This is a genomic window from Marinobacter salicampi, from assembly GCF_011074795.1.
Lineage (GTDB): Bacteria > Pseudomonadota > Gammaproteobacteria > Pseudomonadales > Oleiphilaceae > Marinobacter > Marinobacter salicampi.
The window spans coordinates 686,983-744,094 of the sequence record NZ_JAAMPF010000018.1 but is presented as its reverse complement, the minus strand read 5'-3'; the positions used below and the strand labels follow the sequence as shown (position 1 = coordinate 744,094).

Sequence of the window (57,112 nt, the reverse complement as noted above, 5' to 3'; positions counted from 1 at the left end):
ACCGCCGGCATACCCGTGAACATCCGCCCTGCCGATGACGAGGGCACAGGCACCGCCATCAGTTTCATGATCGCCACCCTGGCCACCAACGAAGCCAACCCGAGAGCCCGGCTGGAAGCCATCCGGGAATCGACCCGCAGGGCCAAGCAGCACCTTCAGACCTTGCCCCGGGCGGCTCTTAACCAGTACACCATGCTGCTGATGTCGCCCTACATTCTGCAGCTGATGTCCGGTCTGGGCGGCCGCATGCGGCCGGTATTCAACGTCACCATATCCAATGTGCCGGGTCCCGAGCAGGCACTATATTACGAAGGCGCCAAGCTGGAAGCCATGTATCCGGTATCGCTTATCGCCCACGGCGGCGCGCTCAACATCACCTGCCTGAGCTATGACGGTTCCCTGAATTTCGGCTTCACTGGTTGCCGTGACACTCTGCCGAGCATGCAGCGGCTGGCGGTCTATACAGGTGAGGCGCTGGATGAACTGGACCTCCTGCTCAAACCCGGGCGCTCCAGGACCCGAGCCGGTGCTACCGGGCAACAGGCCACAAGAAGCGCGGCTGCCCGGAAGACAAGACCCGGGTCCGGCCAGGCCAAGTCCGCCAGGAAAGCGCCTGAGGGCTCAGAATAGCGTAAGGCAAGGGCCCGGGTTCAGGCCCGGTCCTGGCTTTTCCAGTGGGCAGCGCCCACGAAGATAAGCTGCAGGAAACGGGTTGTCCGGATCCGCACCTGTTCGATCTGGAATTCGTCGTCGGGGGCGATGCCTAGCAGATCCGTAAGGCTGAAAGCGACACTGCGGACCGCCAGGTCACAGGTCAGGTCAAGGTCACCGTCGCTCAGGTGACCGGCCAGCTGCATGCGGCGCAGGTCATTGGCCAGTTCGCTGGCAAAAAAACGCATCTCACTTCGAATACCTTCCTGTACGGCCCGGCTCTCGCCTGCCAGGCCCTGGGCCATGAAGAAGAAAAAGCTTCGGTTAGCCTGAACATGATTGACGAAAATGGCGACTGACTCCTCCATCAGCTTGTCTGCCTGAAGGGCATTACCCCGGGCTTCACGCATCATTTTCCTTAGAACCAACCCCAGCTCATCCACCAGCTGCAGGCCCAGATCGTCCATGTTCCGGAAGTGGCGATAGAAGGAGGTGGGCACCACCCCGGCCTCGCGGGTTACTTCCCGAATGCCCAGGCTGGCAAAGTGCCGGCCACGACCTACCAGGGCCAGAGCTGCCTCCATAAGTTTGCCCCTCGTTTCGCCGGGCTTGCGTCGTCTCTTCTCAGCCATAACCGTCACTGTCGCAGGTTGTACCGGGAGCCGGGCAGCATAAACGCACCCGCGTCACAGAAATTTGTGAAACAAGTGTACACATATTTTCCGTAGAACGGAGCGAAAAGCAGTCATTTCAGGCCAGTAAATTGGCCGCACGGCTGGACAAGATAGCTCTGAAAGAACGTTTGTTGACCAATATCATGACATTCAATCGGTTAATCTCAGCAATCACGCAGGATACTCCTTATTGACAGCCCCACATCGTCTTGTGTACATTCGTTCACATCTAGTGAACACTTGTACACATGGGGAGAGAAACCATGCTGTCATTACTCGAACAGAATCCTTCACTGCGGTGGCTGGGCAAGCAGCTTTTTAATCGGGAAGATCCGGCTGCCTTTTTTGACCCGCTGCTGGAGAAGCTCAACCCGATGTGGGTGCGCCAGTACGTACCGGCCCGGGTCAGGTCCGTGACCGACGAAACCGTAGATACCAAGACTTTTCTGCTGGAGCCCGCCTCCCGCTGGGCTGGCTTCGAGGCAGGCCAGCACGTCAATATTGGCGTGGACATCGATGGTATCAGACGCAACCGCACCTTCAGTCTTTCCAGTTCACCGCGGCAGTGGCATAGCGACGGCACCGTTACGCTCACCATCAAGCGACTGCCTGGTGGCCTGGTGACAAACTGGATACACGACAACCTTCAGGTCGGCGACGTTGTTGGCGTGGGCGATGCCTTCGGCGATTTCCGAGTGCCCGAGGATCAGGAGCCGGCGCTTTACATAGCCGGTGGCAGTGGCATCACACCGGTGCTGAGCCAGCTTGAAACCCTGGCAGCCTCCGAATACAGCGCTCCGGTGACCCTGCTCTACTTTGTCCGGACCCAGGCCGACATCATCGGGGCCCGGAAGCTTTATGACCTGCGCCAGAGCTGGCTCGCCCTGACCCTGGAAATAGTGGCAACCAATGAAAGCGCAACGCCGCAATTTCTAAGTAGCACCCATCTTGATGGCGTGGCCGGCATTGACGAACGCCGCTGTTACCTGTGCGGTCCTCAGGGGCTGATGGACCTGGCCCAGGAGCTGCTGGGCCAGCGCAATATCAGAAAGGACCGCATCCACAGTACGTTCTTCTCGGTGCCCAAGGCCGCGCTGGCCTCCGACGACCTGGGCGGCGAAGTCACCTTCAGCCGCAGCAATACCGGGGTCACCTCCGAGGGTGATGCGCCACTGCTGGAAATTGCCGAGGCGGCCAATCTGTCTCCCCGCTATGGCTGTCGCATGGGCATCTGCCACCAGTGCAGCTGTAAGAAAGCCAGTGGCACGGTGGTAAACCGTCTGACCGGACAGGCATCCGGCCCGGGCGAAGAGACCATTCAGCTGTGTATTTCCGTACCCCAGGGGCCGGTCACCATTGAGCTGTGAGGCTCGTCCGGCGACTGTAAAGTCGCCTCCGGCAGCCCTCAGCACCATATTCTCTATCTGACTTCCCGGCTACTAATCATCGAACAGTCCGGGACAGGGAGTTGAACCATGAAAAAACTGAACGAAGCACAACTGAACGAACTCGAACAGGATCTCAATGCCATTCGCCAGGACGTTCTTGCGGACCTGGGCGAACGGGACGCCAACTACATCCGAAAGATCGTCCGTCTCCACCGTTCCCTTGAGGTGGGCGGCCGCGTGATGATGCCTTTTGGTTTCATACCGCCGGTATTCGTGGCGGCTGTGGCCAGCCTGGGGCTGTCCAAGATTCTGGAAAACATGGAAATTGGCCATAATGTCATGCACGGCCAGTACGACTGGATGAACGACCCGTCGCTGCATTCCCAGACCTATGAGTGGGACACTGCCTGCACCGGGGACTCCTGGCGCCGTACCCACAACTACGAGCACCACACTTACACCAACATCATTGGCAAGGACCGGGACTACGGTTATGCCCTGCTTCGGCTGAGTGATGACCGCCGCTGGAAACCTGCCCATACCCTCCAGTTCGCGAACTATGTTCTGCTGAGCAGCTTTTTCCAATGGGGTGTTGGCCTGCATGAACTGGAGTTCGAGCGGGTGCGTCGCGGTGAGATCAGTCTGGCAGAGAAGAAAGGCTTCCTGAAGGAATTCTTCCGCAAGGGCGGCCGCCAGGCCTTCAAGGACTATGTGTTCTTTCCGGTGGTAACTTTGCCCGTGGCCCCCATTGTGCTGGTCGGTAATATCGGCGCCAATCTGATCCGCAACCTCTGGTCATCCACCGTCATTTTCTGCGGCCACTTTACCCAGGACGCGGAAACCTTCAGCGAGGCCGAGTGTGAAAACGAAAGCAAGGGCCACTGGTATCTGCGCCAGTTGACCGGTTCAAGCAACTTTACCGGACCCAACTGGATGCACGTGCTCAGCGGGCACCTGAGCTATCAGATAGAGCACCACGTATTCCCGGACCTGCCGGCCCACCGTTATCGCGAGATTTCACCCCGGGTGCAGGCAGTCTGTGAAAAGCATGGCATTCATTACAACTCCGGTACTTTCCGGAAGCAGTACAGCACTGTACTCCAGCGTATCCTCAAGTTCTCGCTGCCTGACAAGGTGCGCATGCGACTCGAGGCAGCCTGAGGAAGAGTCAGACGATCTGGAGAATCCGCATCAACTGGGGCCGGTTCTTTTCCGGCAGCAGGTCCTCCAGGGTGTACTGATCCAGGGTGTTTAGAAAGGACTGCAGCGCCTCGGCAATGACGTGTTTGAGATTGCATACCGGAGTGATGTTGCACTTGTTCTTCGAAGAGAAGCACTCCACCAGCTCAAAATCGGGCTCGGTTTCCCGCATGACCACCCCCAGGTTTATGTCCGCGGGTTTCAGGTGAAGCCGGAGCCCGCCATTCTTGCCACGTACCGTCTCGATGTAGCCCTTGCGGTTGAGCTGGTGCACCACCTTCATCAGATGGTTGCGGGAAATGTCATAGCTTTCCGCAATCTCACGGATGGTGGCCAAACGGTCTCCCTGTACCGCGAGGTACATCAGTACCCGCAGGGAGTAATCCGTATAGCGCGTTATCTGCATTTACATTCTCCGTTACAGCAAACCAGCAAAGCCCCGGGCTTACCGGGACGGCCGTGTCAACAAAAAGCCGGCCACCAGGCAGAACAGCACACCGAGTCCGCTCACCAGCCAGACCGAACCCGAGGTAAGCCACACGACGGCGAGGCTTGTTGCCATCAGGATACAGGCCAGCCCTTTCGCAGTGACCGACACAGCACCCCGCTCACGCCAATCCTCAAGCATGGGTCCGAACAATCCATGGCGCGCCAGCCAGGCTGCAACCCTTGGCGAACCCCGTTGAGCCGCCCAGGCCGCTACTAACAGGAAGGGTGTGGTCGGCAACAGCGGCAACGCTGCCCCGAGCATGGCAAGGGCAACGCTGATGTACGCCAGACACTGGTAGCCCGGTCTGACCTGCCCATACTCACCAGATGTATCGCTCATAGCTGGCCTTCCTCAAACCCGACCTGGCGGGCAGAACCCTCACTCATCCGTTACGCCTGCTGTCCTGACCCTATTCTACATTAATGTACCGGCAGCCCGAGAGACTTTAGCGAGACCAGCCGGGCAACATAGGAAATCTTGATACCGGTGGCAAAAACCAGGGTGGCAATGTGCGATGCGATCTGGGCCGGCATGGAGAGAAGGTCAGCGTATGGATAAGCCAGCAGAATAGACACCACCAAGGCAACCACGCAGACCAGTAGGGACCTGTTCGACATTCTGAGAAGCAGACTCATATCTCACCTCATAAATATTTTAAATACATCTTTAAGATAGAGTCATTAATTGCAGATCGCAAGTTATAAAACTAAAAAAACTAGTCTGTACAAAAGATAGCAAGACCTCTTACCCCTTTTGGGGTACATATTCTCTACCCATTATTTTATTGATTCATTTTCTATACATCTTCTTTCTTTGGTCGTAACATTACCGTGAGTTTAAGAGAGCATCGGCCTGTGGAATCAAGCACACGGGCGCGCCGAGAGAGGAAAACCCATGAAAGCAGTAAACCGACCTCCCGGGCATCCTGCCCGGACCCTGCCAGGCACCGCGGGGGTGCCTCACCACCTGATGGACCAGATTCACAACGAAAATGCCGTCTACGGCCGCACCGACAGCCGCATGGGGAGAAACAACCATGGGTGAATACAAGAAGCTATGGTTCATACTGATCGCCATCGTAGGGATCACCTTTACCCTGCTCGGGTACTTCGGCGCCGAAGTATACCGGTCAGCGCCGCCTATTCCGGACCATGTGGTCAGCACGAATGGCGAAGAACTGATGACCGAGGAAACCATTTTGGACGGTCAGACCGCCTGGCAATCCGTTGGCGGCATGCAACTGGGTTCAATCTGGGGTCACGGTGCCTACCAGGCTCCCGACTGGACTGCGGACTGGCTGCACCGGGAGCTGATGGCCTGGCTGGAAATTGCAGCCCAGGAAACCTACGGTAAGACCTACCACGAGCTCGATGGTGAGCGTCAGAACGCCCTGCAATACCAGTTAAAGACCGAATACCGTACCAACAGCTATGACGAGGCCACGTCCACCGTGGTGCTGTCAGAGCGTCGTACCCAGGCCATCGCCGAAACCGCTGACTACTATGACCGGCTTTTTGGCGATGACCTGACACTGCAGAACACTCGCGAGAACTACGCCATGAAGGAAGGCACCCTGCCCAATGCAGAGCGCCGTGAAAAGATGACGCAGTTCTTCTTCTGGACCGCCTGGGCGGCGGCCACTGAGCGCACCGAAGGTGGCGCAACCTACACCAACAACTGGCCACACGAGCCGCTGATCGACAATGTGCCCACCGCCGAGAACATTATGTGGTCACTGATCAGTATCATCTTGCTGATTGCCGGCGTTGGTGGCCTGATCTGGGCCTGGGCCTTTCTCCGTCGTGAGCACGAAGAAGAAGTGGCTACACCGCTGCGAGATCCCCTGACTACCTTCGACATTACCCCTTCCCAGCGTGCCCTGGGTAAATACCTGCTGCTGGTGATCGGCCTGTTCATTCTCCAGGTTTTTCTAGGTGGTTTTACTGCGCACTACACTGTCGAAGGCCAGGGTTTCTATGGTATCGAGACTTCCAAGTGGCTGCCCTACTCCCTGGTCCGTACCTGGCACATTCAGGCGGCCATGTTCTGGATTGCGACCGGTTTTCTCGCCGCCGGCCTGTTCCTGGCTCCGATCATCAATGGCGGCAAGGATCCCAAGTTCCAGAAAATCGGCGTGGATATCCTGTTCTGGGCATTGGTAGCCGTAGTTGGCGGCTCATTCATCGGTAACTTCTTTGCCATCAACCAGATCATGCCTGCGAACCTCAGCTTCTGGTTCGGCCATCAGGGCTACGAGTACGTTGACCTGGGGCGCTTCTGGCAGATCGGCAAGTTCCTCGGCATCGTCTTCTGGCTGGTGTTGATGATGCGCGGTATCGGCCCTGCCCTGAAACAGCCTGGTGATAAAAACCTGCTGGCGCTTCTGACCGCCTCGGTGGTCGCCATCGGTCTGTTCTACGGCGCCGGCTTCTTCTACGGCGAGCGCACCCACCTCTCAGTCATGGAGTACTGGCGCTGGTGGATCGTGCATCTGTGGGTTGAAGGCTTCTTTGAAGTGTTCGCGACCGCTGCCCTGGCTCTGATCTTCTGCTCCATGGGCCTGGTCTCCCGGACCACTGCCACCGCAGCCAGCCTGGCTTCCGCCTCCCTGTTCATGCTCGGCGGTATCCCCGGAACCTTCCACCACCTGTACTTCTCAGGTACCACCACACCGATCATGGCCGTGGGCGCTACCTTCAGCGCCCTGGAAGTGGTGCCCCTGGTGGTACTGGGCTATGAAGCCTGGGAAAACTGGCGCCTGAAGTCCCGCGCGCCCTGGATGGAAAATGTGCGCTGGCCGCTGATGTTCTTCGTCGCTGTTGCCTTCTGGAACATGCTTGGCGCCGGTGTACTCGGCTTCATGATCAACCCGCCGATCGCGCTCTACTACATCCAGGGTCTGAACACGACGCCGACCCACGCCCACGCGGCCCTGTTCGGTGTCTACGGCTTCCTCGCCCTGGGCTTCGTTTTGCTGATCCTGCGCTATATCCAGCCACGGATCCGGTTCGATGAGCGTGTGATGAAAGTTGGATTCTGGTGGCTTAATGCCGGCCTGGTGCTGATGCTGTTCACCAGCTTGCTGCCGATCGGCCTGATCCAGTTCGCCGCCAGCGCCAGCGAAGGCCTGTGGTACGCCCGTAGTGAAGGCTTCATGCAGTCCGAACTGCTCCAGACCCTGCGCTGGGTCCGGACTTTCGGCGACGTGGTCTTCATCATCGGCGCCCTGGCCGTGGCCTGGCAGGTGGTCAAGGGAGTCTTCTTCCCTGAACTGGGCCCCGAGACTGACGCCTCTGAGGAGGTAATCACGCAGATTGTCTGAACCTGAACCTAACCAACGAGAAGGGGCGCCAAACATGGCGCCCCTTTTTTGTGTTCGATTGACGCCAGCTGGAGGCGTCACCCCATGCGGCATGGCAAGGTTGAAACTGGGTCTACTCCCCCAGAGGTATCGACTCCGCGTCAGCCTTCTGAGATAGTGAAGTAACTCCACCTGAAAAGGGAAAAGCCCCGGCATGGCGAAAGCTCCGCTGACCGACCGCTTTGGACGCACCATCAACTACGTCCGCCTATCGGTCACCGACCGTTGTGACTTCCGTTGCGTCTATTGCATGGCAGAAGACATGACCTTCCTGCCCCGCCAGCAGGTGCTGACCCTGGAAGAAATAGCCCGGCTGGCCCGGACCTTTGCCGATCTGGGTACGGAAAAGATCCGTCTTACCGGTGGCGAGCCTCTGGTACGTAGGGACATCCTGCAACTGGTCAAGGAAGTCGGCAGTTTTGGTCTGAAAGATTTCGCCATGACCACCAATGGCAGTCAGCTTCCCCACATGGCCGAAGCCCTGAAAAAAGCAGGCTTACACCGGGTCAACATCAGTCTGGATTCCCTGGACCCCGACAAATTTCAACGCATCACCCGCACCGGCCGTCTGTCGCAGGTACTTGACGGCATTGACGCCGCCCGGGAAGCCGGATTCCGTGGCATCAAGCTCAACACCGTCGTGATGAAAGGACGCAATGATCAGGAAGTTCCAGAGCTGATCGAATTCGCGCGTCGGAAAAAAGTGGATATCAGCTTTATTGAAGAGATGCCCCTGGGTGTGGTGACAGAGCATGATCGTGAAGAAGCCTTCTGCAGCAGTGATGAGGTTCGCGAGATCATCCAGAGACACCATACGCTGGTTCCGGCAACGACCGATTCCGGCGGCCCCGCCCGTTATTACCGCATGCAGGACAGCCCGGTCCAGGTGGGCTTCATCTCGCCCCATTCCCACAACTTCTGCGGCACATGTAACCGCGTGCGCGTCACCGCAGAGGGCCGGTTGCTACTTTGCCTGGGCAACGAGCATTCCGCAGACCTGCGCCGGGTGCTCCGGGCTCATCCGGTGGATGACATTAAACTCAAGCAGGCCATTGTTGACGCCATGGACCTCAAACCCGAACGCCACCACTTCAATACCAATGGTGATGTTCAGATTCTGCGTTTCATGAATATGACCGGCGGTTGATACCGATTACGGCTCCATCCTCAGATGCTCGAGGGTGATCTCTTCAAAAGCCACAACCTGACCACCATGCTCATCGGCAAACGCCCGGGCGTCAGCCTGGTCGGCAAACGCGCCCAGAGTTGGCCCCATTGCTCCCGACAGCCCGGACCCCACCACGAAAAACGCCTCCCGGGCATCTACCAGCGCAGTATCGTCGGGGGCTTCCCAGTGAGTCTGCGCCATATCGTGTACATAGAGGACATGATTACGCTTCACATTCTCAGGCTGGAGCAGCCACGAGAACATATCCCGGGTTGAACAGAATTTGCGCACGACTTTGTCATCCGGCTGGATGGCTTGTCCTTTGGGTCCGGGGAAACGCTCGATGACCATGCCGCAGACATGGCACTCGTCTCCCGATTCAAAGTAAACAGGCTCCGGTTTGACAACCACTTGCTCCTCGTCGCCCGAGCATCCGATGAGAGCGAGCAGGGTGACAAGTGCGACAACACAAAACTTGACGGAACAAAGCCTGAGCATTGAGTGACTCCCTATAGCGCACGTTTGCGAAAAAGACCCCAGGCGGCAGCCAGAGGCGCGACAAACCAAAGTACGAGCGCCAGCCACAAGCCGGCCTGTCCGACCGGCAGGTCTGACCCCAGGCTGAGTACACCGGTAAGCTGAGCCTCACCACTGAACGCCACTATGTTGAGCAGACGGTAAATATCCGTCGGATTGAACAGCAACAGCCAGGGCAGCAGTTCCGGGTTCATGGCGCCCTCGCTGGCGACAAGCACACCGAGCAGCACAAGATCGAAAATCAGCACAAAGAAAAACCAGATCGCCAGGGCGAGGCCAGCGGCCACAGGTTTCTCGCTGACCCGCACACTGACCATATAGGCCAGGGCGATGAAGCCCCAGCCCAGCAGAATGGACGACACAATGAACCGCAACAAGGCTGCCGCCAGGCTTGCCACTGCAACATCATCCACCAGCACCGAGATGGCCACCCCCGCCACCCCGAAGCCCAGCAGTGTTGCCAGTGCCAGGGTCAGGCCATGGCCCAGGAACTTGCCCAGCAGGAGCTGGCCCCGACTCAGGGGGTAGGTCATGAGCAGTAGCAGGGTACCGCCTTCCTCTTCGCCCACAATGGCATCGTATGCCAGTAACAGGGCAATGAGCGGAATAAGAAAAATGCCAAGACTTGCAAGACTTGCGATGGTAGCCGGGGTGGACGCGTAGCCGACACTGCCTGAAGCCGCGGCCCCGAACCAGGCAATGCCCAGAGCCAGGGTGGCGAATACCAGGGCGATAGCCAGCAACCACCTGTTACGCAGGCTGTCGCTGAGCTCCTTGCGGGCAATTGTCCAGATGCTATTCATGGGTTTCCTGTTCCGCAATGGGTTTATTCTCGGCGCCACGATGAGCCAGGCTTTCGGAGCCTATAAAGTGGACGTAGAGGTCTTCAAGGGACGGCTGGCTGATACTCAGGTCCCGCAGGGCGCCGGTGGCCACCAGTTTCTCGATGACCTCCATCTTATCGGCCGGATGCACGTCCACCACCAGCTTGCCATCGACCACGGTGGTCTTGCGGCCGGCGATCCCGGACTGCTCAATAACTTCCTCCAGCTGCTCATTGCCGGAGGCCGGCTCGATAAGGAGCGTGACCGGCAGGTTTGCCTGGCGCCTGAGTGCCGACAGGCTGCCACAAGCCTTGAGTGTGCCGTCTGTGAGAATTGCGGCCCGATCAATATAGGGCTCCACACCGGGCAGTACGTGGGAGCATAGAACTATGCCCGTACCGGCGTCCCGGAGGCGCCGCAATAACCGGTACAGGTCTGCGGTGGCTACCGGATCCAACCCTACTGTCGGCTCGTCCAGCATCAGCAGCCGCGGGCTTGCCAACAGCGCCTGGGCCAGCCCCAGGCGCTGGCGCATGCCTTTGGAATAGGTTCTTACCCGTTGGCCCATGGCGCCTTCCAGCCCCACGCTACGAAGCAGTTCGGGCACTTGGCTTAAGGATGCACCCTTGAGGCGCGCGAAATGGGAGAGGATCTCGCGCCCGGTCAGTTGGGGGTAGAACATGACGTTTTCCGGCAGATACCCGATATGCTGGGAAACATCCGCCTGCCCTGCCTCACCACCGAGTACGGAGATCCGGCCTTTCCACGGCGGCATAAGGCCGAGGATAAGTTTGATACAGGTGGTTTTACCGGCGCCGTTATGCCCGAAGAGGCCAAGTATCTCCCCGGGCTCCAGGTGCAGGTCGATCCCCTGCAGGACTGTTTTCTTGTGGTATCGGTAAGACACGTTTTCCAGATGGAAACAGCTCATCATCTCTCCGGTTGTGCTTGGATCACCAGGGCCCGGGGCGGGCGCATCAGCGGAAAATCATCGGTAACGCCGGCCGCCTTGACCACAGGGAAGGCTTCCTGCACCCATCGCAGGGTGTCGACCGCGGGGCTGAACATCAGTATCCGCGCTTCAGGATAGGTCCAGAGCAGACGATCAATATTATCGTTGGGTTCGTAGGGTATATCGCCAATGCCGTCCTGGTCTCTGTCCCAGCCCAGATAGTCACTCCAGAAATTGCCCAGGCCCTCCGTTGACCATTCCTGGGTCCGGGTAGACACATATTTAACCTGACGTTTGTTGTTAATGAAGGCGTTGCCAAACACCTCGTTTTCTTCCGAGCCGGCGGTGAGGTGAATGCCGATATCACTGTCCTGGAAAACATTGCCGTTGAATTCGTTATAGAGGGAGTTGTATATAAAAACGGCCTTGCCCTCCCCGCCCAAGACCGCCACACCGGCTGTTTCGCCGGTCGTGACTCCGGAGACGTGATTGCCGCTGATGGTCGACTGGGTAATGAAGTTCATAAGAATGCCGTAATTCCCATCGTTGACAGAGCGGTTGCCGGTCACAGTCAAACGCTTGCTCTGCATGAGGGCGTACCCAGTCCGGGTATTGCGGGTCAGGTTGCCCTCGATCAGATTATCGTGGGAATACATATAATGGATGCCATAGCGCAGGTCGCTCATGACATTGTTGCGGATGCGGTTGTTGTTTGACGTCTCTATGTAGATGGCATCGCGGGTATGACTGACCGCATTGTCTTCAATCAGTGCGCCCTGGGTATTGAACAGATGAATGCCGTTGCCACGGTCCTGGGAGCGCAGGTCAGGCTCGCCCTCAATGCGATTGCCAAGGACTTTTGCGTCCGGCGCCGCATCAAGCCAGATGCCGAAGGCCGGCCCTTTCAGGTCATTGTCCCGGAGCTCCACACCCCGAGCTTCACGGGCCACGAATATGCCCGCGTCCATATCATTCAGGTTATGGCCCCAGTCTCTTATTCTGCAGTTTGACAGCGTGACATCGGGCGCGTGGATAGCGACCGTTGTGCCCGCTTTTCCACCATCAATCACGGTATCGTCGGCACAGCGCACGTTTACGCCGGACACATTGATTGTCAACGGGCCAAGTGTTCCCACAGGTAAGGTATAGCTGGCGCCGCTTTCCAGCGCATCCAGTCGTTGCTGAATATCGGCCTGGGCAGTTATCGCCAGTAAACAGGCGCATACCGACCCGAAACCCGTGAATAGACGCATTCCGTCTCACTATGAGGTGAAGGGGTGAACCGGAGCACCATGGGTACCCCGGTTTTTTCATGCCTTAGTGGCCCTTTGTCAGGCTTTTTCAACCAGCATGCGGCCAACCATTTCCATGTGCAGGGCATGGCAGAACCAGTTGCAGTAGTACCAGTGAACACCCGGCTTGTCTGCTGTAAAGGTTACAGAGGCGGTCTGCTGGGGGCTGATCTCCATGCTTACTCCGTGATTAACCATACAGAAACCATGGGTAACGTCCTCGATGGTATCGAGGTTGGTCACGTACACGGTCACTTCATCGCCCTGCTTCACCTTGAACTCGGTCAACATGAATTGCGGTGCAATGGAGGTCATGTACACCCTGACCTTGTTGCCGTCCCGGATGACCTTGTTGTCGGCCTCCAGGGTGATGCCGTCTTTTTCCGCCTGTTCACGGGCACTGGCGAAGAACGGATCATCCCGTTCGTAGATTTTCTTGGTCTGGATCTGGTCACGACGTACCAGTATGCAGTCATGGGGCTCCGCAAACGTGGGGCCGTCATGGACCAGCTTCATTTCCTCTCCGGAAATGTCGATCAACTGGTCGTTCTCGGGATGCAGCGGGCCGACCGGCAGGAACCGGTCTTTGGAGAACTTGGACAGCACGACAAGCCATTTGCCGTCGGCGTCGCGAGATTCGGTCAGGGACGCGTGGTTATGGCCGGGCTGGTAATGCACATCCAGCTTCTGGCGCAGGTAATCCACTTGTTCGCCGTTGTAGTGACGAATGGCATCCTCGATATTCCATTTCGCTACCTGACTGTCGATGAACAGGGTGGTGTAGGCGTTGCCACGACCATCAAAAGTCGTGTGCAGGGGCCCAAGGCCGAGTTCCGGTTCACCCACAACAACATCACGTTCTTCGTTCAGATTGCCGGCGAACAGATCATCCAGCTTGTCGATGGCAATGATCGTGACGGTCGGCGAGAGCTTTCCTGCGGCCATGAAATATTTGCCGTCGGGGGAGGTGTTCAGTCCGTGGGGGTTCTTTGGTACGGGAATGTAGCGAGTGAAGTCGGAACCCTTGCGACCGTCCAATACCGGCACCTTTGAGTCGCCGATGGTTTTGTAGCTGCCGTCCTTGACCGCTTTTTCAATACGCTCGATGTGAAATACCACGGCCCAGTCCCTGTCGTTGCGCATGGTGCCCGCCAGGTCCAGGGCCTTCTCCGAGTTGTAACAGGTGGAACAGGCATAGCGGCCGGTGTAATCGGCATCGGTGTTGTCGAGGTTGCCATCCACGATAACCTGGAAAGCCACTTCCATGGTTTCCGCGTCAATGGCGTTGAACATGGTAAAGTGATTCTCCATGTTCTCCATGTCAGACCCTTCGTTAGGATGGGGAATGACATACTCGGCATTACAGAACACATAATTGGTCTTTGGGACTTTCTGCAGCCGTAGGCCGTGGATGGCCTGAACGTTAGGAACCGTCGTGATCTTGTCACACTTCATGATGTCGAGACGGATACGTGCTACCCGGGTGTTGGCCTTGTCATTGATGAACAGGTACTTGCCGTCGTAACGCCCATCGGTCATCGACACGTGGGGATGGTGAGCATCGCCATTCAGGAACGTATTATCATGGCCCAACACATCCTTGCTTTCATTTGTGATACCCCAGCCGGTGGCTGAGTCCACGTTGAATACAGGAATCCGCATCAGCTCGCGCATGGAAGGGACGCCCATGACCCGCACCTCACCGGAATGGCCACCGCTCCAGAAGCCGTAGTATTCGTCCAATTCGCCTGGATGCACCACATAGTTGTTACGAGCTTCTTCTGCAGCCGCTGCGAAGGATTCCCGGGTCATCACCAGGGATCCGAGCCCCGTAGCACCCCCAATACCCGCCAGTGCCGTTGCCCCCAGGAAGCCACGACGGCTGAGGCCGCCAGACTTTGTACCTTCACCTTGGACAATATCGTCTTTCTTGGTCATCAGTTTTCTCCTGTTTTTCGATCAAATACTGGCAGGCCGGTTTCACCCCACCTGAACCGCTGGAATTCGCTCCGGTGATGCCTCGTCATCCGAGGCATTGCGGCCTCGGCGTCCACGTCGCTTCATGATCAGCGGCGGACATTTATGGTCATCGAAGTAGGTCACCTGGCAATCCAGACAGTAATGGCATTCCATGTAGTTGATGGTGCCGTCTGGATGGATGGCCTGCACCTCACATTCCTTGGCGCAGAGCTGGCAGGGGTTACCACACTCCCGGCGACGCTTGAGCCAGTCAAAGATCCGGAAACGAGTAGGAATGGTAAGGGCTGCACCGAGGGGGCACAGGTATCGGCAGAACACCTTGCGGGTGAACAGGTTGACTACCAGCAGCAGCACCGCATAGGTCACAAAAGGCCAGCTGCGGTCAAATTTGAGTGTTATTGCGGTCTTGAAGGGTTCCACCTCGGCCAAAAGCTCCGCCTGAGCGATAGAGCCCAGGGAGACACCGAACAGCACCAGCAGAATCAGGTATTTGATGGCCCAGAGTCGTTCGTGAATAGCAAACGGCACCTCGTACTGGGGTATCTTGACCTTGCGGGCTATCTCGTTAAGCAGCTCCTGCAAGGCGCCAAACGGGCACAGCCAGCCACAGTAGACGGCCCGGCCCCACATCAGGATGATGCCGGCAACAGCGGTCCAGAGCATGAAAATGACCGGATCTATCAGAAAGGTGCTCCAGGTGAAATCCGTGAACAGGCTGTGGGTAAAGGTCAGAACATTGACGATGGACAGCTGACCCATGGCGTACCAGCCGATAAAGAACAGGGTATAGATCAGAAACGCATGGCGCAGTGGGCGAAGAAACCTGGGTCGCCGGGTCAGCCAGTCCTGGAAGAACATGATAAGCAGCAGCACACCAATACCAATGCCAAGGACAATGATCTGGAACTCCCTCTGATCCCAAACCTGAACCCACATGGGCTGATCCGCCATGGCTTCGGCACTGCCAGGCTCGGGTTCGGCGCGGGTGTAGTACTGGTCTGGCAACTGGTAGGTCAGGGGAAATACCTGGAACTCGCTGTCCAACGGACCGGTCTGGCGTTTGACGGTAAGTTCCAACGCCCAGGGACTGCCTGGGTCAAATTGGTACTGCTGGCGGATGATAAAGAGCGCCATTTCATTAAACGCAGGCATACCTTCGGTGTATACATCGCTCAACCGGATATAGTCACGATCGCGGAAGTTGAAGGTATCGCCGAACTGGCGCACCTGGATCCGATCGAATATGCCTCCACGCACATACCCGGAGCCTTTGAATGAGTAGTCCCCCCTCGCCATGACAGCGATGGCATGCTCGCCCTCTTCAAGGCGGGATTGCAGCCGCTCGTACTGGGACTCACCCAGAAGGTTGCGACCAATGGTAGGAACATTAAGATAGGTGGCGTAGAGGTCGATCAGTGACTCATCGCGCTCGGCTTCGATCGCAGCCTCAACTCCCTCAGCGGGTGTGCCTACGAAGGCGTCGTCGACCTGCCCCCGGGTAAGGTTCAGGCGACGAATGGAGCCGTCACCGGTCAGTTCTGCCCAGCTTTTCTCCTCAAAGGTATCCCTTCTGACCTCGGCAATCGGCGGTCGCTGATCGGCCCCGCCTTCCACTAGGCCAAGCGCCTCCCCGACCCGGTGGGCTGAGCGCATGATCACCTCGTTTATGACCATGACTGTGACCGTGGCACCAGAAAGCCCATCCACGGCAATTTTCTCTTCCGTTGATGTACCGCCGACGGTCACTCTCTGGTCGGCCTTTAGGCCGGTATATTGCTCGGTGAACTCGTGCATCTTCCGTTCCGGGATGCCGACCAGCAATATGGGCTCGTGATGTTCGATTACCCGGGCGCTAATAATTTCTCCCGACGGGTCCAGCACCACCATGGCGTTCAGGGGTTTACCGGAATAGGCAGGGGTCTGGACGAAATCGAGTGTCTGGTAGGCATAGCCTACCAGCTCGTCGCCGGCGTACAGCTCCTGTATGGCGCGATTGCCTTCCCGGGATTCAAATCGGGTAGCGGATGGTAGTGCTTCTGTGATGACCTGACGGGCAGCGATGGGCTCGTACTCATTCAGCTGCACCGCTTCGGCCTGAGCCACCATAAAGCACAGGAACAGAATCATAAAAACAGCTGGCAAGCGCTTAACGGTCACTCATCCCCCGGCAGTCCGACATAGGAATTTTTAATGCATTCAGAGCACTAGGCCGACTGCTCGGAGACCCGAACGGCGTATACTGAGGTAAAAGAAGCATAGTCGAGGTGGTGCCCGGGGCAGACCGGCACATGATCTGCATCAATTGAGACTGATCGCGTGGCCGTCCTGCCCCAGGGGCAGGTAATTTCCCAGGTGCCCCAGTCTGATCGATTCCACCATCATGGTCAGGGGTTGCTGGGCTTCATCAGATGACGGCGCTATTCCGCCTCGCCCCGACATGGCGGCCACAAATACCATGTCCCATGGCTGCCCGGTCTGACGGGACTCGGCCACCAGTGACTGGAAATCTGCCACCTCCTCCGGTGCCTTGTCGACACAAACCACAGGTGTCAGTGCGCCACCCTCGCCTTTCTCGAAGCTGGCCTTCTCAGCGGCAGAGGCGTCTTCCGGTAGTTCGGCACGGCAGAACACAAACAGCAGCCGCTGGGGTTCAGCCTGAGTTTCCACGACCTGAATCAGGTCGGTGTAGCTGGAGATCATGGGAACACTCCCTTAAACAGAAGATTGAACAGGAAAAACTGACTGTCAGGCACTGCTGTCCTAACGTTCGAGTATGGTTTTGCAGATACTGATGACAGCCTCTGCGTCATAGCTTTTGCCGTAGCGTTTTCTGTAGCCGTAGTCATAGAGCCGGACGTGATCGTCGGGGGTGACACCGATATTCTCGAGGCAGGCCCGGGCACAATGCAGCGGACAGCCATCAATCACCGTGACCGGACGTCCCGAGCGTGCCGTCTTGACCAGGCTCGGGACCTTGCCACCAACACCGGAGATACAGGACATCTCGAACACACCCTCATGGTCCAGCTGCACCGCCGCATTGTTGGCCAGCTGGGCTACATCAGAGCAGCCAGAGCAGGAATAGATCAACGGACGCTGTTTGCGAGCGGTCATTGCACTCTCCCTACTGCCCGAACTGGACCAGACGGCTGGGGTCCTGAATGAACAGGCGGCCCCGATTGACCCTCACCAGACCTGATGTTTTCAGTTCGTGCAGAAGCCGTGACAGGGTTTCCGGCTGCATGGCAAGCCGGGAGGCCACCAGGCACTTGGGCAGCGGTAGTTCCACCTCGACATTGCTGAGCAGCCCCTCAGGGAGCAAATCCACCAGGTAGCGCACCAGCCGGTCGCGGGCATTCTGGAGAGTCATGATTTCCAGGTCGTGAAAGCGCTCCACCGCACGGCCTGCATAATGGCGCAGCGCGCTTTCAGCGTAGGCCGGGCGGCGGGTCAATATGTCTCGGTAGGCGCGGATAGGAATCATCAGCACCTCGCTGGCTTTCAATGCTTCGGCATAACAGGCGTAACGGGGAGGATCGGCGTAGATCATCACTTCGGCAAAGCAGTCGCCGGGGGCCAGGCTGTCGAGGGTTCGTTCCACACCAGTGGCATCCAGCCGATAAAGGCGTAGCCGGCCTGAAACTACAAAATAGAAGTGAGCCGCCGGCGTATCCTGGCGATACAGAAGTTCCCTGGGGCTGAGGGTCACCCGGCGCAGCTGGTCAGTAACGGCAGCAAAGTCTTCATCTCGGAAGGCACTGAACAGTGCGTGGGCGCGAAGGGCGTCGAACTCGGTGTCCGGCTCATTTGCCGCCATCATTTTTGTTAGAGCCGAAGCCTGTGCTATTGCGATCATGGTGCCACCCACCCTTTGTCTGCCAGTAAACGGAGTACAGTCTTCATGTTACGGGCTGGACGCCGGGGGATCGCTCCCCCTTTGTGGGTAGGTGGCGGGATGTTAAGAGGTAATACGTGACGTTATCAGCTCACTGCATCAGCGGAGAGTCTGGCAGTTCAAGATCGACCCCCTCCACACCATACTCTGCCGCCAGCACCTGCAGGTACTGACGCAATGCCCGCCGGGTGACGCTTTCCAGCAGATACTGCCGGATCTTGGGACGGGCATGCTCGTAGGGCAGCTGCTTACCCTCTATGCGTTGGTCCACACGAACCAGGTGCCAGCCATACCGGCTCTCAACAAGCTCTTGACTCAGGCCCTCCGAAAGACGCCAGACAGGACGCTCGAACTCATCCACCGTCTGGCCCCTGCTGATCTGACCCAGGCTGCCGCCCTGGTGGCGGGATTCACAGGCCGAGTACTGTCGGGCCAGCTCATCAAAGCGGACCCGCCCCTGGGCAAGAAATGTCAGCAGTTCCTTGCCGACTTGCTCCTGCCGAAAGCGCTCATCCACATCATCCGGGGCAGCAGCCAGCAGAATATGGCTGACCGCCAGCAGGGTCGGGCTGCAGAAGCGCTCCGGGTTGGCCTGATAGAAACGCTCGCAGGCAGCGTCATCCATCTCTGGCACGTCAAGCTCCTGATCGAGCAGGTTCGCTAGGCGCGCGTCCTCTTCCAGGCCGGGGTCAATGCCCAGGCGATCGGCCTGGGCAATGAGCAGCTCCCTTATCACCAGGCCCAAAGCGGCCTGATGCCACGCAGCACTGACTTCTTCGGCCGGATGATGCTGCATCTCCAGGGCAATGGCCTCTTCCGGAATCAGCGTGTCCCCCACCCTTACCGGCGGGAACTGGTTTCTTGGCTTGTCGGCGTCACCGACGGGGATCATCTGCATGATCAGTCTCCTTCCAGGTCAGGCGCGCTTGCGCACAACCTGAGCATTACGGGTGAAGTACTCTAGCGGCACGCTGAACATGTGCACCAGGCGGCTGAACGGGAACACCAGGAAGATGGTCAGGCCCAGGAATATATGGAGTTTGTAGATCCAGTGAACCTCGGCAATGTAGTCAGCCGCGCCGCCCTGCAGGGTAAAGATGCTTTGGGCCCAGGCAGCGAACAGCTGCATGGTGGCGCCATCCAGGTGTCCCAGAGTGGGCAGGATGGTCAGCAGACCCAGCAGGACCTGAACCATCAGGATGCCGATGATCAGGATATCCCCAACCGTACTGCTGGCAAGAATGCGAGGGTCGGTTACACGCCGTACGAACAGCATGGTGCCGCCGACCAGGCAGAAGACCCCAGCGATACCACCAACCACGATGGCCAGCACCTGCTTGGTGCCCGGCGTCATGAAGGGTTCGTACATCCAGTGGGGAATCAGCAGGCCGATGAGGTGGCCGAAGAAGATCACAATGATGCCCACATGGAACATAATGCTCGCCCAGCGGACATTCTTCTTGCGCAACATCTGGCTGGACCCTGCCCGCCAGGTGAACTGGCCGTGGTCATACCTGGCCCAGCAGCCGATCACGAAGACGGCCAGGGCAATGTAGGGATAGATGCCGAATAACAGTGTATTCAGGTAGTTCATGGTCGTAGCTCCTCTGCCCTAGGCCCGGCCTGCCGGACGTCCGGCATCCGTAATCAGTTGTTCACTGAGGTGGATGGTCTGCACCCTGTCCAGCTCCCGCCGGCGCTGGCCCACCACATCGCTGTTGCCACAGGACTCGCCCGCGTCGCCTACGAATTTGACCATCTCCTCTTCCCAGACTTTATCCAGCGCCTCAGGGGTATCGTCCCGCAGCTCGCTTGCCACAATCGCGGCCAGCTCACGACGATCAGTGGACTGACCCGCCAGCGTCACCAGGGCTTCGAACACCGCTTGGTAACAGCTCTCACGCTGGAAAAGCCGTTCTGCCAGCAGGCCCAGAATGTGGTGGATATCCTCCAGCCAGTTCTTCACCTCGCTCAAAGGCCGGGTGGACAGATACTCCAGGAACAGCGGCAGGTAGTCCGGCAGCTCCCGGGCATCGATCTCAAGCCCCGCGGCACTGTACGCTTCCATCAGATCCACCATGGCCTGGCCACGGTCCCGGGATTCCCCATGCACGTGTTCAAACAGCAGCAGAGAAACCGATCGCCCGCGGTCAAATGTGGCCACGTACTCTTCCTGATGGGTCATCAGGTCACCGGTGCAGAGCAGCTCAATGCAGCGCAGCAGTCCCTGCTTGTCATTGGCGGGCAGGTGGCTGTCTTCCAGCACCACACTGACCATAACGTCCCGGGCTTCCTGCAACTCGGCCGTGGGGTAATCCAGCAGCCTTGCCAATACTTTTAATAGCATCATGATGGTGTCCTCAGTCCTGCAGCTGCTTGGGGTCGACCTGCTGAACCGTTGTCAGCTTCTTGACCATGGTTGTGGTGTGCTTGCGGCCGCCGAACAGGCTGAACTCGCTGGTTCCACCGCCGCAGCCGTCGCCAAAGCTGAAGCCGCAACCGTTTCGCTCGGTGTGGGCGGTGGCGTCCGGGAACGCCTCCTTTGCCAGCTCACGGTGGCTGGTGGGAATGACGAAACGGTCCTCGTAGTTGGCAATGGCCAGGTAGCGGTACATGTCGTCTGCCTGGGCCTTGGTCAGGCCAACCTCTTCCAGCGCGGTCAGGTCTTCAACCCCTTCAACGGTTTCTGCACGCTTGTACAGACGCATGGCCATGATCCGCTTCAGGGCCCGTACCACCGGCTTTTCATCGCCTGCAGTGAGCAGGTTGGCAAGATACTTGACCGGAATCCGCAGACTCTCGATGTCGGGCAAAATGCCCTTGAAAGCAACCTTGCCGGCCTCGGCTGCGGACTGGATCGGCGACAACGGCGGCACATACCACACCATCGGCAGGGTGCGATATTCCGGGTGCAGTGGCAGGGCCAGTTTCCAGTCCACTGCCATCTTGTAGACCGGCGATTCCTGGGCCGCCTTGAGCACGTTGTCCGGGATGCCGTCCTTACGGGCCTGGGCAATGACCTGCGGGTCGAATGGATCCAGGAAGATCTCCAGCTGGCGCTCGTAGAGCTCGTGCTCACCTGGCGCGCTGGCAACTTCCTCGATACGGTCAGCGTCGTATAGCAGCACGCCCAGGTACCGGATACGACCGACACAGGTCTCGGAACAGACGGTCGGCAGACCCGCTTCAATCCGCGGGTAGCAGAAGATGCACTTCTCGGACTTGCCGGTTTTCCAGTTGTAATAGATTTTCTTGTAGGGGCAGCCACTGACGCACATGCGCCAGCCTCGGCACTTGTCCTGGTCGATCAGCACGATACCGTCCTCTTCCCGCTTGTAGATCGCGCCACTTGGGCAGGCGGCGACACAGGCAGGGTTCAGGCAGTGCTCACACAGCCGGGGCAGGTACATCATGAACGTGTTTTCAAACTGGCCGTAGATGTCCGCCTGGATCTGGTCGAAGTTCTTGTCCTTGCGGCGCTTGGCGAACTCGGTACCCAGGATCTCTTCCCAGTTGGGGCCCCATTCGATCTTCTGCATGCGCTTACCGGAAATCAGTGAGCGCGGGCGGGCGATCGGCTGGTGCTTGCTGTCACCGGCGGTGTGCAGGTGCTGGTAGTCGAAATCGAATGGCTCGTAGTAGTCGTCGATCTCCGGCAGGTCCGGATTGGCGAAAATATTCGCCAATACCCGGAAGCGGCCGCCGATACGGGGCCGGATCTTGCCGTTGGTGTCGCGAATCCAGCCGCCCTTCCATTTCTCCTGGTTTTCCCACTCTTTCGGGTAACCGATACCGGGCTTGGTTTCGACGTTGTTGAACCAGGCGTACTCCATGCCTTCGCGGCTGGTCCATACGTTTTTGCAGGTAACCGAACAGGTGTGGCAACCGATGCACTTGTCGAGGTTCAGAACCATGCCGACCTGGGAACGAATTTTCATTTTACGGACTCCTGTACGGTGTCATTGCCTTCATCATCCAGCCAGTCGATGCGGTGCATCTTGCGGATTACCACGAACTCGTCCCGGTTGGAGCCGACGGTGCCGTAGTAATTGAAGCCGTAGGACTGCTGTGCATAACCACCAATCATGTGGGTCGGCTTGGGGCAAACCCGGGTAACCGAGTTGTGAATACCGCCGCGGGTGCCGGTTACTTCCGAGCCGGGAATGTTCACCAGGCGTTCCTGGGCGTGATACATCATCACCATGCCCGGCATGACCCGCTGACTCACCACCGCCCGCGCCGCAATGGCACCATTGACGTTGAACAGCTCGATCCAGTCGTTGTCCACCACATCGATCTCGCGGGCATCGTCTTCACTCAGCCATACGATCGGGCCACCCCGGGACAGGGTCAGCATCAGCAGGTTGTCGCTGTAAGTGCTGTGAATGCCCCACTTCTGGTGCGGCGTGATCCAGTTGAGGGCCTTCTCCTTGTTACCGTTAGGCTTCTTGCCCAGCATCGAAGCCGTGGTCTTGGTGTTGATGGGTGGGCGGTAGACCAGAAGGCTCTCGCCAAAGGCACGCATCCACTCATGGTCCTGGTAGAACTGCTGCCGACCGGTCAGGGTGCGCCAGGGAATCAGCTCGTGAACGTTGGTGTAGCCAGCGTTATAGGACACATGCTCGTCCTCAAGACCAGACCAGGTCGGGCTGGAAATGATCTTGCGGGGTTGGGCCACTACATCCCGGAAGCGGATCTTCTCCTCTTCCTTGGGTCGTGCCAGGTGGCTGTGGTCCAGACCGGTAAACTCCGACAGGGCCGCCCAAGCCTTCATGGCGACCTGACCATTGGTTTCTGGCGCCAGGGACAGGATGACTTCGGCCGCATCAATGGCCGACTCGATCTTGGCCATACCCGCGTTGGCGCCAGCCAGATGCGAATGGTTGAGGGCCTTGAGGAACGTGACCTCTTTCTCGGTGTTCCAGCTGATGCCCTTGCCGCCGTTACCCAGCTTCTCAAGGAGCGGACCCAGCGCGGTAAAGCGGGCGTAGGTGTTGGGGTAGTCGCGCTCAACGGTGATGAAGCTGGGTGCGGTTTTGCCCGGAATCAGGTCGCACTCGCCGCGCTTCCAGTCCTTCACATCAGTAGGCTGGCCAAGCTCTGCCGGTGCGTCGTGCAGCAGTGGCAGTGTCACCACATCCTTTTCCACCCCAAGGTGGCCCACGGCTGCCTTGGAGAACGCCTTGGCAATGCCCTTGTAGATCTCCCAGTCACTGCGTGCTTCCCAGGCGGGATCCGTGGCTGCGGTCAGCGGGTGGATGAACGGATGCATGTCCGAGGTATTGAGGTCATCTTTCTCATACCAGGTCGCTGTAGGCAGCACGACGTCCGAGTACAGACAGGTGGTGGACATGCGGAAGTCCAGGGTCACCAACAGGTCAAGCTTGCCTTCCGGCGCCTTGTCGTGCCAGACCACCTCTTCCGGCTTGAGTCCGCCCTCTTCACCCAGGTCCTTGCCCTGCAGGCCGCTCTTGGTGCCCAGCAGGTACTTGAGCATGTACTCGTGGCCCTTGCCGGAGGAGCCCAGCAGGTTCGACCGCCAGATGAACATATTGCGCGGGTGGTTCTGGGGCGCTTCCGGATCTTCACAGGCAAACGCCAGGGAGCCGTCTTTCAGGCTTTTCGCCACGTAATCTGACACTTCCATGCCGGCTTTTTCAGCTTCAGCCGCAATACCCAGGGGGTTGCGGTTCAGCTGGGGCGCAGAGGGCAACCAGCCCATCCGCTCGGCCCGCACGTTGTAGTCGATCAGGCTGCCACCGAAGCGCTTCTTGTCTGCCATGGGCGATAGGATCTCGTCGACGCCCAGCTTCTCGTAACGCCACTGACCGGAATGGGCGTAAAAGAAGGAAGTGGAGTTCATGTGACGGGGCGGACGCTGCCAGTCCAGACCAAAGGCCAGGGGCTGCCAGCCGGTCTGCGGGCGGAGTTTTTCCTGGCCAACATAGTGGGCCCAGCCACCACCGCTTTGGCCGACACAGCCACACATGATCAGCATGTTGATCAGACCACGATAGTTCATGTCCATGTGGTACCAGTGGTTCATACCGGCACCGACAATGATCATTGACCGGCCTTTGGTCTTGTTGGCGTTGTCCGCGAACTCCCGGGCGATACGGATGACCTTGTCCCGGGGTACACCGGTGATGCCTTCCTGCCAGGCTGGAGTGTAGGGCCGCACCTGATCAAAGTCGGTGGCGCCGTCGTCATCGCCCAGTCCGCGGCTGATGCCATAGTTGGCAATCATCAGGTCGAATACGGTGACCAGGTGGCCAATTTCGCCGTTTGCCAGGGTTACTTTGCGGGTCGGCAGCTTGTGAACCAGGATGTCCTTGCCTTCCACATGGGGGAAGTGCTCGTGGGTGATGCCGCCGAAGTAAGGGAAGCCGACATTGACCACGTCGTCATGCTTGTCGACCAGTGACAGGCGCAGCTTGTGCTCGGTTTGATCCTTACCTGCGATCTGCTTGAGGTTCCACTTGCCCTTCTCGCCCCAGCGGTAACCGATGGAGCCGTTGGGTGCCACCAGCTCACCACTGGCTTCGTCGAGTGCGATGGTCTTCCACTCGGCGTTGTTGCTCTCGGCCAGGGAGTCCACCAAGTCGCTGGCTCGCAGGAACCGGCCAGGAGCGTAGTTACCGTCTTCCCGGGCCTCCAGCATGACCAGGTAGGGCATGTCGGTGTAACGACGGACGTAATCGGTAAAGTAGTCGCTGGGGTTGTCAATGTGGAACTCTTTCAGAATGACGTGGCCCATGGCCATGCCAAGCGCCGCATCGGTGCCCTGCTTGGGGTTAAGCCACTCATCGGAGAGCTTTGACACTTCCGCGTAGTCAGGGGTAATGGCAACGGTCTTGGTGCCCTTGTAGCGGACTTCGGTAAAGAAGTGGGCATCCGGCGTACGGGTCTGGGGCACGTTGGAGCCCCAGGCGATGATGTAGCCGCTGTTGTACCAGTCGGCGGATTCCGGCACGTCAGTTTGCTCGCCCCAGGTCATGGGTGATGCCGGAGGCAGGTCGCAGTACCAGTCATAAAAACTCATGCAGACGCCGCCGATCAGCGACAGGTAGCGACTGCCGGCAGCGTAGGAAACCATGGACATGGCCGGAATCGGTGAGAAACCAAAGATGCGGTCCGGGCCGTGTTTCTTGGCAGTGTAGACGTTGGCCGCGCCGATCAGCTCGTTGAGTTCTTCCCAGGTGGAGCGCACGAATCCGCCCATGCCCCGACGTACCTTGTAGCTTTTGGCCTTTTCCGGGTCCTCTACGATCGAAGCCCAGGCAGTTACCGGATCAGCATGCTCACTGCGGGCTGCCCGCCAGAGCTTGAGCAGATGTGTGCGGGCCAGGGGATACTTGAGCCGGTTAGCGCTGTACATGTACCAGGAATAACTGGCGCCCCGTGGGCAGCCCCGTGGCTCATGGTTCGGCAGGTCTGGCCGGGTGCGAGGGTAGTCGGTCTGCTGGGTTTCCCAGGTCACCAGACCGTTCTTGACGTAGATTTTCCAGCTGCAGGAGCCGGTACAGTTGACCCCGTGGGTCGACCGCACGACCTTGTCATGCTGCCAGCGCGACCGGTAGCCATCTTCCCAGTCACGGTTTACATCGTGGGTTTCGCCGTGGCCGTCTGAAAACGGTTCGCGCTTCTGTCTAAAGTAATTCAGCTTATCGATCAAATGACTCATGGTCGCTCTCCGCGGTCGTTCACCGGACTCTATGGTTCTGGTGCGCTGGCTGATGTAATGACCGGACAACGTGCCCGGGCGCCAGTGCGTATTCCGTTGATTGTCATTGTCCCGGATAAAAACCCTGGAATCTGCGTGGTTACCCCGACATAGCCAGCATCTACCCCCAACGGGATAGAGCACTCAGATCAGTCTGATGTCGTCTTCTGGCATTGCGGGTTGAGCAACAGGAGCGTGGGCGGAGGAGAGTTTGCGAGCGCGGCAACGGGCAAGCAGCACCCGTCTCTCTTCAGAACGGGCGGTACACTCTGAAACAACCAGCGCCATACCGGTTACCACGAACAGGAGCATGAAGGCGATGCTGCGGATACCAACCAGGTCGTTGCCGAGTCCGAACAGCAGGGGCAAGGCAAAGGTGAGCAGACAGGCTGCCAGCAGCATGAAGCCGGCGGCAATGCCTATATGTCGTGGAAAGAAGTCATAGAGTTGTCGTAACAGGCCGCCAAGCCCCAATCCCATGGCGGTGCTGAGCAGCATCAGCATGGCAACCACGGCCGACACCGGTAATCGGAACTCCACCAGATAGACCTGCTCAACGCCGGTCACAGCCAGATCCATGGGCGGATAGGACAAAACCAGCAACAGCCCGAGACAGACCAGCAGGGTCCAGCGGATAATCCGCTGGGGCCCCAGCCTGTCCGCCAGCCAGCCGCCGGGAATCTGGGCCAGCGCCCCTGGCACTATGAACAGAATGGCCAGTCCGGCCGCCTTTTTGAGGCTGAGCTCGTGCTGAGCCGACAGGTAGTCCGGCAGCCAGAGTGCAAGCGCCACGAAACCGCCGAAGAGGACGCTGTAACTGAGACAGAAACTGCCCAGAAGGCCGGGCCAGAGGTCAGACCCCGGTTCTGAAGACTCAGCCTTATTCATATCGGCCAGACCTTCGGGATCCGTCAGCAGGTAAATGAGCGCCATGGTGATCCCGAGAATCAAAATGTAGGCCATGGGGGCGACCTGCCACCGGAAGGCCTCATGAATGAGCGGTACCGCCAGGTAACTGAATCCGGCCCCTATGACTCCCGCACCGCAGCAGCCCATGGCCACACCCATCCGGTGGGTCGCGCTGTGGCCCACCACATAATGCAGACCACTGATAAAGAGGCCGCCGGAAAGTCCGAGTCCGGTGGCGACAAAAAGCAACCCCAGGTAACTCTTTACCAGCATCAGTATGACAAGCACCAGGCTCAGCCCGGCGAGACAACCCAGAATCACCTGCCGGCCGCCCCTAGCCTCGATAAGGAACCCCATAGGCACCGCAAGCAGACCACCCGAAAGAATAGGTGTTGCCAGGAGGAGCCCGAAACTGGTGCTGCTCAGTGCCAGCATCTGTTTCATATGCACGCCCATGACCGCCAACAGCGTCCAGCAGGCGAACGCCATGAATACCGCCACGAAAGCCAATGGCAGCACAACGCTCAGGGGCGCGTCGGTGTCGGGGCCCGCTATGGGTTCACTGTTGTTCATCCCTGGCTCCATTGCTGGCTTCAGTTATGGGCATGGCACAAGTGTTGGCCGCAGGGATACTCAGGGTCAAAAGGTCATCGGTGGCAATGACTACAGGGGTAGGAGCCTACTCTGAAAGAGGTAGCCTGACGGGCGAAACCGTTATGGATTGGGCCACTCAGTTGCTACCATAGGGCTCGGTCCGGAGCTCGCCACGGCGCAGCCAATGTTACAACAAGGGCTCATTGAAGTTATTATCAAGGTAGGTCGGATGCTCCGAAACTCTCTGGTACGTCGCGTTGGAGCCGTGGTAGCGGCTATCAGCATTGTCGCGCTGATTAACATCATGATTTCGCTGGCTGTCTCTGGCAGCATCCAGGGCAGTGCCACCGCCATCAACATCGCCGGCTCCCTGCGCATGCAGAGCTTTCAGATGCTGGCCCAGTGGCACCGGCTCCGTGACCAGACCTCCGACCCGGTGCCGGCAGCCTCCGGTGCGTGGGAGGCCCAACTGCAACGCTTCACCGAGCGCCTGCACAGCCAGCCGCTGGTCAGCGTGCTTCCGGATGCCGCTGACCATGAGATCTTTCGCCAGCACGGCGCCATCAGTGCGTTATGGCTGGAAGAGCTGAAGCCACTCCTGATGGGACCAGCAGTCGAGACCGAACCGGCAACCCTGCACCAGCTGGTCGGACGGCTGGTCGATCAGGCGGATGCCCTGGTCACTCTTCTTGAACAACGCACCGAAGCCCGAATCCGGCTGATGAACCTGGTACAGATCGTCAGCCTGATTGTCACCCTGCTGGTCATAGTAGCGCTTTACTTCGACACCAAGATCCGGGTCGTCCAGCCCTTGAAACGCCTGCTGACCATCGCGCTTGCCGTAGGCAGCAAAGATTTCAGCCAGCGCTCCGGCTTCAGGGGCGATGACGAACTCAGCAGGCTGGGTCGGGCATTTGATCAGATGACGGAAGAACTCGGCGCCAGCTACCGGGACCTTGAAGCCGAAGCCAGTGAAAAAACCGAGGCCCTGGAACGCAGCCATGCTGCCCTGCGGCTACTCCACAGTGCTAGCCGTTCCCTGTTTGCCAGCGGCGACCTATGCGATGGCGCCATACCGCTGCTGCAGAACCTGGAAGAGCTTCTGGGCATTGGCCCAATACGCCTGTACCTTCATGACCGTAATTCGCTAGAGCCGGTCCAGGCGCTCACCACCGCTGCCAAGGAACGTCCGTACTACTGTCGGGACCACGACTGCAACGCCTGCCTGGTTTCGCCTCATGCACTGGACGATGCGCCCCTTGAAAATCCGGAAAGCCGCCGTCTGATGTTGCCCATCCGCACCTCCACCAACCTGCTCGGCACCCTGGAAGTCTGGTACCCGGGGGGAACGGGGCTGCCTGAGACAGCACGGCGCCTGTTGGAAACCCTGAGTGACCAGCTGGCCACCGCCATTTTCCTGCAACGCCAGATGACCGAACAGCAGCGCCTTACCCTTGCGGAGGAGCGTGCCATTATTGCCCGGGAACTTCACGATTCACTGGCCCAGTCCCTGTCCTACCTGAAGATGCAGGTGGCCCGCCTGCGCCGTCTCGACATAGTTCCGGACAATACAGACCGCCACAACGAGATACTCAACGAGCTCAGCACCGGCCTGAACAGTGCCTACCGCCAGCTCCGGGAATTACTGACTACCTTCCGCCTCAAGCTGGACACCCCTGATCTCGGCACTGCCCTGCGTGAAACAGTGATTGAATTCGGCGAACGTTTACCCAACCCTGTCCAGTTAACCTATGACCTTCCCCCGGCCATGCTGTCGGCCAATGAGGAAATCCATGTGCTGCAGATCGTCCGGGAAGCCCTGGCCAACACGGTCAAGCATGCCAACGCCTCCCAGGTCGAGGTAGCCGTCACCTTTCGGTCGCCCAAGGTTCAGGTACGGGTCACGGATGACGGCAAGGGTCTGCCTGAAAGCGGACAACCACCCCAGCATTATGGCCTGATCATCATGCACGACCGGGCCCGCACGCTGGGTGGCAAGATCGCTATTGAAAATCGTGAAGGCGGCGGCGTCAACGTTGAGCTTGGCTTTGTGCCTAAGAGCCGCCACCTTATTACCCGTCAGGCAAGCACCGAGTCCTGACTATGAGTCTTAACCCCCAGGAGAGCCACATGTCGGAAACACCCGCCAGTATTCTGTTGATCGACGACCATCCACTGCTCAGGCAGGGCATAAAGCAGCTGATCGAAATGGAAGACGACATGCAGGTGGTCGGGGAAGCGAGCAATTCCGCCGACGGGGTTGCCCGGGCCGAAGAGCTTGAGCCCGACCTGATCCTGCTGGACCTGAACATGCCGGAAGTCAACGGTATTGAAACCCTGAAAATACTGCGGTCGAAAAATGTCAGCGCCCGCATTGTGATCTTCACGGTCTCGGATCATGAAGATGATGTGGTGGCCGCTTTGAGGGCGGGTGCCGACGGCTATCTGCTCAAGGACATGGAGCCGGAGGACCTGCTCCGCCAGTTGCACCAGGCCGCGGTAGGTCGCATGGTCATCAGCGATCGCCTGACCACACTGCTTGCCCAGGCACTGCGCTCTCAGAAGCCCGAAGCTGCCCGGCCCGACTACGACTCATTGACGCCGCGGGAACGGGACATACTCAAGCTGATTGCTGATGGACTGTCGAACAAGATGATTGGCCGACGCCTGGACATCAGCGATGGCACAGTGAAGGTGCATGTCAAGCACCTGCTCAAGAAACTGAACCTCAGGTCCCGGGTCGAGGTGGCGGTTTGGGCCGTGGAAGAGGGCTTGCACCGCTAGTCGGTCGTCTGCTTTATTCAGGCTATCTGAAGCAGTCTCATAAGCTGGGGGGTCTTGTGCGCTGGCAGAAGCTCCTCAAGGCTATGCTGGTCCAGGGCATTCAGGAAAGCGTCCAGGGCCTCGGCAAACATATTTTTGAGACCGCATACCGGCGCAATGATACAGCCGTTGTCTGATGAAAAGCACTCCACCAGCTGCAGATCCTGCTCGGTCTCACGTACCAGCACGCCCACATTGATGTTCCTGGGCTCCATGTTCAGCCGAAGCCCACCATTCTTGCCCCTGACGGTTTCCACATAACCCTTGCGGTTAAGCTGGTGGACGACCTTCATTAGGTGGTTCTTGGAAATGCTGTAGCTGTCTGCTATTTCCTGAATCGTGGCGAGACGATCAGGTTGAACAGCAAGAAAAATCAGTACTCTCAAGGAGTAATCTGTGTAACGGGTAATGTGCATCCGCCGGCTCCATACAACATAAGTACTGGTGGTACCGTGTCCACCCCGTGGCCTTGAGCCTGACAGCCCTCTCCCTTGAAACCTGTGCAGCTACCCTGCTGATTCAGGAACCGAACGACTCAAACTGAATATGCTCTACGTGCAATCTCTGCAAACGGTTCCCTAAAATACCTTTTATTTTTAAAATTAATTTACACTGAATGCATATTAAATCAACTTGGCCAAACGTCTCGTGCCAGGCAAGAATAAAAAAAGGCAGAGGATATATAGCTTTAGCCTCGAATGAGCCAGGCTTTGACTAAAATGATTCCCCGGAAATAAAAAAGCCGGTACCCGAGGTACCGGCGGCCGGACCAATCCTTGAGAGGGATGGTTCAGATGATGCGCGAAAAGCGCTGGTTGACGGCCTCAGGAAAATGCACCGCCGAGCGGTAACGGTCAAAGACCTTGCAGATCGCCCGGATCAGCAGGCGCCCTGCGGGCTGTACCTGAAGGTAGGCACCGTCCGTTTTCAGCAGACCGTCCGTCACCATCAGCTGCAGGTGGCGCAGTTCTGACGCGAAGTAGCGGTCGAAGTCTTCCTCGAACCGCGCCCTGAATTCGGCCCTGTCCAGCTGGAACTGGCAGATCAACTGACCAATCACCCAGCGCCTGATCTGGTCATCTCGGGTCAGACGCACGCCCCGGATGATGGCCAGTTCGCCGGCATCCATCCTGGCCTCGTAGTTAGGGAGGTCGTGGTCATTCTGGAAATAGGCATTTTCGGTCTGGCCAATGGCTGATACCCCGAGCGACACCAGATCGCAGTCGCTGTGGGTGGTGTAGCCCTGAAAGTTCCGGTGCAGGCGCCCTTCCCTCTGGGCCACAGCCAGGCTGTCGTCGGGTTTGGCGAAGTGGTCCATGCCAATGTACTGGTAGCCGGCCTCAAGCAGGCGGTTAATGGTCTGGTGAAGGATCGTCAGTTTGTCTGCCGGCGACGGCAGGGTGTCGCCCTGAATCCGGGTCTGGGGATAGAAACGCTGGGGCATGTGAGCGTAGCTGAAGACCGACAGGCGGTCCGGCGACATCTCGATCACATGCTCCAGGGTTTCCGCGAAACTGGCCGGTGTCTGGAAGGGCAGGCCATAGATAAGGTCGAGATTGATGGACCGGAAGCCGAGGGCACGGGCTTCATTCAGCACCGCCTCGGTCATTGCCTTGGGCTGGATGCGGTTAACCGCCTTCTGTACCACCGGGTTGAGGTCCTGGACCCCGAGACTGATGCGATTGAAGCCCAACTCCCGGAGGGTTGCCATGGTGTCTTCGGCCACTTCCCGCGGGTCGATTTCAACGCTGAAATCCCGGCTTTCATCCGTTGCCAGGTTAAACAGTTCGCCATAACCGGCCATCAGTTCCTGCATCACGTCCCGGGGCAGGAAGGTGGGGGTACCCCCGCCCCAGTGAAGCTGCTTGACCAGCCGGTCCGGGCCGAATAGCTCCGCCTGTATTGCGGCTTCCTTGAGTACCCGGGCAACGTAGGGCTGGGCCTTGTCCCGCTTCTTGGTAATCACCTTGTTGCAGGCGCAGTAGTAACAGAGGTGGGCACAGAACGGCAGGTGCGTATAGAGGGATAGATCACGGCCGCTGGCTCTGCTGATTGCCGCGTCTTCCATCATCTGGCGAACCGTGTACTCAGGGGTGAACTCGACCGCTGTCGGATACGACGTATACCGGGGTCCGCTCAGATCGTAGCGTTTGATCAGGGCCTCATCCCAGGCGAACGGGGGCACGTTCTCGAATTCGGGTTGTATAATGGTAGCGTTCATTGGCGCCCTCAGTTCGGGAGAAATAGACAGCGAGAAGTTTAATCGGCAGGCATTGGCAACCTGTTGACCCAGGTCAGTTCCACTTGCAATCAAACTATCACGGACACCGCTGAACCACCCTCCACCTGTAGGCGTACGTTCTCTATCCCCAAAGCGTACTTTCTCTACCCCTAAAGAGAGCGACCTGAACGCCATGACCAACCTGATTCTGATCCTGGGTGACCAGCTGACCACCGACCTCAGCGCACTGAAAGCCGCAGATCCGAACCGGGACCTGGTGGTGATGGCTGAGGTGCATAGTGAGGCCACCTACACCAACCACCACAAGAAGAAACTGGTACTGGTGTTCAGCGCCATGCGCCATTTTGCCGACCAGCTGAGCGGTGAGGGATGGCAGGTGCACTACCAGCGTTACCACCCCGACGATTCCGCGACCACCCTGGAAGCAGTGGTGGCCAGGCTGGTGGCAAAGCAGAATTTTGAAAGGGTCATCACCACCGAATGCGGTGAGTGGCGGCTCCATGACCAGGTCCGGCAATGGCATGAAAGACTGGGGCTGCCAGTAGATATTCTTCCCGACCACCGGTTTCTTTCCACCAAGGCTGAATTTGCGAACTGGGCCGAGGGACGCAAGCAGCTGCGCATGGAATTTTTCTACAGGGAATTACGGCGCAAGACGGGTCTGCTGATGACCCCGGAGGGCGGGCCTGAAGGGGGGAAATGGAACTTCGATAGTGACAACCGAAAGAAATGGTCCGGGACGCCCCCCGCACCTACGCCGTTCCGGGCTGAGCCCGACCAACTGACGCAGGAGGTCATTGGCCAGGTAAACCGCTGGTTTCCGGACAGCTTCGGCACCACCGATGACTTTCACTTTGCGGTGACGACTGATGGGGCGGACGCGGCACTGAGCCATTTCCTGGACTCTGCCCTGCCCTGGTTCGGCGATTTCCAGGACGCCCTCTCCGACAAGGAGGACTGGCTATTCCACGCAGTGCTTTCGCCCTATCTCAATATGGGGTTACTGGACCCCCTGACCGTCTGTGAAGCGGCCGTCCAACGCTACTATTCAGGCCACGCACCCCTGAACGCAGTAGAAGGCTTTGTACGCCAGATTATCGGCTGGCGGGAATTCGTGCGCGGCCTTTACTGGTTACACATGCCCGGCTATGCCGACGAAAACCGGCTGGGCAATGACCGCCCGCTGCCCTGGTTCTACTGGAGCGGCGAAACTGATATGCGCTGTATGCATAAAACCATCGACGCAACCCAGCGCAATGGGTACGCCCACCACATCCAGCGACTGATGGTCACCGGTAACTTTGCGCTGCTGGCAGGCGTGCTCCCCAGGGAGATCTGCGACTGGTATCTGGCGGTGTATGTGGACGCCTACGACTGGGTCGAGCTGCCCAATACCCTGGGCATGGTCATGCATGCGGACGGCGGTTACCTGGGCTCTAAGCCCTACGCTGCCAGCGGCAAATACATCCACCGGATGTCGGATTACTGCTCCCAATGCAGGTACAACGTCAACAAGGCAACCGAAGACGATGCCTGTCCCTTCAATGCCCTGTACTGGCATTTTATTGACCGGCACCGGGACGACTTTGCCAGTAACCCCCGCATGGGCATGATGTACCGCAACTGGGACAAGCAGAAACCGGAGCGGCGGCAGGCGCTGATCAAACGTGGTGAGTGGCTGCTGGCGAACATCGATAAACTCTAGTGCTTCGCCTATCAAACCACGGTTTTGTTGCCTGCGACAAACAGACACAGCCTGATCAGTCTGGTCTTCACCCGTCGTCTCATTAACACTCTCGCAAGGAATCAGTAGCTACCCCGATATTTCCCCTGCAAATGTTTTATCGACGTGAGCCAAAGAAAAAAGGAGTAAAGGAAGCGTCTGGACTAACGCGACAATAAACCATTGCTCTGCGTTAACAATAATGATTATTATTAGCATTAATGAAGGTTGCTCTGACTTTCCAACACTCCAACCCAGTCAAGGAATTGATATGAACCGTTTCATGCCTCTTGCCCTTATTTGCTCACTTGGTGTCAGTACACTCGCTCTGAGCCCCCTCACTTTTGCTGAAGAGCGCCCCGATCATTTCGAAGGCAAGAAAGCCACGACCCTTGAACAGGCAGTGGCAAATTTTATGGAATATAATGAAAAGCTGGCCAATATCACGGGCAAGGAATCCCTGAGCGATCAGAACATGCATGAAGTCCATCAAATGACCTACACCCTGGAAAACGCCCTGGAGAAGATCCGCAATGAGCTCGGCGGCCTGGCTGATGTACTGGAAGAAGTGCATATTGCATCAGAAAGTAACGACCCGGCGACAGTCACGGCTAGCGGCGCAACGTATCTGGAAACCGCGGGTAAAGTGATCAAGCAGTAGTCAAAGCAACGGCCCGAGCCCGGAGACCAGGGACTCAGGGCGGGCCGATGTCGCAGGCCAGCACCAGGGCCCAGAACTCGGAGAAATCATTGACCACCACGTCCGGCTTGTCCGGATGGCGACGGGTACCCGGGAAGATTTTCTGCAGCCAGGGCAGGTCCCACTGGGCCCCATTGAAGAAGACCGCGGTCATGCCTGCGCGCTTGGCAGCAATAATGTCAGTTGTGCTGTCGCCCACGTACCAGACGCTGGGGTCCGCCGGGTAATTCAGGTTTTCCGCCGCCAGCAGGAGCTGGTCAGGGTGAGGTTTCCGCAGCGGCGTATCGTCGCCGCAGACAGCCGTATCGAACAGGTGGCTCCAGCCTGTGCCCTCGACCGCCGCCAGTTCATGCTCGAAGAACTCCCTGTCCCGGTTAGTAATGACGCCGACACGCCGCTCCATTTTACGGAGCCCCTCCAACACATCCCGAACCCTTGGTTCGAAGGCCGACACGTTGCCATAATGCTGGCGATAGTGGTTATTGAAGGCGATGTGGGCGATTTTCTTGGCGGCCTCGTCGTCTCCGAACAGCACCTCGAAAATATCGGTACGGGAGATTTTCCGGTCTGCCTTCACTTTGGGATGCAGTTTGGCGAACTCACGCACGTAGGACACCAGGCGAGCATCTTCCGGAGTCTTGCTGTCTTCGGGAGCCACCATACGGTCCATCAGCTTCAACTCATGGAAGTCCGGCAGCATATCATCCACCGCGTGGTACATGGCATCCAGGGTATCTACCAGGGTAGCGTGCCAGTCGAACAGGACAACAGCGGGTCTGATCAGCTTGGCGACCGCCGGGTGCCAGTCCGCCTCGATGCGCGGTTCCGGCGGCCTGGGCGGTGGAAAGTGCCGGGGTCGGACGCTGACGGGGTCCTGGGCGAAAGCCCCGGTCTGGCGACGCTCGATGGCCACCAGCATGTCCATAAGGTCTTCGAAGCTGTCCAGAATGGCACTGGGCATATCCCGTTTGCTGAACCAGCTGTCAATTCGGGCCGTTTCCCAACAGGCGCCATTGTAGAAGATGGCGGTTACGCCAGCGTTGTGGGCCGTGATCATATCGACGTAACTGTCGCCAACGTACCAGGCAGTTGCGTCCGCAGGCAGACTGAGGTTTTCCAGCGCCCTGAGTATCACTTCCGGGTCGGGCTTGTAATGGGTGACATCGTCGGCGCAGACAGTGGTGTCAAAGAGCCATTGCCAGCGCCCGCCATCAACGGTCATGAGTTCCTGGTCAAGGAACTCCCGGTTGCGGTTGGTGGCCACGGCCAGTCGGATACCCATTTTCCGACAGGCACACAGGTATTCATAGACCCCCTCCTGGAAGGGTTTCACCTGACCGAAGTACTTGCGATAGCAGTGGTTGTAGGCTTCGTGAGCAATTAGCCGGGCGTCGCGGTCATCGCCGAAAATGGCGTTGAAGATATCAGTGCGGGAAACCCTGCGCTCGGCGAGAATGCGGGGGTGCAGACGCCTGAAAATGCGGATATAGCGCACCAGCCGGGCGTCATCAGGCGTCTTGCAGCGCTCCTCGGGTAGCAGCCTTTCAACCAGGCCCAGCTCTTCCAGCTGCAGCAGCATGTCTTCCATGGCGCTGAACATGGCGTCATGGGTGTCCACCAGGGTGCCGTGCCAATCGAAAAGCAGCACCGACGGAACCGCAACCGAGTTGGAAAAACGACCCATCAACCAGTCTCCTGCAGCAATCCATGCGTATTAGGGCTTATCTACCTCCCAGTTAAACGCATTTTGTAACCATGCACAAAAAACTCTTTTTACCCTCGAAAACCTGCCTTGCCTGCCGGCGTCCGTTTGTCTGGCGAAAAAAGTGGGCACGGGACTGGGAGAAGGTGCGTTATTGCAGCGAACGGTGCCGCCGGCGTGGCAATGCCGCTTGAGCACGGCCCGCCGGCACAAGGGACCGTCAGAACATGAGCCGGGCGCCCACCACAGCGAACCAGTCTTCCTTGCTACCACCAGAAGTTCTGGCGATATCGGCGGTATCGCCGTACTTGCGTTCGTGGACTATGCCAAGATAGGGCGAAAAGGACCGGTCAATGAGGTCGTACCCCAGGCGCAGACCGGTTTCCGTGGAGCTGAGTCCCTTGCCCAGTCCGATTTCCCGATCACTGGAAAGGGCAACCAAAACGTCGAGGCTGGCACTCAGGATAAGTCGATTAGTCAGCAGCAATTCGTACTCGGCATCTAGGTCGATCGACGCATCGCCCTCGTCACTGACATAAAGATTCGAATCCACCTCAAACCAGTAAGGTGCCAGACCGTTGATACCGAGCACGCCATAGACCCGGTCCGGCCCTTCCGGCGTGTCGATCCGAACTCCGGCCTTGGCATCGAAGAAATCGGAAATGGGCGTCTGGACTACAAACTGGTTTTCCAGGGACTCAAAGGCATCATGCGCCTCCTCCCATTCGCCACTGAAGATCCAGCGGAACTTCAGCTCGTCGCTGCCAAAGAATGCGTCTCCGTCCCATACCGCAACCTCGTCATCAGAATCACTGTAACGATACTCAAACTCCTCCAGTGACACGCCCCAGAAACTGTTCACGGTGTGACGATGTGCGTTGTGCCCACCGTCGGACGGTGCGGCCCAGGTCGTGGCTGGGCTCGCCAGGGCAAGTGAGAAGCAGGCAACGGCCAACGGTAAACGCAACATCATGACTCGCCCCCATCCTGAGCTTCAGCGGCTTTGGTTAGTGATTTGACACTCTCGTCGGGGCCGCCCTCGACTATGATCTTGCGGAACATGCCAGCGGCATGGTGATACGCCAGATGGCAGTGAAAGGCCCACTCGCCGGGCGCGTCCACTTCGGTCTCCATATATACGGTGGTGGCAGGGGCAACACTGATCACGTGCTTGATGGGATTCCACTTGCCCTCACCCACATCGAGAATCGACCACATGCCGTGGAGGTGCATGGGGTGAGTCATCATGGTTTCGTTGACAAACTTGAAACGGACCCGCTCACCGTACTGCAGCCTGATGGGCTCTGCGTCCTCATATTTGATACCGTTGATGCTCCAGATGTACCGCTCCATATTGCCGGTCAGTCGCAGCTCAATCTCGCGGGTGGGTTCGCGCTCCTCATACAGAGGCTTCTGGGCCTTGAGATCAGCATAGGACAGGAACTTGCCACCATTGGCTGCGGCAGGCACCAGACCGCTGCCGGGCGCGTAGAACGGATCCGGATTGCCCTGGCTCTCCATGGCAGAATGATCCATACCTTCCATACTGGAGTGATCCATACTTTCCATACTGGAGTGGTCCATACCTTCCATATCGGAATGATCCATGCCTTCCATACTGGAATGATCCATATCGCCGTGGTCCATGTGGCCGGCCATATCGGCCATGGTCAGCAAAGGCGCTTCACGCAGCTCAGGCACTTCCGCTGTCATGCCCTCTTCCGGCGCCAGGGTCCCCCGGGCATAGCCCGAGCGGCCCATGGATTCGGCAAACAGGGTAAAGGCTTTGGCATCCCGGATATGAACGATCACGTCGTAGGTTTCAGCCACGCCAATCCGGAACTCATCGACCGTGACCGGCTGGACATTGTTGCCGTCCGCCTGCACCACAGTCATTTTCAGGCCCGGTATGCGCACATCAAAGTAGGTCATGGCCGAAGAATTGATAAAGCGCAGCCGGACCCGGTCGCCGGGTTCGAAGGTGCCGGTCCAGTTCTGCTCGGGGCCCTTGCCATTGATAAGTCCGGTAAAGCCCTGAACATCCTCTATGTCGGCTTTCATCATCCGCATGTCGCCCCACATCATGCGATCCCGCAGCGTCGCAAGGAAGCCCTGCTCCGATGATTCACGCCAGAAGTCGCCGACTGTCTGCTGTTGCCGGTTGTAGTAGTCCGCCGACATTTTAAGGTTGCGCAGTATGCGATCGCCGGAATGGGGATGCTTGTCGGTCAGCTGAACAACATACTCACGATCGTACCGGTAGGGCTCCCGCCCCTCGGCGTCAATAATAATGGCACCATAGGCCCCGGCTGGCTCCTGAAATCCGGAGTGACTGTGGTACCAGTAAGTGCCGTTCTGAACGACAGGAAATCTGTAGGTGAAGGTCTCGCCCGGTGGAATACCCGGAAAACTGATGCCTGGCACACCATCCTGCTCGAACGGCAGAATGAGCCCGTGCCAGTGGATGGACGTCATCTCGTCCAGATTATTGGTCACATTGATGGTGACCTCTTCTCCTTCCTTGAAGCGAAGCACCGGCCCGGGGGATGCCCCGTTGTAGCCAATGCCTTCCTTGACGAACCCACCGGTATCAATCATCACCCGGTCAACCGAAAGATTGTATTCCTCCGCCTGGCCCCAGACCGGCAGCGCCAGCGCGAGAATTAACGAACTCCAGTACTTCCCCATGAAAACCTGCCTTTTAAAACCTGATCCCGAAGACTTTGCCCTGTCTGCCAAACTGCTCTTTGTCACTTGAACTCAATATCGCCGTACATGCCTGCCTGATAATGCCCCGGAACGTTACACGCAAATTCCAGGTCGCTCGCCTCCGTGAACGTCCAGATAATTTCCGCACTCTCGCCGGGTTCCAGCAGAACGCTGTTGGGGTCGTCGTGTTTCATGGAATGACCGTCGCCCATATCCATATTCATCATGTCGTGGTCAATATGGTCGCCCTTCAGAACGCCATGCTCCACCATCATCTGCATTTCCTGCTGATGGGCCTCATGCATTTCGGCGCTACCGATATTGAACTCGTGGACGAGAGCACCGTCGTTCCAGACCTTGAATCGTACGGTTTCGCCGCTCTCGACCGAGATGTTTTCAGGCTCGTAGTAGTTGTCGTACATGACCACTTCAACGGTTCGTGAAACGTCACTGGCGTCGCCGGGTTCGCCAGCGCCATTGCCACCGCTGCCATGATGGCCGCCATGCTCACCGGCAGCGTAAACTCCGCCTGTCAGGGCCAGTGCCATGGCACCCACAAGCATCCGGAACTTTATCGACATCCTATTCTCCTCGCAGAAGCAAAAGCGCCGCCCGTGTTCGGGTACGGAGCGACAGACCTCAAAAAATGCAGGCGTAGGCTGGTACTATGCCCGGGTAAACTGAATCCTTACTGAATTTCCAGTACTAAAACTTTGTGTTTAAATTCAGTCCCACCCGCCAATGCGTTCAGGTAAACCTGGGAGTGATCATGCGGTTGTTACTTGTTGAAGATGATCCCCTGCTTGCGGACAGCCTGAACCGCCAGCTGAGCGCTGCCGGTTTTTCCGTTGACCAGATAGGTACGGCCGCGGGCGCTATCCAGTTGGGTCAGCAGGAAAACTACCGGATTGTGGTGCTGGATCTGGGCCTGCCCGACGGCAATGGCCTTGATGTGCTGAAACTCTGGCGGGCAGGCAAGTCGTTAACCCCGGTGCTGATCCTCACGGCCCGAGGCAATTGGCAGGACAAGGTGAACGGCCTCAAGGCCGGCGCCGACGATTACCTGGCCAAACCTTTCCAGATTGAAGAACTGCTGGCTCGGCTGGGTGCCCTTATTCGTCGCAGCGAGGGCCGTGTTGAGTCGTGCATACGTGCCGGCGGCTTTGAGCTGGACGAAAATCGCCAGCGCCTGCGAACTCCGTCGGGTCAGGAGCACTCCCTCACAGGCACGGAATTTCGGCTCCTGAGATGTCTGATGAGCCGGCCTGGGCAGCTCTACTCCAAAGAGCAGCTCCTGGAACAGCTTTATAGCCTGAGTGATGCCCCAACCGGCAATACCATCGAAGCCTACATCCGCCGGCTCAGGAAACTGATCGGTCACGACGCCATCTCCACGCGTCGGGGCCAGGGTTATATTTTCAATGCGCTGGATTAGGCCGGCGCGCTCAATACGGCAACGGCTTCTGATCATGCTGTTGCCCACCACCATTGCGCTGATGACGGCCGCCTGGCTGGTGCATGGCCTGTTACTGGAACGCATGACCAACGACTTTGTGGAAAGCCGCCTGCAGGATGAAGTCGCCTTCCTCGAGCACCAGCTTCGCCAATCCGGCCAGGCGGGCATCCGTGATATCGCCGAAGGCAACTATTTTGAGGAAGTCTTTCACCACGCCTTTGCCTTACGCGTCGGGTCCGATGTCCATATTTCGCCCGAACTCTGGGGCGGCGCACTGAAACCCTTGCTCTCCGATGCCAGCAGCGGTTTTATCCGCTCTTCTCCTGCCGCGGATTCTGGCAAAGCCGTTACTGACTTTCTCGCCTACCGTCGTGTCCTGACCATCAACGGCGAGCCCGTGGTGATCGTTGTTGCCGAAGACCTTACCAGCCTGGAACATAGCCAGCGGGAACTGCATCTCTGGACCGCTGTCGTATCGGCCGGGCTGCTTGTGCTTCTTGTACTTGCGATCTGGCTCGCCATCCGTCTGGCCCTGGGTTCAGTGAGTCAGCTTCGGTACGCTCTGCAAGCGCTGCAACAGGGTGAACAGACCCGGCTCGATGTAAACGTCCCAGATGAGTTCCAGCCTTTGGTTAAACAGCTTAACCAGCTACTGGACACCCTCGATCAGCGCCTGACCCGGTCCCGTGAGGCCCTGGCCAACCTCTCCCACAGCATCAAGACACCCATATCAGCGCTTCGGCAGGTGCTGGAGGACGATACCCGTGACCTCGACCTGCCCCTGCGAAAACACATGGCCCAACGCCTGTCAGACATAGACCGGCAATTGGAAGCGGAAATGCGTCGCAGCCAGTTCGCCGGGCCACAGATCGGTAAATCAGCGCCGCCGGCGGTCCAGGCAAGGGATCTGCTCTGGATGCTGGGGCGGCTTTATCCGGAGAAACAGTTTGAACTGGAGACCGCCCTCAATCCGGATCATCGCTGGCCAATTGAAGAGCATGACCTTAGTGAAATCCTGGGTAATTTACTCGACAATGCAGGGAAATGGGCGGAAAACTCCATCACCCTGAGCCTGGAAGAACACCGGGAACAGCTGCTGATAACCGTGTCTGACGATGGGCCAGGGGTAGACCCGGCCTTGCTCAGCGAGCTTGGCACCCGAGGCATGCGGCTCGACCAGCAAGTGCCTGGCCACGGGCTGGGGCTTGCCATAGTCCGCGAAATAACCGATCGCTACGGAGGCACACTGGTATTCAGGCCCGGTCCCAGGGGCGGCCTTGAGGCCAGGGTAGCCCTGCCGGTTGCCGGCTTGCCCGCTAAAGCCAGGTCAGAATCAGGACAATAACCACCATCACCAGTACCGTGCGATGGCGCAGATGTCGTTCCTGCTCATCTGCCCACAGGCCGATGGCGGCTCGAGTATGCAGCATCAACCTGGCGGCCATTCCGCCCGAGCCGAGCCGGGTGCCCAGCCTGGCCACGCCCCCCGCCCCCTTTTTGACGGACCCGGCCAGCAATTCAAGGACAACCACACCATCCCCCTGGGGAATGGCCGGCGCCCGGGAAACCAGCCGGCCGGCAACCAAGCCAATCGCCAGACCGGTCAGCAGGGGCCAGGACAGCTGCCACAACTTGGCCCCTGAGGGCAGCCACACAGGCGCTTTCACCAGCCCATCCACCTGCCAGGGCATGACCCAGAACAGCACCAGGCTGGTGGCCGTAGCGGCACTCCAGCCCAGCCAGAGCACGTTTGGCCGGCCGCCAGTCTTGACCTTGGCTGGCAGCACATACAGGAAACGCAAAACCAGCAGCAGGGTGGCCACAGAGATTGCCGTAGATACCATTGAAAGATGCCCTGCCCAGGCAAACCCCAGACCCTCCGACGCCAGCGCCTCTTTACTCGCCAGTTTGGCCAGGGCACCGCTGGTAAAGGGAAGGCCGGCCAGGGACAGACCCGGCAGCGCTATCAGCAGCCAGACCAGACCACGGGCCCACCTTCCGGACGGCAAAGCCACGGCGGTGGAAAGAAACAGCACGCCCTTGGCGAAGCCATGGTGAAGGGCGTACAGGGCAATAACCGGCAGCAGCACAGGGGCTCTTTGCGGATCCGAAAGGGCGACTCCGGTCATAATGGTCATCAGACCCATCTGGCTGATACTGGAATAGGCCAGCACGGCCTTGGGGTCACGTTGGCAGACACCCACCACGGCGGCGCCCAGGCCAGCCACTGCCCCGAACAAAGCAAGGGTACTTCCGGCGCCAGGCGATGCCAGTTCACCCAACGGCAAAACCAGCAGCCAGCCCAGCAGACCGGCCTTGATCATGGCGCCACTTAAAACGGCACTGGCCGGGGTCGGCGCGACCGGATGCGCCAGGGGCAGCCAGAAATGCAGCAATGGCAGGCCGGCCTTGACCCCGAAACCCGCCACCAACAAGGTTACGATGAGGTCCTGGTTGTCGGCATTGACGATGGCCGCCGGAATGTCCGCCATCAACAGGCTGCCTGCCTGCTGAGCCACCATGATGAAGCCTGCCAGCATGGCCATCTCGCCAAGCATGCCCATGGTGATGTATACCCTTCCGGCACGACGGCTATTGTCCGTTCCCTCGTGGACCACCAGCCCATAGGCGGCAAAGGTCATCAGGGCAAAGAAACTGTAGAAGCTGGCGATGTCGCCGGCCATGATCAGGCCGAGATTGCCGGCCAGGGTGAACCCCCAGCACACGCAGAACCTGCGCAGGTGTTCTGGCCCCATGTATCCGATGGCGAAGCAGCCTGCGGTCGTCCAGAGCCCGGCCGTCAGCAGCAGGAACAGCTGCCGTAGTTCATCCATTTGCCAGACACTGCCCATCAGCAGGGCCGGCAGCTCCAGCTCCCAACCCGGTGTGCTGAATATCGCCACAAAGAGCGCCGGCAAGGGTAGCAACGGGAGCGCGTAAGTCATGAGCCTGGCCCAGTCAGGGCGCAGGGCCAGCAGGGGAAATAGCAGCGGGAGCAACACACTGGCAAGCACCAGTGGGGGGAACAGGGCCATCACGACCAGAACTCCTTGGAAGCGATCAGCTCTGCCCAGGACAGAGGACTGAACTGCATGGCTGCCAACAGCCCGAACAGTACCGTTATGACCGCGGTAACGACCGGGGGCCATAGCAGCAGGGCCTTGGTTTCAAACCGGCCCCAGCTCTGTTCTTCGGGCCAGGCGTTGGGCGCCTTGCGGAACCACAGACGGTGGATTATGGGCAGAAAATAGGCGGCATTGAGCAGGCTGCTTATCAGCAACACACCTATCACCCATCCCATGTCCGCCGCCAGCGCACCGGTGCCGAGAGTCCACTTGGTAATGAAACCGGCCAGGGGTGGCGCCCCGATCATGCCAAACGCCCCTATGGTAAAGGCGACAGAAGTACCGGGCATCCGGCGTCCGGCACCATCCAGTTCGTCAATCCGGTGCACCCCCAGGGTTTCGGCGTAGTTTCCGGCACAGAAGAACAGCGTTATTTTCATCATGCCCTGATGTAGCAGGTGCACCAGCCCACCCGCGGTGCCGATGGGTCCCAGCAGGGTAAGCCCCAGGATGATGTACGAGATCTGGCTGATGGTGGAGTAGGCCAGTCGGCGCTTCAGGTCCGACTGCATCAGCGCCCTGACTGAACCAAAGAGAATGGTGAAGGCCGCCAGCCACCCCAGCGGTTCCAGCAGACCCAGTTCGTGGGTAAATTCAGTGCCGTAGAGATCAAACACCACCCGGACGATGCCAAAGGCCCCGGCCTTGACCACCGCGACCGCGTGCAGCAGGGCACTAACCGGCGCTGGCGCCACCATGGCCTGGGGTAGCCAGCCATGGAGCGGAAACAGGGCCGCCTTTACGCCAAGGCCGGCAATCAGGATCACGAACACAATGCGCAGGGAATCCCACAGGGCGGGATCGGTTTCGCCCAGCTGTCCGGCCTGGCCAAATTCCAAGCCACCTGCCAGGCCGTGCATCCAGGCAACCCCCAGCAGAAGCACAGCACCGCCGGTAAGGGTATAGAAAATGTAGGTGCGCCCTGCCCTGAGCGCCTGGGCCGTGCCCCGGTGAACGATGAGCGGATAGGTGGATAACGTCAGCATTTCGTAAAACAGAAAGAAGGTGAACAGGTTACCCGCAAGGGCAATCCCCATGGTGCTGGCGACGCAGAGACTGAAAAAGCCGAAAAAGCGGCTACGATTGGGCGAATGTTCAAGGTAGCCCACGGCATAGAGGGTGGTCAGGAACCAGAGCACCGCTGACAAGCCGGCGAAAATCATTGAGAGGGCATCGGCCTTGAGCAGAAACTCAACCCCTGGCATGACCGTAAATCCGATCCGGTACTCAGTGTCGTGAAAGACGCCCCATGCCATGAACGCAACCAGCCCCATCTTCAACAGAGCGGCTACCAGGTTGACTGTCGTCTGCAGCCGATAGCTTTTCTCCGGCAGGGAGAAGATCACCACCGAGGCCACCAGCGACGTCAGCAACGCAAACAGGGGCAGCAGGGACGGCAGACTCATGGCACCGACCCCTCACCGAAGGGGCGCCCGAGCAGGGTCAGCATGGGGTCCACTACCAGGCCTAGCCCCAGGGCCAGCAGCGCCAGAATCATCGGCACCAGCTCAAGGCTGCGAGGGGGGTGATAGAACTCATCCAGGTCGCTGTCCTGAACGAAGGACGCCTGGTAGATACGGAACACGTAAAGTGCCGACAGTAGCCCTCCGGCCAGCAGCACCAGCGCCCACCACCACTGGCCACTTGCCAGGCTGGCCTGCAGTAGCAGCCATTTGGCGGCGAAACCACCGGATGGAGGCAGGCCCATCAGGGACACACCGGCAAGGCCAAAGGAAAACAGCGAAAAAGGCAGGAAGCGCCCGACCCCCGCCAACGCGTCAACTTCGCCGCTTCGCACTGACAGGATCAGATTGCCTGCGGCAAGAAACATGGCCCCCTTGGCCAGGGCGTGACTGACTACCTGCAGCGTCACGCCCTGCTGGGCCTGCAGCGACACAGCCTCGCTTACCGACAGGGTGAGCGGGAATAACAGAAACAGATACCCTATCTGCGCCACTGACGAGTAGGCCACCACCTGTTTGAGCTTTTTCTGACGCAAGGCCAGCCAACTGCCCCAGACCACCGCAGCGCTTCCGAGCACCCCCAGCACCTGGGCCAGAGCCAGGCTGCCGGCCTCATGCCCGAGCTCCAGCCACAGCCGCGCCGCTATATAAAACGAAGCCTTCACCACCAGTCCGGACATGAGTCCACTCACCGGGGACTTGGCGACACCATGGGCCGGTGGCAGCCAGCCATGCATGGGGAAGAGCGCGCTCTTTACCGCCAGCCCGCCCAGCATCAATGCCAGGGGCAGGGTCATGCCCACACCATTCTCAGCCTGGAGCTCCCGGACAACCGCCAGTGACAGGACCCCGAACTCGCCATACACGAGCGCCACCCCGAGCAGGTAGGCCATGGACCCGACCAGGGCAACCAACAGGTATCTCAGCGCTGCACGCAGGGCATCGGCCTGGCCGCCCACCGCCACCAGCCCTACGGCCGTCAGGGTGATCACCTCCAGCCCGACATAGAGGTTGAACAGATCACCACTCAACCAGACGCTGTTCAGTGCGGCCCATAAAAACCAGAACAGGGGCCAGAAGTGTTTCTGCCAGGGTTTGTCGCTGTCCAGGTACATGCCCGCGTGCCAGCCACAGGCGGTGGCCACGGTGGCAGTCAGCAGCACGAATATGATCGCCAGCCCATCCACCCGAAGCTCGATACCAAGGGGGGCATCCCATCCGCCCAGCCCGTGGTAAAACTCACCCCTATCGACAACCAGCAGCCAGACCCCGACGGACACCAGAACCTGCACCAGCATGCCCAGCCAGCTGACCCACCGGCCATTACGAAAGCTGAGCAGAAGCGTGATGGCCGCCCAGGCAAGAGGTGTGAACAGCAGGCCGGCCATTAACCAGGTGGTCATAAAGCGCCGTCCTTTCTGGACCCTGGATCGTCATCATTGTTTCGACGGCCGGATTCTGCGCTGGATTCAAGTACCGTCTGCCCGGTCAGGTAGTAGTATCGCCTGATCAGCACAAGGGCCAGAGCCGTCGCTGAAACGGCAACCACAATACCCGTCAGAACCAGGGCCTGGGGCACCGGGTCCATGCCGGGCTCAGCGCCGCCCCCATGTTGCGCAAGTCCGACGAGTATGAGGAAGATACCAGAGCCCATGATGTTGAACGCCAGCAGTTTGCGCAGCAGGTGGGAGAGCAGGATGAAGCCTCCGAGCCCCATCCCGCAGAGCACCACACCACCGAAGGCGTAAAGAAGGTGGGCACTCATACCGGGTCGTCCTCTTCCCCATACTCGTTGACAGGTCCCGCCACGAACAGCGCCAGCAACACCATGCCAATGGACAGGGTAAGAACGGCCTCGATTGTGACGATGAGCACCTTGGTCCAGCCCTCTGGGTAATCCAGAAAGGCTTCGCCGGCAAAGGCACTGGCAAGCGCCACCACGAGGAACACCGCGAAACCCAGAACGAGCCCCAGCCGAAGCAGGATACCCGGGCGCAGGAAATTCATCGGCCGGGCCCCGAGTCGCATCAGTACTCCGGCCGCAGCCAGCACAGCACCAGCCTGGAACGCACCTCCGGGACGATCCGAGCCGGCCCATAACAGGTAACCGGCCACCATGAGCATCAGCGGCACGAACCAGCGCTGCAGGGCAAAAAGCAGCTCATTGCTGGTGCGCAGCTCGGGGTCTTCAAGGGTCGGAGTTCTGGCCATGGAGATGCCTGTCATGGCGGCAATCACTAAAACGCCGATTTCAAGCAGGGTATCGTAGCTGCGGAAGTTCAGAAGCACCGCAGTGACCGGGTTTTTTACCCCACTCTCAGAAAGCTTTTCAGCCACCATTGCAGGAAGCTGCACCAGGGCTGGTGTCTGGGCAATATCCCACACCGTAACGGCGAGCAAACCGGTGAAGGCGACGCAGACCGCCAGCACGACAAAAGTGGCGAACCAAGCCTTCATGTTCCTGCCTCCGGGCTTTGGTCTGCCGAGGCACTCCGTTTTCGTGTCTGCCCCCTGCGCAACTGACTGACCGCGTCGAGGAACAGCACGCCACTCAGACCAGCCCCGATGGCTGCCTCCGCAAGGGCGATATTGGGCGCATCCAGCCGGACCCAACAGGCCGCCATAACCAGGCCAAAGGCGATGAACAGCACCACGGCCCGAAACAGGTCACGGGACACCAGCGTTGCCGAGGCGGTCATCAGAAGGGTGAATACCAGCAAACCGTCAAGCAGCCATTCGGTCATTCGCTCCTCCCGGTACTGTCGGTTTCAGAGGACTCAACGGCTCGGGCAATGAGGTGCGCCGAGGTGGCACTGGTGGCCAGAACCACCAACCAGATCAGGATCATTTTCAGCCCTGCGGCCACACCAGGCATGGAGGGCAGAAGACCCAGTACAATCAGGCCCAGTCCCAGGTTGTCTGCCTTGGTCAATGCGTGAAGTCGGGTTACCGCATCAGGGAGGCGAAACAACCCCAGTGTCCCTACTGCGAAAAAACCACAGCCAGTCGCCAGTAGCAGAACCTGCAGAGCGCTGATCAATGCATCAATCATCGGGGTCCCCATCTGGCTCACGGTCAATGCGAACCACCCGGGTCACAAAGGCGGCCACCGCCATAACCGCAAGGATCGCCAGTACCAGAGCTACATCCCGCAGCGACGCCATAGCCTGGGCTTCCGCCAGCACAAGCATCAGCGCAACCCCGGTCGTGCCGAACAGCTGGGAAGCCAGCATCCGGTCGGCCGCAGCCGGGCCACGCCAGATACGCAGCAGGCCCACCAGCAATGTCAGCAGAAGGAAGGTAGCCACCACATAGAACACAAGAGTCATTGCTCAACCTCGTGCCGGGAGCGCTGGCTGAACATGGCTGCCACCCGTGCTTCGGTATCTCTGAAGTCGTCTTCTGTAACCGCGGTGATATCCAGACAGTGCAATTCCAGACAGTCACCCTTCAGGTTGGCACTGATCGTTCCGGGGGTTAGTGAAAGAGTATTGGCCAACAGCCAGCGCGGCCCGTTTTTCGGAAGCGTGGTATAAAAGGTGCGGTAGCCTGGCTTGATGTCGAGACGGGGTTTGAGCAGCCTGTGGGCCACATCCGTACCTCCGGCAACGGATCGCAGCAGGAAATGAACCGTGAAACCGACAGCGGCGACCGGGCGGATCCTGTAGCGGGAGGCAGGAAAAAGACCAAGGGAAATCAGAGTGATGGCAACGGTAATCACAAGGCCCGCGGTCAGGCCTGAGCTATCGCCTTCTGTGAGCACCCACCAGAGCAGATACAGTGCCAGGCCCCTGAACACACCATCCCTGACTGCCTCCATACACTCTCCTTGTGTGGCCAACCCGACATGTTCCCGCCGGTCAGTTGCCCAGTACCAGGGAGACCATGAGCGGAATATAGACAAGAGCAAACAGCGTGCTCAATAACGTTGTTCCCGCTGCCTGTCGCCAGGATGTATCCAGCAGTGTGGCAATCACCACCGTATTGGCGGCCATGGGAGTAATGGAGATCAGGAACAATGCCTTATAGACGGCCAGGTCGTAGAAATTGAAATACCGGCTATCAAGCCACCATAGCAACAGCGTAGCCAAGGGCCACACCACAAACTTACCGAAGAATGCCACCCCTGTGAAGCGCACGTTACCCGCCAGACCCCGCATGCTCGAGATGCTCATGCCGATGATCATCATTCCCAGAATACTGTAGGCGCCGCGGAGGTTGTCGAACAGAGGCAGGAATACATCAGGAATGCTGATGTCCGAAAGGTTCAGGACAACGGCCAGGGCAAAGGCATAGACCGAGGGCAGCCGGGCAACCCGCTGCAGACATTCGGCGACACCGTAACGTCCCCGGGCGGCTATATAGAATCCGAGCGAGGTCTCGAACAGAGTGGTGCCCAGCATACAGACGATATAAAGCCCGACGCCCTGCTCGCCGAACAGGAGCAGTGCCACCGGGATACCAAAGTAACCGGTGTTGCCAGTGCCCGCGGCCAGGGGCATGATATTGGCGCTGCCATCTTTCAGCCAACGCCGGCCCGCCAGCATGCTTGCCACCCCAACCACCGCAGAGAGCGTAAACGTCAGCAAGGGCAGCAGGATGACTTCCGTCGTAAGGGGCGCGTTCATCACGCCGTAAAAGATGACCGAGGGTGTAACGATGTACAGCATGATACCGGCAATGTGCCGGCCACTGGCTTCCAGATATCGCCCAGCCACCCACCCCAGCAAAACGGTTATATAGAGGGGAATCAGCTTATAGAAAAGTGCCAGCGCCGCTGCCATGGCCAGTCCTTGGAGAAGCCGGAGAAGAAGCTGCGCAGTCTATCACCAGGTCAGAAAAAAAGCTGGCCCCGGGTCAGGAGCCAGCTTGCCGGAGGAAGCGACGAATCAGGGATTCTTCACGTAGGCATTCTTGCGCAGGTAGAACCACCAGTTCACCACCAGGCAAACGGCATAGAAGACTGCGAAGCCATACATGGCGTATTCCGGAGTACCTGCCTGTATCTGTTCGCCCATCACCCTTGGGGCGATAAACGCGCCGTAGGCTGCGACAGCTGAGGTCCAGCCCAGTACCGGGCCTTTTTGCTGCTGGTTGAAGATAAAGCCAATGCTGCGGAAGGTGGAGCCGTTGCCGATACCGCTGGCGGCGAACAGAACAATGAACAGAATAAGGAACAGGGCAAAGTAGCTGTTCGGGTCCTCGGAGTTGTACGCCAGCATCATGACGTAGCCGGTCGCGACCGACGCAAACACCATCACTACGGAAATGATCTGGGTCACGATGGCGCCGCCCACCTTATCGGATACCCAGCCGCCCACCGGGCGGATCAGTGCGCCCACGAATGGACCGATCCACGCCCAGGTCAGGGCGCTGGGCGCATCCGGGTTTGCGACCCGGGACAAGGTTCCGTCAGCACCAACTTCCATCATGTTTCCGAAAATGACACTGATGGAGAGGGGAAGGGCCGCTGAAAATCCAATGAAGGAACCAAAGGTGAGAATGTACAGCACGGTCATTGCCCAGGTGTGCTTGTTGTTGAAAATCGCAAACTGGGCCTGGATGTTCGGCTTGATGTCCCCGGGGATCAGGCGCAGCAGGACCAGCGTGAGAGCGATGGTTAATGGCAGCGCAACCCACATATTGAGCACACTGAGGGCATAGAGGCCAGCAACCGCAGCCACCAGACCAACGCCGTAAAGCCCGAGGATCTTGCCGAACGCCGATAGCGGATGGCCGGGGTTGGGCGTCACCACCCTGAGGTTGTTCATGCCAAACCAGCCGGCAAAAGCCAGGGGAATCAGGAACACCAGCCAGATGAAGCCGGCGTTCTGGATCCAGGTATCAGTACCTGCTTCAATGCGACCAATGAGCGTGCCACTGGCATTCTGCAACGGCATGGGATCGCCAGCAAGTGCGCCGAATATGCCCACAGTCATCACCAGCGGGATCACCACCTGCATGGTTGTAACGCCAAAGTTGCCCAGGCCCGCATTCATGCCCAGACCGTAGCCCTGCTTATGCTTGGGATAGAAGGTGCTGATGTTGCTCATGGAGCAGGCGAAGTTACCGCCACCAATACCGGACAGAAGGGCCAGCGCCTGGAAGACGATAAAGGGTGTGTCCGGGTTCATCAGGGCAATACCGGTGCCCGCTGCCGGGATCATCAGCAGGGCGGTGGTCAGGAAGATGGTATTGCGGCCACCGGCGATCTTGATCATGAAGGAAGCCGGGATTCTCAGTGTCGCCCCGGACAAGCCTGCCACGGCGGAAAGCATGAAGAGCTGGTCGATAGTGAACGGGAAACCCAGGTTTTTCATCTGGGTAGTGATCATGCCCCACATCAGCCAGACCGCAAAACCTACCAGCAGGCTGGGTATGGAGATCCAGAGGTTACGGTTGGCGATGCGCTTGCCCTCGCGCTCCCAGAATTCTTTATCCTCGACATCCCAATGCTCGATGTCGGCGTTAGTCTTGGCCATGGCTCTACTCCCTAATCGTGGTTGCCCCATGCGGTAAATGCGGGATATGCCAAGTGTGCAAAGGAAGGGCCTCCGGCGGGGTTGACCGATATCAAGGACTTGCACTGGCTGTTCTGAACGACAGCAAAGAGGCTTTACAGGAGCTTCACCCGTCCTTTTTTTATATACAATATCAGTTACTTAAAACACACATAGCCCAATATGGGTAGAAATTCCGGTGATCAGCGCAGCGGAGGTAGCCCTTTTAAACCCGCCGAAACCGAGCCTCGATTAGACATGAAAAAAGCCCGGAAGGCTTTCGCCAACCGGGCCTGAGTTTCCTCGTCAGCTATCAGGCAGAAGCCTTCCGCAGCTTTTCCTCGGCTTCGATCTGCCGATCGACAGAAGACACATAGTATTCCTCGTCAAACCCGCTTTCGGGCTCTTTCAGCCACATCAGGCAGAGCAGCCAGCTGACAAAGGCACCGCCGGCGATAATGTAGAAGAACTGGCTCGGGGTGACGAAGGTGAAGATGGTCAGATAGACCACCGCCCCGACGTTGCCATAGGCACCGGCCATGCCGGAGATCTGTCCGGTCAGCCGCCGTTTGATGGATGGGATTATGCCAAAGGTCGCGCCCTCTGCGCCCTGCACGAAGAACGAAGTAAAGACGGTAATGGCAACGGCTATGATCAGCGGCCAGCTGGAGTTCATCCAGCCCATGAGGGCAAAGCCTATGGAAATGCCAAACATGTAGGCCAGCATCACGAAACGCCGGTTACCCATACGGTCTGACACAAGGCCGCCCATGGGCCGGGCCACCAGGTTGACGAAGGCGAAGGAGGCGGCGATCAGACCGGCTGCAGCAGCGTTCAGGCTCCAGGTTTCCTCGAAAAACATGGGCAGCATGGATACCACCGCAAGCTCGGCGCCGAAATTGGCAAAGTAGGTGCTGTTCAGCGCTGCAACGCTGTTGAAGGGGTACTTGTCATCCTCTGGAACGCCCTTTTTCAGTAGCGGAACATTGACCCGAAGGATCTGGATAATCTGATAGCAAACCACGGCTACGATAGCGGCATAACAGACAGCAGCCCAGGTCGGGGACAGATACCCCATGCTCTGGATGCGCCATACCAGTATCGCCAGCACGCCGATCAAAGGAATGGTCCAGAGAATCAGCTTGATCATGTCACCCCAGGAGCTGACCTCCAGGGCCACCGCCTTGCGGGGCTTGCGGTGCACGGTGCCGACCGGGCCATCGGTAATGGCAAACCAGTAGTAGACGCCGTAGGCCGCCATGAAGATGGCGCTCTGGGCGATGGCCCAGCGCCAGCCGTCGTCACCACCGTACATGTGCAGTGCGATGGTAGGCAGGCTGATGGCAGCCGCTGCGGAACCGAAGTTGCCCCAGCCGGCGTAGAAGCCCTCGGCGAACCCGATGTCCCTGGGCTTGAACCACATGGCGGTCATGTGGATGCCTACCACGAAGCTGGCGCCAATGGAGCTCAGCACCAGCCGGCTGACCAGCAGCTGCATCATGGTGGTACCAAAGGCGAACATCAGCGCCGGTATGGCCATCAGCACCATAAGTACCGAAAACACCCGGCGCGGGCCAAAGCGGTCAAGAGCCATGCCCACGATGATACGGGCCGGTATGGTGAGGGCGACGTTGCAGATGGCAAACAGCCGGAGGTCGTCGGCGGTCAGCCAGTTCACGCTCTTGAGCATACTGGACGCCAGGGGCGCCATGTTGAACCAGACATAGAAGGTAATGAAAAACGCAATCCAGGTCAGATGCAGGGCTCTGATCTCCGGATTCTTGACACGAAATACAGCGGAAACTTTCATACCAGCCTCCCAGGGCCAAATCGACGAGGAAATTGGGTCGGCTCCCGGCCTATAGGCTGGGTAGCACCAGCAGCGGGCACTGGACCCGACGCGCAAGAAAAGAGCTCACTTTGCCGAAGGTCATATAGTCCAGCTCGTCCACGAAATAGGTCAGTGAGCGCGCAATGAAGCCGCCATCCGGCTGGTCGCTGTGACGGGCAATGACGAGCATGTCGGGTCGGAGTTTGTCGGCGGCGTAGAGGAGCATCTTGCGAGGGTCGCCTTCGAGCATCATGTCGTGTGCGGTAATGTTCTCGTTTTTACAGAACTCCAGCGCTTCGCGAATATGCTCTTTCTGTTCCTCCACCTCTTCCTGGAAGAAGGCTTCATTGGACGACGTGATGTCCCGGGGGTTTTCGGCTACTGACACAAGGGTTAGCTCGGGCTCCAGCCTACCGAACATGGTGATGGTCTGGGCAAGGGCCAGCTTGGCGTTTCGCGAGCCATCGTAAGCGATCATGATTTTCACAGCGCGGCACTCCACTTGTTGTTCCAATGCACGTTGTCAATCAAAGCGCATGGGGTTCCTGAGTTATTGAACGATTACCCCATACCGATGCCGCTTCCCGGTTTGATAAAAATCAATAACCTGCCCCACTACCTCTCTAGAGCAATGCCTGAAATAACCCTGCCCGCCCATTGCCGTCCGAATGCCTACCCCTGCCTCCCCTGTTTGGAATACCCACAATGCCCCGCTGGCGAAAATGGCTTCTTTGGTATTCTGGAGGCTGCCGAATTAGCTGAACGCACCCACCTGCCTGTTCACCAAGGCCTGTTTATGGATACCGCTGCCACCCGATTCGATCAGAACCTTGCCCTGGGCCTTGCCACGGTCGCGTTCACCCTGTGCTTTGCGGTCTGGACGCTGTTTTCCATCATCGGGATCAGAATCCAGCAGGAGTTCGGGCTATCCGAGACCCAGTTGGGGCTGCTGATGGCGACGCCTATCCTGACCGGCGCCATCAGCCGGTTATTCCTGGGCATCTGGGCGGACAGGGTCGGTGGCCGCCGGGTGTTTGGCGTGCTCATGCTGGCCACCTCCGCATGCGTTTATCTGCTTACCCTTGCGGACAGTTATCCGATGTTGCTTGCAGGTGCACTCGGCGTAGGTCTGGCGGGCGGATCGTTCATTGTCGGGGTTATCTATACAGCGCCGTGGTTCGAACCTGAACGGCAGCGTACGGCCCTGGGTATATTTGGCACAGGCAACGCAGGCGCGGCGGTGACTCATTTTTGCGCGCCCTTTCTACTGGTGGCGTTTGGCTGGGAGACCGCAGCCCAGGTCTACGCGGCTGTACTGGCCATGACGGGCGTGGTTTTTTTGGTGCTGGCCAGAGAAGACCCCCTTGCAGGCAGCCGTCACCGGCGTAAACCCCCTTCTTTTGCCCGACAACTGGTTCCCCTGGCGGATCCGAGAGTATGGCGATTTTCCCTGTACTATTTCTTCGTCTTCGGCGCCTTCGTCGCGCTGGCACTCTGGCTGCCCCACTACCTGATGGAGGTCTACGGTCTCAGCCTGGCCGGAGCGGGAATCGCGGCTGCCCTCTACACCCTTCCGGCCTCGGTATTCAGGGTACTTGGCGGTTGGCTATCCGACCGATACGGTGCCCGTTTGGTCATGTACTGGTCCCTGGGCGCCTCGCTTGTCGGCGCCTTTGTGCTCAGCTATCCGCCGACTGAATATGTCATCCAGGGAGTTGAAGGCGACGTGAGTTTTCGCCTTGAGATGGGTCTGGCGGGGTTCGTAGTGCTGACCTTCGCCCTCGGTTTTTTCATGTCCTTGGGCCAGGCTGCGGTGTTCAGGCACATACCTGCCTACTATCCCGGAGGTGTCGGGTCGGTAGGAGGCGTAGTGACTATGATTGGAGGGCTCGGGGGCTTTTTTCTGCCCCTTGGCTTTGGCCTGCTCAACGATGTAACGGGCATCTGGCAAAGCGCGTTCATGCTGCTCTTCGTGATCGTGGCCGTCGCCCTGCTTTCCATGCACTTCTCGGTGCGCGCGGCAGAGAAGAAAGAGTGGCAGGCAGACCAGGAGAAAACCGACCTGCCCGGACTGAGCCGCTAGTGTCGTCTCTAGTTCACCCGCTGACCTTGAGCCCCTGAGTTTTATCAATCCAATTATCGGCTGACTGGCGTAGTCTGGGCCGATCACAGCTGCCCGGAGCCCAACCATGGCCTTTGTTCTACCTCGACCTCCATTCCCAGGCCTGCCAAAACCGGACCTGACCCGCCCGTTAGTTGACCAGACCCTCACGGTTCTCCGGGAATATCTCCCTTCGCCTGCCCCACTGATTAACGCCATCGACCAGCGGATACCAGTACCTGTAAAACAGTTTCTGGCCGAGGCGCCACTGAACCGCATGTTTGCAGGTGCCATTGCCGAAGGGGAGTTCGACGACTTTGACGGCCGGCGTATCAGGCTTGAAATAGCCGGTGGCCAGCCCGGCATTACCCTGGGTTTCTGGTGTGGCCGCCTGCGGATTGTGGATGGCCCGGGAGAAGCCACTATCCGGGGCTCATGGCAGGCTTTTCATACCCTGGCCGAGCGTAAGCAGGATCCTGACCAGCTATTCTTCCAGCGTAAGCTGGTTATCGAAGGCGACACCGAGCTCGGTCTGGGGCTTAAAAATCTGCTGGACAGTCTCGAGTGGGGTTTCAGTCTGCGTTAGTCCGCGCCACCCTATCCATACCCGGTTCGCCATACCAGTAGCCGTTACATGGCGGGGCCTCGGTCAGGGCCAGGGGATCAAACGCCGGGACCTTGCCCCTGCGAGCCGTATCAAATCTTTGGACCACCGCCTCCATGCCCTGAAGCTCGGGACTGAGGCGGACGGTACTGACCCCCATGTCCGCCATCGCGGGCAACTGGCGCAGCAGGTCGTATCGGGAGCCGGACAGCGTCGAAGTCCCGTTCAGCCGGAACAGCTCCTGGGATTCCCTTGATCTCAGACTCAAGCCGTCCGGATGCTGCAGGCACCGGAACTCGCAGTTATCCTTGGGCAGGTTGTAGTGCCGGGCGGTAAAGCATCGCGATGACCATGCCAATGGCAGAAAACCCCAGGAAAACACTTCTGCCGGCAGGTCCAGTCCCTCGGCTTCCAGTTCCTGAATGAGCCGGGCAAGGGTATGCCTGGAAAGCTCCACCGGCAGACACCAACCCTGCAATCCTTTTCCCGCCAGCA

The 57,112-nt window shown here is 58.6% G+C and carries 54 protein-coding genes (2 of these 54 running past the window's edge); 15 read left to right on the top strand and 39 right to left on the bottom strand.

Features of this window, described 5'->3' with window-relative positions:
- A protein-coding gene (locus G7W63_RS12385) for a WS/DGAT/MGAT family O-acyltransferase (protein ID WP_166258219.1) crosses the window boundary here: on the top strand, positions 1-630 show its 3' end. Its footprint begins 888 nt before the window's first position; only the last 630 of its 1,518 coding nucleotides appear in the window; its start codon lies off the left edge, out of view; its stop codon occupies positions 628-630.
- A 20-nt stretch (positions 631-650) separates the two neighbouring features.
- Here G7W63_RS12385 and G7W63_RS12380 read toward each other — a convergent pair whose 3' ends face one another.
- A complete protein-coding gene (locus tag G7W63_RS12380) occupies positions 651-1,283 on the bottom strand; it encodes a TetR family transcriptional regulator (RefSeq protein WP_166258216.1) in 633 nt (210 codons plus the stop codon).
- A 305-nt stretch (positions 1,284-1,588) separates the two neighbouring features.
- On the opposite strand from G7W63_RS12380, the gene G7W63_RS12375 reads away from it, so the two are divergent.
- Positions 1,589-2,692, top strand: coding sequence for a ferredoxin reductase (locus tag G7W63_RS12375; RefSeq protein WP_166258213.1), 1,104 nt, complete (start codon positions 1,589-1,591; stop codon positions 2,690-2,692).
- 108 nt (positions 2,693-2,800) lie between these two features.
- Positions 2,801-3,874 carry a fatty acid desaturase family protein gene (locus G7W63_RS12370; RefSeq protein ID WP_166258210.1) on the top strand — a complete coding sequence of 358 codons (1,074 nt, stop codon included), beginning with the start codon at positions 2,801-2,803 and terminating at the stop codon, positions 3,872-3,874.
- A gap of 7 nt (positions 3,875-3,881) precedes the next feature.
- On the opposite strand, the gene G7W63_RS12365 is transcribed toward G7W63_RS12370, so the two are convergent.
- From G7W63_RS12365 to G7W63_RS12355, 3 genes are all read right to left on the bottom strand, one after another.
- Positions 3,882-4,319, bottom strand: a complete 438-nt coding sequence (locus tag G7W63_RS12365) for an Rrf2 family transcriptional regulator (protein ID WP_166258207.1) — start codon at positions 4,317-4,319, stop codon at positions 3,882-3,884.
- A 39-nt stretch (positions 4,320-4,358) separates the two neighbouring features.
- Positions 4,359-4,742 (bottom strand): YbaN family protein, encoded by a 384-nt coding sequence (locus G7W63_RS12360; RefSeq protein ID WP_166258204.1) that lies wholly within the window; start codon positions 4,740-4,742, stop codon positions 4,359-4,361.
- Positions 4,743-4,822: 80 nt separating this feature from the next.
- Positions 4,823-5,038, bottom strand: coding sequence for a hypothetical protein (locus G7W63_RS12355; RefSeq protein ID WP_166258201.1), 216 nt, complete (start codon positions 5,036-5,038; stop codon positions 4,823-4,825).
- A gap of 259 nt (positions 5,039-5,297) precedes the next feature.
- Between G7W63_RS12355 and G7W63_RS12350 the strand changes: the two genes are divergently transcribed.
- From G7W63_RS12350 to moaA, 3 genes are all read left to right on the top strand, one after another.
- A complete protein-coding gene (locus tag G7W63_RS12350; RefSeq protein WP_166258198.1) occupies positions 5,298-5,447 on the top strand; it encodes a hypothetical protein in 150 nt (49 codons plus the stop codon).
- Positions 5,440-7,725: a nitric-oxide reductase large subunit gene (locus tag G7W63_RS12345; protein WP_166258195.1), complete on the top strand. Its 2,286-nt coding sequence runs from the start codon at positions 5,440-5,442 to the stop codon at positions 7,723-7,725. The genes G7W63_RS12350 and G7W63_RS12345 overlap by 8 nt, the downstream gene beginning before the upstream one ends.
- 193 nt (positions 7,726-7,918) lie before the next feature.
- Positions 7,919-8,911: a GTP 3',8-cyclase MoaA gene (gene moaA / locus G7W63_RS12340; RefSeq protein ID WP_166258192.1), complete on the top strand. Its 993-nt coding sequence runs from the start codon at positions 7,919-7,921 to the stop codon at positions 8,909-8,911.
- 6 nt (positions 8,912-8,917) lie between these two features.
- Here moaA and G7W63_RS12335 read toward each other — a convergent pair whose 3' ends face one another.
- The 15 genes from G7W63_RS12335 to G7W63_RS12265 form a co-directional block, all read right to left on the bottom strand.
- Positions 8,918-9,430, bottom strand: coding sequence for a nitrous oxide reductase accessory protein NosL (locus tag G7W63_RS12335; protein ID WP_166258189.1), 513 nt, complete (start codon positions 9,428-9,430; stop codon positions 8,918-8,920).
- A gap of 11 nt (positions 9,431-9,441) precedes the next feature.
- Positions 9,442-10,272 carry an ABC transporter permease gene (locus tag G7W63_RS12330; RefSeq protein WP_166258186.1) on the bottom strand — a complete coding sequence of 277 codons (831 nt, stop codon included), beginning with the start codon at positions 10,270-10,272 and terminating at the stop codon, positions 9,442-9,444.
- Positions 10,265-11,224: an ABC transporter ATP-binding protein gene (locus tag G7W63_RS12325; protein ID WP_166258183.1), complete on the bottom strand. Its 960-nt coding sequence runs from the start codon at positions 11,222-11,224 to the stop codon at positions 10,265-10,267. The genes G7W63_RS12330 and G7W63_RS12325 overlap by 8 nt, the downstream gene beginning before the upstream one ends.
- Entirely contained in the window at positions 11,224-12,498 is a 1,275-nt protein-coding gene (locus G7W63_RS12320; protein ID WP_166258179.1) for a nitrous oxide reductase family maturation protein NosD, read from the bottom strand. Before G7W63_RS12320 ends, G7W63_RS12325 begins: the two co-directional genes overlap by 1 nt.
- 78 nt (positions 12,499-12,576) lie before the next feature.
- Positions 12,577-14,475 carry a TAT-dependent nitrous-oxide reductase gene (gene nosZ / locus G7W63_RS12315; protein ID WP_166258176.1) on the bottom strand — a complete coding sequence of 633 codons (1,899 nt, stop codon included), beginning with the start codon at positions 14,473-14,475 and terminating at the stop codon, positions 12,577-12,579.
- 42 nt (positions 14,476-14,517) lie between these two features.
- On the bottom strand, positions 14,518-16,644 hold the full coding sequence (gene nosR / locus G7W63_RS12310) for a transcriptional regulator NosR (RefSeq protein ID WP_166258404.1): 2,127 nt from the start codon (positions 16,642-16,644) through the stop codon (positions 14,518-14,520).
- A 171-nt stretch (positions 16,645-16,815) separates the two neighbouring features.
- The gene (locus tag G7W63_RS12305; RefSeq protein ID WP_166258173.1) at positions 16,816-17,217 is read right to left on the bottom strand and encodes a ribonucleotide reductase subunit alpha; all 402 of its coding nucleotides are present in this window, start codon (positions 17,215-17,217) and stop codon (positions 16,816-16,818) included.
- Positions 17,218-17,277: 60 nt separating this feature from the next.
- Positions 17,278-17,631 carry a putative zinc-binding protein gene (locus G7W63_RS12300; protein ID WP_166258170.1) on the bottom strand — a complete coding sequence of 118 codons (354 nt, stop codon included), beginning with the start codon at positions 17,629-17,631 and terminating at the stop codon, positions 17,278-17,280.
- A gap of 10 nt (positions 17,632-17,641) precedes the next feature.
- Positions 17,642-18,373, bottom strand: a complete 732-nt coding sequence (locus tag G7W63_RS12295) for a Crp/Fnr family transcriptional regulator (protein WP_166258167.1) — start codon at positions 18,371-18,373, stop codon at positions 17,642-17,644.
- 130 nt (positions 18,374-18,503) lie between these two features.
- Positions 18,504-19,310 carry a peptidylprolyl isomerase gene (locus tag G7W63_RS12290; RefSeq protein ID WP_166258164.1) on the bottom strand — a complete coding sequence of 269 codons (807 nt, stop codon included), beginning with the start codon at positions 19,308-19,310 and terminating at the stop codon, positions 18,504-18,506.
- An 18-nt stretch (positions 19,311-19,328) separates the two neighbouring features.
- Positions 19,329-20,006 carry a respiratory nitrate reductase subunit gamma gene (gene narI / locus G7W63_RS12285; RefSeq protein ID WP_166258161.1) on the bottom strand — a complete coding sequence of 226 codons (678 nt, stop codon included), beginning with the start codon at positions 20,004-20,006 and terminating at the stop codon, positions 19,329-19,331.
- An 18-nt stretch (positions 20,007-20,024) separates the two neighbouring features.
- Positions 20,025-20,762: a nitrate reductase molybdenum cofactor assembly chaperone gene (gene narJ, locus G7W63_RS12280; RefSeq protein WP_166258158.1), complete on the bottom strand. Its 738-nt coding sequence runs from the start codon at positions 20,760-20,762 to the stop codon at positions 20,025-20,027.
- A 10-nt stretch (positions 20,763-20,772) separates the two neighbouring features.
- The gene (gene narH / locus G7W63_RS12275; protein ID WP_166258155.1) at positions 20,773-22,350 is read right to left on the bottom strand and encodes a nitrate reductase subunit beta; all 1,578 of its coding nucleotides are present in this window, start codon (positions 22,348-22,350) and stop codon (positions 20,773-20,775) included.
- Positions 22,347-26,096, bottom strand: a complete 3,750-nt coding sequence (locus tag G7W63_RS12270) for a nitrate reductase subunit alpha (protein ID WP_166258152.1) — start codon at positions 26,094-26,096, stop codon at positions 22,347-22,349. The genes narH and G7W63_RS12270 overlap by 4 nt, the downstream gene beginning before the upstream one ends.
- 183 nt (positions 26,097-26,279) lie before the next feature.
- Positions 26,280-27,617: an MFS transporter gene (locus G7W63_RS12265; RefSeq protein ID WP_166258149.1), complete on the bottom strand. Its 1,338-nt coding sequence runs from the start codon at positions 27,615-27,617 to the stop codon at positions 26,280-26,282.
- Positions 27,618-27,867: 250 nt separating this feature from the next.
- Between G7W63_RS12265 and G7W63_RS12260 the strand changes: the two genes are divergently transcribed.
- Positions 27,868-29,739, top strand: coding sequence for a histidine kinase (locus tag G7W63_RS12260; RefSeq protein ID WP_166258146.1), 1,872 nt, complete (start codon positions 27,868-27,870; stop codon positions 29,737-29,739).
- A 29-nt stretch (positions 29,740-29,768) separates the two neighbouring features.
- Positions 29,769-30,422, top strand: a complete 654-nt coding sequence (gene narL / locus G7W63_RS12255) for a two-component system response regulator NarL (RefSeq protein ID WP_166258144.1) — start codon at positions 29,769-29,771, stop codon at positions 30,420-30,422.
- A 17-nt stretch (positions 30,423-30,439) separates the two neighbouring features.
- Here narL and G7W63_RS12250 read toward each other — a convergent pair whose 3' ends face one another.
- Together G7W63_RS12250 and hemN are read right to left on the bottom strand one after the other, a co-directional pair.
- On the bottom strand, positions 30,440-30,877 hold the full coding sequence (locus G7W63_RS12250) for an RrF2 family transcriptional regulator (RefSeq protein WP_166258141.1): 438 nt from the start codon (positions 30,875-30,877) through the stop codon (positions 30,440-30,442).
- 374 nt (positions 30,878-31,251) lie between these two features.
- A complete protein-coding gene (gene hemN / locus G7W63_RS12245) occupies positions 31,252-32,682 on the bottom strand; it encodes an oxygen-independent coproporphyrinogen III oxidase (RefSeq protein WP_166258138.1) in 1,431 nt (476 codons plus the stop codon).
- 193 nt (positions 32,683-32,875) lie between these two features.
- Here hemN and G7W63_RS12240 point away from each other — a divergent pair, with 193 nt between their 5' ends.
- Complete coding sequence (locus G7W63_RS12240; RefSeq protein WP_166258135.1) at positions 32,876-34,408, top strand: cryptochrome/photolyase family protein; 1,533 nt, start codon at positions 32,876-32,878, stop codon at positions 34,406-34,408.
- Positions 34,409-34,697: 289 nt separating this feature from the next.
- Complete coding sequence (locus G7W63_RS12235; RefSeq protein ID WP_242634399.1) at positions 34,698-35,087, top strand: DUF6746 family protein; 390 nt, start codon at positions 34,698-34,700, stop codon at positions 35,085-35,087.
- Positions 35,088-35,121: 34 nt separating this feature from the next.
- On the opposite strand, the gene G7W63_RS12230 is transcribed toward G7W63_RS12235, so the two are convergent.
- The gene (locus G7W63_RS12230) at positions 35,122-36,810 is read right to left on the bottom strand and encodes an HAD family hydrolase (RefSeq protein ID WP_166258132.1); all 1,689 of its coding nucleotides are present in this window, start codon (positions 36,808-36,810) and stop codon (positions 35,122-35,124) included.
- Between the two features lie 71 nt (positions 36,811-36,881).
- On the opposite strand from G7W63_RS12230, the gene G7W63_RS12225 reads away from it, so the two are divergent.
- Positions 36,882-37,022 carry a DUF2256 domain-containing protein gene (locus G7W63_RS12225; protein WP_166258129.1) on the top strand — a complete coding sequence of 47 codons (141 nt, stop codon included), beginning with the start codon at positions 36,882-36,884 and terminating at the stop codon, positions 37,020-37,022.
- 26 nt (positions 37,023-37,048) lie between these two features.
- On the opposite strand, the gene G7W63_RS12220 is transcribed toward G7W63_RS12225, so the two are convergent.
- From G7W63_RS12220 to G7W63_RS12210, 3 genes are all read right to left on the bottom strand, one after another.
- Positions 37,049-37,795, bottom strand: a complete 747-nt coding sequence (locus tag G7W63_RS12220; RefSeq protein WP_423202292.1) for a copper resistance protein B — start codon at positions 37,793-37,795, stop codon at positions 37,049-37,051.
- Between the two features lie 2 nt (positions 37,796-37,797).
- Positions 37,798-39,516, bottom strand: a complete 1,719-nt coding sequence (locus G7W63_RS12215; RefSeq protein WP_166258126.1) for a copper resistance system multicopper oxidase — start codon at positions 39,514-39,516, stop codon at positions 37,798-37,800.
- Between the two features lie 62 nt (positions 39,517-39,578).
- Complete coding sequence (locus G7W63_RS12210) at positions 39,579-40,118, bottom strand: cupredoxin domain-containing protein (RefSeq protein WP_166258123.1); 540 nt, start codon at positions 40,116-40,118, stop codon at positions 39,579-39,581.
- Positions 40,119-40,306: 188 nt separating this feature from the next.
- On the opposite strand from G7W63_RS12210, the gene G7W63_RS12205 reads away from it, so the two are divergent.
- Both G7W63_RS12205 and G7W63_RS12200 read left to right on the top strand, forming a co-directional pair.
- Complete coding sequence (locus tag G7W63_RS12205; RefSeq protein WP_166258120.1) at positions 40,307-40,972, top strand: response regulator transcription factor; 666 nt, start codon at positions 40,307-40,309, stop codon at positions 40,970-40,972.
- Positions 40,959-42,338, top strand: a complete 1,380-nt coding sequence (locus tag G7W63_RS12200; RefSeq protein ID WP_166258117.1) for an ATP-binding protein — start codon at positions 40,959-40,961, stop codon at positions 42,336-42,338. Before G7W63_RS12205 ends, G7W63_RS12200 begins: the two co-directional genes overlap by 14 nt.
- Here G7W63_RS12200 and G7W63_RS12195 read toward each other — a convergent pair.
- The 13 genes from G7W63_RS12195 to G7W63_RS12135 form a co-directional block, all read right to left on the bottom strand.
- Positions 42,310-44,028 (bottom strand): complex I subunit 5 family protein, encoded by a 1,719-nt coding sequence (locus G7W63_RS12195; RefSeq protein ID WP_166258114.1) that lies wholly within the window; start codon positions 44,026-44,028, stop codon positions 42,310-42,312. The two genes, G7W63_RS12200 and G7W63_RS12195, sit on opposite strands and share 29 nt — an antisense overlap.
- A complete protein-coding gene (locus G7W63_RS12190; protein WP_166258111.1) occupies positions 44,028-45,524 on the bottom strand; it encodes a complex I subunit 5 family protein in 1,497 nt (498 codons plus the stop codon). Before G7W63_RS12190 ends, G7W63_RS12195 begins: the two co-directional genes overlap by 1 nt.
- The gene (locus G7W63_RS12185) at positions 45,521-46,984 is read right to left on the bottom strand and encodes a complex I subunit 5 family protein (protein ID WP_207308939.1); all 1,464 of its coding nucleotides are present in this window, start codon (positions 46,982-46,984) and stop codon (positions 45,521-45,523) included. Before G7W63_RS12185 ends, G7W63_RS12190 begins: the two co-directional genes overlap by 4 nt.
- Positions 46,981-47,346, bottom strand: coding sequence for an NADH-quinone oxidoreductase subunit K (locus G7W63_RS12180; RefSeq protein ID WP_166258108.1), 366 nt, complete (start codon positions 47,344-47,346; stop codon positions 46,981-46,983). The genes G7W63_RS12185 and G7W63_RS12180 overlap by 4 nt, the downstream gene beginning before the upstream one ends.
- Complete coding sequence (locus G7W63_RS12175) at positions 47,343-48,038, bottom strand: Na(+)/H(+) antiporter subunit B (protein WP_166258106.1); 696 nt, start codon at positions 48,036-48,038, stop codon at positions 47,343-47,345. Before G7W63_RS12175 ends, G7W63_RS12180 begins: the two co-directional genes overlap by 4 nt.
- The gene (locus G7W63_RS12170) at positions 48,035-48,325 is read right to left on the bottom strand and encodes a Na(+)/H(+) antiporter subunit B (RefSeq protein WP_166258103.1); all 291 of its coding nucleotides are present in this window, start codon (positions 48,323-48,325) and stop codon (positions 48,035-48,037) included. Before G7W63_RS12170 ends, G7W63_RS12175 begins: the two co-directional genes overlap by 4 nt.
- Positions 48,322-48,633, bottom strand: coding sequence for a monovalent cation/H(+) antiporter subunit G (locus G7W63_RS12165; protein WP_166258100.1), 312 nt, complete (start codon positions 48,631-48,633; stop codon positions 48,322-48,324). Before G7W63_RS12165 ends, G7W63_RS12170 begins: the two co-directional genes overlap by 4 nt.
- Complete coding sequence (locus tag G7W63_RS12160) at positions 48,626-48,910, bottom strand: MrpF/PhaF family protein (protein ID WP_166258097.1); 285 nt, start codon at positions 48,908-48,910, stop codon at positions 48,626-48,628. The genes G7W63_RS12165 and G7W63_RS12160 overlap by 8 nt, the downstream gene beginning before the upstream one ends.
- Positions 48,907-49,401, bottom strand: coding sequence for a Na+/H+ antiporter subunit E (locus G7W63_RS12155; RefSeq protein WP_166258094.1), 495 nt, complete (start codon positions 49,399-49,401; stop codon positions 48,907-48,909). Before G7W63_RS12155 ends, G7W63_RS12160 begins: the two co-directional genes overlap by 4 nt.
- A gap of 40 nt (positions 49,402-49,441) precedes the next feature.
- Positions 49,442-50,365 carry an AEC family transporter gene (locus G7W63_RS12150; protein WP_166258091.1) on the bottom strand — a complete coding sequence of 308 codons (924 nt, stop codon included), beginning with the start codon at positions 50,363-50,365 and terminating at the stop codon, positions 49,442-49,444.
- Between the two features lie 105 nt (positions 50,366-50,470).
- Positions 50,471-52,063: an MFS transporter gene (locus G7W63_RS12145; protein ID WP_166258088.1), complete on the bottom strand. Its 1,593-nt coding sequence runs from the start codon at positions 52,061-52,063 to the stop codon at positions 50,471-50,473.
- Positions 52,064-52,394: 331 nt separating this feature from the next.
- The gene (locus G7W63_RS12140; RefSeq protein WP_166258085.1) at positions 52,395-53,891 is read right to left on the bottom strand and encodes an MFS transporter; all 1,497 of its coding nucleotides are present in this window, start codon (positions 53,889-53,891) and stop codon (positions 52,395-52,397) included.
- Positions 53,892-53,940: 49 nt separating this feature from the next.
- Positions 53,941-54,399 carry a universal stress protein gene (locus tag G7W63_RS12135; RefSeq protein WP_166258082.1) on the bottom strand — a complete coding sequence of 153 codons (459 nt, stop codon included), beginning with the start codon at positions 54,397-54,399 and terminating at the stop codon, positions 53,941-53,943.
- Positions 54,400-54,708: 309 nt separating this feature from the next.
- Here G7W63_RS12135 and G7W63_RS12130 point away from each other — a divergent pair, with 309 nt between their 5' ends.
- Positions 54,709-55,995 (top strand): MFS transporter, encoded by a 1,287-nt coding sequence (locus G7W63_RS12130; protein WP_166258079.1) that lies wholly within the window; start codon positions 54,709-54,711, stop codon positions 55,993-55,995.
- A gap of 106 nt (positions 55,996-56,101) precedes the next feature.
- Positions 56,102-56,599, top strand: a complete 498-nt coding sequence (gene ubiT / locus G7W63_RS12125; RefSeq protein WP_166258076.1) for a ubiquinone anaerobic biosynthesis accessory factor UbiT — start codon at positions 56,102-56,104, stop codon at positions 56,597-56,599.
- Here ubiT and G7W63_RS12120 read toward each other — a convergent pair.
- Positions 56,586-57,112: the 3' portion of a U32 family peptidase gene (locus G7W63_RS12120; RefSeq protein WP_166258073.1), read on the bottom strand. It continues 379 nt past the right edge of the window; only the last 527 of its 906 coding nucleotides appear in the window; its start codon lies beyond the right edge, outside the window — the gene reads right to left on this strand; the stop codon is at positions 56,586-56,588. The genes ubiT and G7W63_RS12120 overlap by 14 nt on opposite strands.

Coding starts and splice junctions, on each gene's coding strand:
- hemN (WP_166258138.1), bottom strand. CDS start 32,682: ATGAACGCTACCATTATACAACCCGAATTCGAGAACGTGCCCCCGTTC.
- G7W63_RS12290 (WP_166258164.1), bottom strand. CDS start 19,310: ATGCAGATGATCCCCGTCGGTGACGCCGACAAGCCAAGAAACCAGTTC.
- nosZ (WP_166258176.1), bottom strand. CDS start 14,475: ATGACCAAGAAAGACGATATTGTCCAAGGTGAAGGTACAAAGTCTGGC.
- G7W63_RS12240 (WP_166258135.1), top strand. CDS start 32,876: ATGACCAACCTGATTCTGATCCTGGGTGACCAGCTGACCACCGACCTC.
- G7W63_RS12320 (WP_166258179.1), bottom strand. CDS start 12,498: ATGCGTCTATTCACGGGTTTCGGGTCGGTATGCGCCTGTTTACTGGCG.
- G7W63_RS12130 (WP_166258079.1), top strand. CDS start 54,709: ATGGATACCGCTGCCACCCGATTCGATCAGAACCTTGCCCTGGGCCTT.
- G7W63_RS12325 (WP_166258183.1), bottom strand. CDS start 11,224: ATGAGCTGTTTCCATCTGGAAAACGTGTCTTACCGATACCACAAGAAA.
- nosR (WP_166258404.1), bottom strand. CDS start 16,644: ATGATTCTGTTCCTGTGCTTTATGGTGGCTCAGGCCGAAGCGGTGCAG.
- G7W63_RS12335 (WP_166258189.1), bottom strand. CDS start 9,430: ATGCTCAGGCTTTGTTCCGTCAAGTTTTGTGTTGTCGCACTTGTCACC.
- G7W63_RS12295 (WP_166258167.1), bottom strand. CDS start 18,373: ATGATCGCAATAGCACAGGCTTCGGCTCTAACAAAAATGATGGCGGCA.
- G7W63_RS12170 (WP_166258103.1), bottom strand. CDS start 48,325: ATGACCGAATGGCTGCTTGACGGTTTGCTGGTATTCACCCTTCTGATG.
- G7W63_RS12365 (WP_166258207.1), bottom strand. CDS start 4,319: ATGCAGATAACGCGCTATACGGATTACTCCCTGCGGGTACTGATGTAC.
- narH (WP_166258155.1), bottom strand. CDS start 22,350: ATGAAAATTCGTTCCCAGGTCGGCATGGTTCTGAACCTCGACAAGTGC.
- G7W63_RS12190 (WP_166258111.1), bottom strand. CDS start 45,524: ATGAGTCTGCCGTCCCTGCTGCCCCTGTTTGCGTTGCTGACGTCGCTG.
- G7W63_RS12380 (WP_166258216.1), bottom strand. CDS start 1,283: ATGGCTGAGAAGAGACGACGCAAGCCCGGCGAAACGAGGGGCAAACTT.
- G7W63_RS12185 (WP_207308939.1), bottom strand. CDS start 46,984: ATGACCACCTGGTTAATGGCCGGCCTGCTGTTCACACCTCTTGCCTGG.
- G7W63_RS12230 (WP_166258132.1), bottom strand. CDS start 36,810: ATGGGTCGTTTTTCCAACTCGGTTGCGGTTCCGTCGGTGCTGCTTTTC.
- G7W63_RS12155 (WP_166258094.1), bottom strand. CDS start 49,401: ATGGAGGCAGTCAGGGATGGTGTGTTCAGGGGCCTGGCACTGTATCTG.
- G7W63_RS12305 (WP_166258173.1), bottom strand. CDS start 17,217: ATGATCTCCAGCTACACCGACCTGATTCAGGTCGTGGAAACTCAGGCT.
- narL (WP_166258144.1), top strand. CDS start 29,769: ATGTCGGAAACACCCGCCAGTATTCTGTTGATCGACGACCATCCACTG.
- G7W63_RS12205 (WP_166258120.1), top strand. CDS start 40,307: ATGCGGTTGTTACTTGTTGAAGATGATCCCCTGCTTGCGGACAGCCTG.
- G7W63_RS12370 (WP_166258210.1), top strand. CDS start 2,801: ATGAAAAAACTGAACGAAGCACAACTGAACGAACTCGAACAGGATCTC.
- G7W63_RS12210 (WP_166258123.1), bottom strand. CDS start 40,118: ATGTCGATAAAGTTCCGGATGCTTGTGGGTGCCATGGCACTGGCCCTG.
- G7W63_RS12300 (WP_166258170.1), bottom strand. CDS start 17,631: ATGACCGCTCGCAAACAGCGTCCGTTGATCTATTCCTGCTCTGGCTGC.
- G7W63_RS12250 (WP_166258141.1), bottom strand. CDS start 30,877: ATGCACATTACCCGTTACACAGATTACTCCTTGAGAGTACTGATTTTT.
- narJ (WP_166258158.1), bottom strand. CDS start 20,762: ATGATGCTATTAAAAGTATTGGCAAGGCTGCTGGATTACCCCACGGCC.
- ubiT (WP_166258076.1), top strand. CDS start 56,102: ATGGCCTTTGTTCTACCTCGACCTCCATTCCCAGGCCTGCCAAAACCG.
- G7W63_RS12350 (WP_166258198.1), top strand. CDS start 5,298: ATGAAAGCAGTAAACCGACCTCCCGGGCATCCTGCCCGGACCCTGCCA.
- G7W63_RS12165 (WP_166258100.1), bottom strand. CDS start 48,633: ATGATTGATGCATTGATCAGCGCTCTGCAGGTTCTGCTACTGGCGACT.
- G7W63_RS12260 (WP_166258146.1), top strand. CDS start 27,868: ATGCTCCGAAACTCTCTGGTACGTCGCGTTGGAGCCGTGGTAGCGGCT.
- G7W63_RS12355 (WP_166258201.1), bottom strand. CDS start 5,038: ATGAGTCTGCTTCTCAGAATGTCGAACAGGTCCCTACTGGTCTGCGTG.
- narI (WP_166258161.1), bottom strand. CDS start 20,006: ATGAACTACCTGAATACACTGTTATTCGGCATCTATCCCTACATTGCC.
- G7W63_RS12145 (WP_166258088.1), bottom strand. CDS start 52,063: ATGGCCAAGACTAACGCCGACATCGAGCATTGGGATGTCGAGGATAAA.
- G7W63_RS12225 (WP_166258129.1), top strand. CDS start 36,882: ATGCACAAAAAACTCTTTTTACCCTCGAAAACCTGCCTTGCCTGCCGG.
- G7W63_RS12215 (WP_166258126.1), bottom strand. CDS start 39,516: ATGGGGAAGTACTGGAGTTCGTTAATTCTCGCGCTGGCGCTGCCGGTC.
- G7W63_RS12330 (WP_166258186.1), bottom strand. CDS start 10,272: ATGAATAGCATCTGGACAATTGCCCGCAAGGAGCTCAGCGACAGCCTG.
- G7W63_RS12140 (WP_166258085.1), bottom strand. CDS start 53,891: ATGAAAGTTTCCGCTGTATTTCGTGTCAAGAATCCGGAGATCAGAGCC.
- G7W63_RS12265 (WP_166258149.1), bottom strand. CDS start 27,617: ATGAACAACAGTGAACCCATAGCGGGCCCCGACACCGACGCGCCCCTG.
- G7W63_RS12235 (WP_242634399.1), top strand. CDS start 34,698: ATGAACCGTTTCATGCCTCTTGCCCTTATTTGCTCACTTGGTGTCAGT.
- G7W63_RS12200 (WP_166258117.1), top strand. CDS start 40,959: ATGCGCTGGATTAGGCCGGCGCGCTCAATACGGCAACGGCTTCTGATC.
- G7W63_RS12345 (WP_166258195.1), top strand. CDS start 5,440: ATGGGTGAATACAAGAAGCTATGGTTCATACTGATCGCCATCGTAGGG.
- moaA (WP_166258192.1), top strand. CDS start 7,919: ATGGCGAAAGCTCCGCTGACCGACCGCTTTGGACGCACCATCAACTAC.
- G7W63_RS12180 (WP_166258108.1), bottom strand. CDS start 47,346: ATGAGTGCCCACCTTCTTTACGCCTTCGGTGGTGTGGTGCTCTGCGGG.
- G7W63_RS12175 (WP_166258106.1), bottom strand. CDS start 48,038: ATGAAGGCTTGGTTCGCCACTTTTGTCGTGCTGGCGGTCTGCGTCGCC.
- G7W63_RS12160 (WP_166258097.1), bottom strand. CDS start 48,910: ATGACTCTTGTGTTCTATGTGGTGGCTACCTTCCTTCTGCTGACATTG.
- G7W63_RS12360 (WP_166258204.1), bottom strand. CDS start 4,742: ATGAGCGATACATCTGGTGAGTATGGGCAGGTCAGACCGGGCTACCAG.
- G7W63_RS12270 (WP_166258152.1), bottom strand. CDS start 26,096: ATGAGTCATTTGATCGATAAGCTGAATTACTTTAGACAGAAGCGCGAA.
- G7W63_RS12150 (WP_166258091.1), bottom strand. CDS start 50,365: ATGGCAGCGGCGCTGGCACTTTTCTATAAGCTGATTCCCCTCTATATA.
- G7W63_RS12375 (WP_166258213.1), top strand. CDS start 1,589: ATGCTGTCATTACTCGAACAGAATCCTTCACTGCGGTGGCTGGGCAAG.
- G7W63_RS12195 (WP_166258114.1), bottom strand. CDS start 44,028: ATGGCCCTGTTCCCCCCACTGGTGCTTGCCAGTGTGTTGCTCCCGCTG.